The following is a 56727-nucleotide window of genomic DNA, read 5'->3' on the forward strand; positions in this document are numbered from 1 at the left end:
TACCGCTCAGGCTACTCCTGCGCAACCCATCGCGCTCTGACAAATTGCGCTGCATGCGGCCCTACCCTTTTGACGAGTTATCCATGAAACGTTTTGTTCTGCTCGACACCACTCCGATCCCTGATGACGGCGGCGCCTTGTGCCTGTTCGAGTACGGCGAAGATTTTGTCATCAAGATCCAGGGCGGCGACGGCGGCCAGTTGATGAACACGCGCATGCACGGCTCCGAAGACGCCCTGGCCGAAATACCGTGCAAGAAGGTCGCTGCCCGCCTTAACCCGCGGGTGCTGATCGGCGGATTGGGCATGGGCTTCACCCTGGCGTCGGCACTCAAGCACCTGGGCAAGAACGGCGAAGTAGTAGTCGCCGAGTTGGTGCCCGGCGTGGTGGAGTGGAACCGCGGCGCGCTGGGCGAGAAATCGGGCAATCCGTTGCAGGACCCGCGCGCCAAGGTCGTGGTACAGGACGTCGCTCAAGTGCTGAAAGCCGAACCCCAGGGCTTTGACGCGATCATGCTGGACGTCGACAACGGCCCCGAAGGCCTGACGCAAAAGTCCAACAGCTGGCTGTATTCGGCCGGCGGTCTTGCGGCCTGTGCCAGCGCGCTACGCCCAAAAGGCGTGCTGGCCGTGTGGTCCGCCAGCGCCGATGCGGCCTTCAGCGACAAACTGCGCAAGGCCGGTTTCAAGGCTGAAGAGGTCAAGGTCTACGCCCACGGCAACAAGGGCACACGGCATACCATCTGGATCGCTGAAAAACTGAAGGGCTGATCGACGGGCAAAGCGCTAGACTTGCCTGCATTGCTCTCCATCGCCAACAGAACACGAAACAGGTGACGCCATGAGTTCGGCCAACACGCCAACCAATACTTCCAAACTGGACCGCATCCTCGCCGATGCCCAGCGTGATCGCGAAATGGGTTACCGCGACAAAGCCCTGCGTATGTACCCCCACGTCTGCGGCCGCTGCGCCCGGGAATTTGCCGGTAAACGCCTCAGCGAGTTGACCGTTCACCACCGCGACCACAACCATGACAACAATCCCCAGGACGGCTCCAATTGGGAGCTGCTGTGCCTGTACTGCCACGACAACGAACATTCGCGCTACACCGATCAGCAGTACTTCTCGGAAAGCTCGACCAGCAGCCCGAAAGCCGCCAAGGCCACCCACAACCCGTTCGCCGCGCTGGCTGGGTTGATGAAGAAAGACTGAGGAATGAGCTGCACGTTTTGAGCGGCAAGCGGCAAGTAAAAGCACAGCGGCGTCTGTCGGGCCACCGTTCACCGCCTCTTGCAGCTTTAAGCTTGAAACTTGCCGCTGCTTCTTTCCCCTATAATCCTGCGCTTCCTCTGATGAGCACCCTCCCCCGTGGCCAACAAACGCTATGCCTGCATCGGCTTGTTCAATCCCAAATCCCCGGAAAACGTCGGTTCGGTGATGCGCGCAGCAGGCTGCTATGGCGTGGCGTCGGTGTTCTATACCGGCAAGCGCTATGAGCGTGCGCGTGATTTCGTCACCGACACCAAGAAGATTCATCAGGACATTCCGCTGATCGGCATCGATGACCTGAGAAAGATCATCCCGCTGGGCTGCGTGCCGGTGGCCGTGGAATTGGTCGAAGGCGCACGGGCGCTGCCCGAGTACACGCACCCGGATCGCGCGATTTACATCTTCGGCCCGGAAGACGGTTCACTGGATAAGGAAATCCGCGATTGGTGCGAAGACGTGGTGTACATCCCCACGACGGGCTGCATGAACCTCGCCGCGACGGTCAACGTCGTGCTTTACGACCGCATGGCCAAAGGCATCAACACCCGCTCCGGCCCGCAGTTCGGACGGGAAACCGATCGCACCTGACGTCCGCGCGCTGACAAAACGCATTGAACAGTTTGCGCTGCTGACAGTCAGCTTTAAGGACCCTACCTTTCACGGAGAACGCATCATGAGCGACACCCCGATCATTGAACGCATCGAACGACCTTTGCACGACTACCCGGAGCAGAACGTACAGGGCTGGGAGCGTATTGGCTCGCTGGCAGGTGGTGTACTGATGATGGGCAAGGGTCTGCGCCGCGGCGGGATCTTTGGTCTGGTGCAACTGGCAATCGGCGGTGCCGTTCTGGCCCGTGGTATTACCGGCCACTGCTCGGCCAAAGCGCTGATCGACAAAAGCCGCAGCGAGATGGACGTGGCCCGTTCGCGCATCGAAGAAGCCGGCGCCGAGCTGAGCAAGCTGAAGACCAAGGCTGAAGTCGCTGTAGAAGACGCTGTCGACACCGGCGCCGACGCGTTGAAAGGTCCGAAAGGCGTCTGATCCACGCTGCATCGCACGCAAGCTCGTGACGGCTGAACCGACAGCCCCACGAGCTTTTTGCTTTAGCCCGCACGAAAAATCAGGTAATCCTCCCAGTCGTCCTCCAGCACGCTGCCTTCACTGAGCATGCGGCCGGACTGAGAAATACGCTGCTTGTGCACCTGTTCCCGGTCCCCGCACACCAGGTGGTGCCAGAGCGGCAAGTCCTTGCCCTCGCTGACCAGCCGATAGCCGCAGGTGGGCGGCAACCACTTGAATTCATCAGCCTTTCCCGGCGTCAGCTGAATGCAGTCCGGGACCTGGGCGCGACGATTCGAGTAGTCAGTGCAGGCGCAGGTCTTCATATCCAGCAGCTTGCAGGCAATGCGCGTGTAATAAACGCTGCCGTCGTCCTCGTCCTCGAGCTTTTGCAGACAGCACAAACCGCAGCCGTCACACAGCGACTCCCACTCGACTGCATCGAGCTGTTCAAGGGTTTTGCGTATCCAGAAGGGTTCTACGATGGCGGCCATGGTTCTCGCGCAAACAGCTGTGGGGCAATGAAAGGCCGCCAGTCTAGAGGCACAAGTCATTTGGGCCAAGCATTGGCGACTGTCGGTAAACGCGTTCCTCCGGCTGGACCTGCTTTGGCGGGGTAATGCGGTCCGCGAAACGCCGAGCCCGCGTCGGCCGCTGGCTGAGCTGGCGGCTGAGGGGTATTTCAGTTTGTAAGGACTGGACGCTAGGTTTTAGTGGGACCGGCTTTAGCCGGGAAGGCGTCGGGGGCCACTCCACAAAATGGATGGCGTACACACGGGCCTCTTCCCGGCTGAAGCCGGTCCCACTCATCGCTGTGTCAGCAGGGCCGGTTTCAGCCGGGAAGTGCTCAATACCCCTTGGCGAAATCCACTTCGCCGCGCAATGCCTCGCCGGCGGTATAGGCCTTGAGGTTGTCCACGAACAGCTGAGTCATCGCCGGCGGCGAGGTCGGCGCCGAGCTGTGACCGGTGAGCAACAGGCCCCATGCCGTCCAGAACGGGTGACGCTGGGGCAATGGCTCCTGCCGGCAGACGTCAATGACCGCCCCCGCCAGATGCCCTTCTTTCAGCGCTTCGACCAGATCCGCATCCACCACCGCCGTGCCCCGCCCGACGTTGATGAACAACGCCGAGGGCTTGAAGCCGGCAAACAGTTTGGCGTTGTAGAGGTCCTGGGTCTGCGGCGTGTTGGGCAGCAGGTTGATGACGAAATCGACCTCGGCCACCAGACGCGGCAGGTCCTCCAGCGCAGCCACCTCAACGAACGGCGCTTCGGTCCGCGCACTCGACGCAACGCCATACAGCTCAACGCCGAACGGCACGAGGAACTGCGCCACGCAGCGGCCAATGTCGCCCGTCCCCACGATCAACGCCTTGCGTCCGGACAGGCTGCGGCCCATGCGGTTGTCCCACTTGCGCTCGACCTGACTGACCAACCGCGCCAGCACCTCACGCTCATGCACCAGCATGTAGGTCAGCACGAACTCAGCCATCACCTGACCGAAGATGCCGACGGCGCGGGTCAGTTGATAGTCGCGGTACAGCCCGTCTGCCAGCAGCGGCGTGATGCCGGCCCAGGTCGATTGCAGCCATTTCGGTTTGTGGCCCTGGCGCAGCAGATTCGCCAGCAGGTCAGGCTGACCGAGCCAGATCGGCGCCTCGGCGGCCATTTTCGACAGTTCAGCGGAGTGACCGCTGCTCAACACTTCGATTTCGGGGGCCGCCTGGCGGAGGAGTTCGGTGTAAACGGGATAATCGTGTTCGGCGATCAGAACGCGCATGGCTTCAAAACTCGAATAAACGGGGCATGCGACCGCGCAGCGTTCCGGACCGCGCTCGATTGAGCCGGTCAGGTCTGACGCATGCGACGGTCCGGTGTACCCCTGCGGTGGATTGCAGGGTCAGAAATCGATCACATCGGATCGTTGCGGCGCAGCAGCTCTTCGGGCAGGTGCTCGATGTAATCGTCTTCGGCCGGTGGCATTTGCAGGTGGTAACCCTGCTTTTCCAGGTTGGCGAGCACCGCATGAATGTCTTCACGGGCCAGAGCGCGTTCTGGCGACAGGACCAGGTTGAAAGCGTGCTGCGGCTTGCCGAACGCAGTCAGCAATTCTTCAGGCACACGCTCCAGAGCGTCGCTCTTGAGGACATACAGGTACATTTCGTTCCTGCGCGGGCTGCGGTAGATGGAGCAAATATGTTTCAAGGCTGTTCTCCGGCATTGGCCAGGCTGTCGAGCAGCATCTGGCCCATCAATTCGCGGCGCCAGCCACGCAGCGATTCGGGCAATTTATAGGGACCGTCTGGGTAACCGGTCTTGAGCAGGGCTTCGAGAGTCTTTTTGCGCAGCATCAATTCCGGGGCCATGTCGAGGCGCTCGGCTTGCTGCTGGCCAATGACGCGCAAGCTCTTCAGCACGCTTGAAGCCTCGATCGGCAACGGCTCCGGCAACGCGGGCGGCCACAGATCCGGCGACACGCTGCCGGCTTTTTTGATCAGGTCGAGCAGAAACTCGCCGTCCTGACGCACGGTCTTGGGGTGCATATCATCGATTTTCGCCAGCGCGGCGAGATTATCCGGCTGGGATTTTGCCAGCGGCCACAGCGAGTGCTCGCGCAACACGCGGTTGCGTGGCTGATTGCGCAGGCGCGCCTGCTGCTCGCGCCAGGCACAGAGTTCACGCAACACGGCGAGTTGCGCCCGTGACAGCTTCCACGCCAGCTTGGCGTCGCGGTAAGCGTCATACGGATCGGTTTCGCGGCGCAGATTGGCGACCAGCTCGGCACCGTCCTCCAGCACCCAGGCGTACTTTTCATCGGACAGACGCGGACGCAGCAGGTTGTACACCTCTGCCAGGTGCACCGCGTCTTCGGCGGCGTAGCTGATCTGGGTTTCCGAAAGCGGGCGCTGCAGCCAGTCAGAACGGGTCTCGCCTTTCGGCAGGTCGATGTTCAGCACGTCCTGGACCAGACGCGAATAACCCATCGAGAACCCGAGGTTCAGGTAGGCCGCAGCCAGTTGCGTGTCGAACAGCGGCGCCGGCAGACTGCCGGTCAGGCGCAACAGCACCTCGAGGTCCTCGCTGCAGGCGTGAACGACTTTGATGACGTCAGGGTTTTCCAGCAGCGCGGCCAGAGGTTTCCAGTCGCTTATCAGCAACGGGTCGATCAGGTAAGCGCGTGAACCGTCGCCGATCTGCAACAGCGCGGCGATGGGATAAAAGGTGTCGACCCGCATGAATTCGGTGTCGAGCGCGACGTAGGACAGGGTCTGCCACTGTGCGCAATGTTCGGCGAGGCTATGGTCGTCGCGAATCCAGTGAATATCGATGGCCACACGGCTCTCCCTCGAAGAATGGCGCGCAGTATATATCGCTACAAGCGGTTACCGGGCATCCGTCCTGCAAGTCTCGAACAACTTCATCTTTGGAGCGCGCAAATAGCCGCCGCGGCGACGACCGTCCATCCGATCACTGATCACTGGCCCGCCTTGCGCAGCACATACACGCGCCACATGGCGTAGCCGGGCAGAAAGTCGTGGTGATCGACGACTCTGAAACCCGCCCGCGCGAACTCGGATTCAATGTCGCTGCGGCACACCACAAATCGATTGCGGGGCGCAGACATGCCGGCGTCCAGTCGACCCTGCTGCCGTTTGCGACGCCAGGCTTTGACGTTACCGTCCACCCACAGCCCGACGATGGCCGTGTCGCGGGTTACCCGATGGAACTCGTCGAGAATCGCGCCGCGTTTTTCGCTGTCGGCCAGGTGATGGAACAATCGCATGCAGAAAATGCAGTCCACCGCGTTGCCGGACAGGCCGATGGAAAACGCCGAGCTCTGGAATGTGCGGATGCGCTTGCGCACTTCGTTGGATGACTGCGCCTCGGCGAGCGCCAGCCTGTCGGTGGACGGATCGGCTGCGAGGATCACCCGATTGGCGTGTTCGGCCAGCACCGGCCAGAAACGCCCCGAACCCGACGGCACGTCCAGCACCAGTCCAGGCTCGCCCGCATCACGCAACGCCCTCCGTGCCAGCTGCGCATCGCGCCACAGACTCAGACGTCGACTGAGGGTGTGTTCGTGCCCGCCCACGTACGCGTCGACGTGTATTTTTTTGCCGAGGGGCTCACTCATTGGCCAGTACCCCGTCCGTATAAATCCCCCGACAACCCGCGAACATGTCCAGCGCCGGGTTATAGACCTTTGTCTGCACTTCCAGCAGGCCCAGCATCGAATGGAACAGGTTGTCCTGACTGAGAGGGGCATTGCGCTCTTTTTGCAGGCAATGGGTATCCACTGCAAATGACTGCTGATAGTTCTCGGAGAACCAGGCAATCATCGGGACATGTTTCTGTTGATCGGGCGCCAGCACATAAGGCGTGCCATGCAGGAACAGGTTGTATTCACCCAGTGACTCACCGTGGTCGGACAAATACACCATGGCCGTGTCCACTTTGCCCTGATTGCTGCGCAGAATATCAATCAGCGACGCCAGTACATGGTCGGTGTAGAGCAATGTATTGTCATAACCGTTGACGATACTTTCCCGGGAACAGTTATTCAGCGCATTGCTTTCGCACACCGGGGTGAACTTCTCGAATTCTTTTGGATAACGCTTGAAGTACTCAGGACCATGACTGCCCATCTGATGAAGGACCAGCACGGTGTCCTTGTCCAGTGTGTCGATGAACTTCTGCAGGCCCTGCAACAGGATCTCATCGCGACACTCGTTGTTGGCGCACAGCGCCGGGTCCTTGAGATTGCTGACATCCTGCAACGTCACCCGGTCGCAGGTGCCCTTGCAGCCCGACTGGTTGTCCCGCCAGATCACATCCAGCCCGGCGCGTTTCAGCACATCGAGCATGCCTTCTTCATTGCGCGCGGTGGTTGCGTTGTAATCCTTGCGGCCCATGTTGGAAAACATGCACGGCACCGACACCGCCGTCTCCGTGCCGCAGGAATGCACATCCGTAAAGGTGAGCAGGCCGCGCTCCTTGCTCAGCTGGGGCGTGGTATCGCGGTTGTAACCCAGGATGCCGAAGTTCTCCGCCCGCGCGCTTTCACCCACCACCAGCACGGTCAGCGACTTGCGCTTGTGCTGCTGCCAGTCGCTGGCAAGTTTGGCGTCCTGACCGATGCTCAAGAACGGCCGCTGCGCCGACTTGACCTGCTCGCTCAAGTAACCCACGGACGCTGCCAGGTAGTTGCTTGGCACCACCATCAGGCGCAACTCGTGGTGATTGCGAAACAGCGATGACAGCCCCTGGTAATTCATCAACGCAACACCGCCAATGGCGACCGCGCACACCACGGACACCAGCGCCTTGCTGAGCAACTCACGGGGCCAGCGGCGATAGGCAATCGGTGTTTTGAAAAGAATGAACGACGGCACCACACCCAGAAAAAACAAATAAGCGAGCAACTTCAACGAGAGCAAATCGCGTACTTCCGTGACATTGGTTTCAGCGAAGTTTCTAAACATCCCCGAATCAATCATCACGCCGTATTGGCTCATGAAGTAAGCCACGCCGGCGCTGACGAAAAAGATAACGATCAACACCGGTTTTAATACGCGTTTGAACGCTAACAGCGTGAAGAAAATATTAAACGCACAAAACACCATCAGCGCAAAAGCACAACGCAACAACAGGCCCTTACCATCAGAGTCAGTAATTGCAAATAAATGCTGCCAGAGGGTCAGGTTAAACCCGATCAATAGAAAGGCACTGGCAAGCACTGTCACAAGCTCGGGACGAACTGCTTTGACGTTCAGCATAAAAGTCTGCTTGGGTGGAAATGAGAATATAAACGCGGAGGAAACCCCGCCGATGCCGCGAACTCTAGGCATCTGGCCATCAATTTTTTGTGAAAAGGATGAGAACGAATGGTGGGGTGGGATTGGTGTGTTGCCGCGGCATTCCATTGGACGCATCGAATCGATGCAACAGTTGGTCGCAGAAAACGAGGTGAAGCGTTTCGCTCTGACCGATAGCTTAGAGGTCAGACCAAACATAATCAGGTTGCCTACCCTTTTATGGATGCTGTATTTTTCGAAACAACAACTTTCAGCCGGCTTAGGCCGGGCTACCTCGACGATGATGGCTATCGCGCGCTTCAGATTCATATCTTGGCAGGCCCCGAGTCAGGGGATCTCATGCCAGGAACGGGCGGATTCAGAAAGCTGCGCTGGCACGATGAACGTCGAGGCAAAGGCAAGCGTGGCGGCCTGCGGGTTATCTATTATTGGCTAATCAATGATCGCCAGATCTGGATGTTTTCGATCTATGACAAGGATGAGGTCTCGAACTTGACCGCTGATCAGCAGCGTCAATTGAAGGCCGCTATCGACGCAGAGCTGCGCAAGAGAGGCAAACGATGAGCAAGAAGCGCGACCTGTTCGCAGAAATGATGGAGGGTGTTGAAGAGATGACGGCGCACCGAGAGGGGAAGCTCACCCTTCGGAGCGATACCTTCGAAGACAGGCCGGCGCCCAATATTTCTGCGCAGGAAATAGTGGCCTTGAGGCAAAGACTGCACATGTCTCAAAACGTATTTGCGCGGCGGATCCGTACCAGCACGAGCACCCTGCGCAACTGGGAGCAGGAAAAATCCAAACCCAATGCCCAAGCTGCCCTGCTGATCAAACTGGTCGAAAAATTTCCGGACATGGTTGACCGCCTGAGTGCGATTTAGGCGTTTGCTTATCGGGCACTAGCGTTCAACGCTCGCCCTATTAAGCCCGGGATTCAAGAGCGGTGGGCAGGCTCGTTATCTCCGGTATGCCGCTCCTCAATTCATCCTCAATAATCATCTGCGCCGCCTTCTCGGCGATCATCACGGTCGGCGAGCAGGTGTTGCCGGAGGTGATGTTCGGCATGATCGACGCATCCACCACGCGCAAGCCGGTGATGCCGTGCACGCGCAGGCGTTCGTCGACCACGGCGTCGCGGCCCTGCCCCATCTTGCAGGTGCCGACCGGGTGAAAGATCGTCGTGCCGATGACGCTGGCGGCCTCGCGCAGTTCTTCCTCGGTTTGCAGGCCCGCGCCGGGCAGGTACTCCACCGGCTCGAAGCGAGCAAGCGCAGGAGCAGCGGCGATGCGACGGGTCAGGCGAATGGCTTCGGCAGCGACTTTGAGATCGGTCTCGTGACTCAAATAATTCGGCCGAATGACCGGCGCGGCATCGGCCAGCGCCGAACGGACCTCCACCGTCCCACGGCTCTGCGGGCGCAAGTCGCACACTGACGCCGTGAATGCAGGGAAGCCGTGAAGCGGTTCGCCGAAGCGCTCAAGGGACAAGGGCTGCACGTGGTATTCAAGATTAGCGCTCGCCTGCTCCGGCCCCGAGCGCGCAAAAGCACCCAGCTGACTCGGCGCCATTGCCAACGGCCCACTGCGATTGAAGGCGTAGCGCAGGCCCATGTTCATCTTGCCCCACAGACTGCCGGCCATCTGGTTCAACGTCTGGCCATTGGTGACCTTGTAGATCAGGCGCAACTGCAGGTGATCCTGCAGATTCGCGCCAACCCCGGGGAGCTCATGCCGCACGCCAATGCCGAGCTTTTCCAGCAATGGCCGCGGCCCGATGCCGGAGCGTTGCAGGACCATGGGCGATCCGATGGCGCCGCAGCAAAGGATGATTTCCCGTCGCGCGCGAAGCGTCTGTTCCTGCCCGTTGACGCGAGCAATCACCCCGCTGGCTCGACTGTTTTCGAACACGACGCGCGACACTTCCGCGCCTGTGATTACCGTCAGGTTCGGCCGCTTCAATGCCGGACGGAGAAATGCCTTGGACGCGTTCCAGCGCACACCGCGCCGTTGATTCACCTGAAAATAGCTGCACCCTTCGTTGTCGCCGCCATTGAAGTCGGGGATCGACGGGATGCCGGTTTGAGCCGCCGCTTCACGGAACGCATCCAGCAACGACCATGAAAGACGCTGCTGCTCGACACGCCACTCACCTTTCGCGCTGTGAAGGTCCGAGTCGCCGGCGTAATGGTTTTCCGAGCGTTTGAAGATTGGCAGGACGTCACCCCAGCCCCAGCCCGTGTTGCCCTGCTCCGCCCACCCGTCGTAGTCCCGGGCCTGCCCGCGCATGTAGATCATGCCGTTGATGGACGAGCAGCCGCCCAGTACTTTGCCGCGCGGATAGTTGAGCGCGCGTCCGCCGAGGCCGGGCTCCGCTTCGGTTTTGAAGCACCAGTCGGTGCGCGGATTGCCGATGCAGTAGAGGTAACCCACCGGCACATGAATCCAGGCGTAATTGTCCTGGCCGCCGGCTTCAAGCAGCAGGACCCGATGAGCAGGATTCTGCGACAGCCGATTGGCCAGCAGGCAGCCCGCCGGGCCTGCGCCGACGATGATGTAGTCATGAAGACCGACGTCCATTTGCATGCGTCCCTCGCTGATATTTTTTGTTTTTATGCAGGCCCCATCCTGAAGTTTTTCGCCACAAAACAAAAGACCGCCGCATGTTTCCATGGGGCGGTCCGGTTGAAGCGTCTGCCGTCAGTGGCGGTGCGATTACACAGCGCTGCGACGGTAGCTGCGGTAGCTCGGCATCCAGAAGTGACGCTCGATGGCTTCGACGAGCATTTGTTCGGTGGTCTCCAGCGCGATGCCTTCAGCTTGAGCCTGCTTGGCCACGGCCAAGGCAATCTTCTTGCTCACCTGTTGAATCTCCTTCAGCGGCGGCAGCACAGCGTCACCTTTGCCCGTGACCATCGGCGAGCATTCCGCCAGCGCATTGGAAGCGGCCATCAGCATTTTGTCGGTGATGCGCGTGGCTTTCGACGCCACAACACCCAGGCCGATGCCCGGGAAAATGTAGGAGTTGTTGCACTGGGCGATGTGGAACGTGCGATCACCCACGGTGACCGGGGCAAACGGACTGCCAGTCGCCACCAGCGCGTCGCCGTTGGTCCAGGTCAGCACTTCCTGCGGGGTGACTTCGACCTTCGAGGTGGGGTTGGACAGCGGCATCACCAGCGGCTTGGCACAGTGCTTGTGCATCTCGCGGATGACTTGCTCGGTGAACAGGCCGCGTTGGCCGGAGACGCCGATCAACACAGTCGGCTTGCCATTGGCGACCACGTCCAGCAACTCGGGCGAACCCTCGCCGCTCGACCAGCCAGCCACGTCGGCGGACTTTTGCGCGAGGTTCTTCTGGAAGTCCAGCAAGTTGTCCATGCTGTCGGTCAGCAACCCGAAGCGGTCGACCATCATCACGCGCTTGCGCGCTTCAGCCTCGCTCAGGCCTTCGATCACCATGGCCGCAATGATGTGCTCGGCAATCCCGCAACCCGCCGAACCCGCGCCCAGGAACACCACCCGCTGCTGGCCCAGGGTCTCGTGCTTGGCCTTGCACGCCGCCAGCAACGTACCCACGGCAACCGACGCGGTGCCCTGAATGTCGTCGTTGAAGCAGCACAACTCATCGCGGTACTTCTCCAGCAACGGCATGGCGTTGGTCTGGGCGAAGTCTTCGAACTGCAGCAGCACGTCCGGCCAGCGGCGCTGAACGGCCTCGATGAACAGGGCGATGAAGTCGTCGTATTCCTTGCCAGTCACGCGCTCGTGGCGCCAGCCCATGTACATCGGGTCGTCCAGCAGCTCTTTGTTGTTGGTGCCCACGTCGAGCACGATCGGCAAGGTGTACGCCGGGCTGATGCCGCCGCACGCGGTGTACAGCGAAAGCTTGCCGATTGGGATGCCCATGCCGCCAATGCCCTGATCGCCCAGGCCGAGGATGCGCTCGCTGTCCGTCACCACGATGATTTTGATGCGATCTTTCGTTGCGCTGCGCAGGATGTCGTCGATGCGGTCGCGCTCAGGGTAGGAAATGAACAGCCCGCGGTGGGTGCGGTAGATCTTCGAGAATTCCTGACACGCCTGACCCACGGTCGGGGTGTAGATGATCGGCAGCATCTCGTCGAGGTGCGAATCCAGCAGGCGGAAGAACAGGGTTTCGTTGTTGTCCTGGATCGAGCGCAAGTAAATGTGTTTATCCAGGTCGCTCGCACATTGCTGGTACTGGTTGTAAACGCGGGTGACCTGCTCTTCGATGGTTTCGACGTTCTGGGGCAGCAGGCCGACCAGGTTGAAATCGATGCGCTCTTGCGGTGTGAACGCACTGCCCTTGTTGAGCAGCGGCATTTCCAGCAACGAAGGGCCGGCATAGGAAATATATAAAGGTCGCGAGGTCTTGGTCATTTGCAGTGATCGCCTTTTCTCTGTTTGCTCTATCAATACGTCGTAGAAACGAGGCCCCGGAGGTCGATGTACACGACGCTCAACGCAGGATCCGTCCGAAGAAATAGGGGGTAAAAACAGGGTGCCTATCTTACTCGCCTGAAAACGATTGCGACATTTTGTCGCCCTACGATTGCGAAATGATGGAGCCAAGTCGTCCAAACGGTCAGAAACTGGCCGTGCATTGGGAACCAGCAGGCCGTGGCGGGTCACAGTAAAAACGACGTTATGGGAAATCGACCGTTTCGAGCAAAGCTCTTTCGACCACGGTCACCCTCGACCGATGGACGAAATGACTTACACATTGAACTGGCGATGAGCCATTGCAGTCACATTGATATCAAAACGGAGATATCAATGTCAGGCCAGCGCATCTTTCGCATCCACTACCGCTTTCTGGGCGAGCACCGAGTATTTCTCCAACCCGACTCAGTGCTGGACGAATCAGACGCCTGGTATTACGCCTGTCTGCACGCAGGCATAGGCGTGCTGCACAACCTGTCCAAGACCCGGGAGGAGCTGACAGCGTTGATGGCCCATGGTCGCCGCTACGGTTTGACGGACGTGCGCTGGGGGGAGTGGGTCTGATTGATTGCCCTCCAAGCCGATCTACCCACTTTTTTGACGCCGTGGTCAGGCCTGTCCAACGCGCTGAATCACATAGCTCGCCTCAAAGCCATGCACACACCCAATCACGTTGAATCCCTTGAAATAGCCCGTCGCGCGAAGCAGGTCCACAGCCGGACCGACTTCAGGTGAATGCTGGAAGTCGCCGTAATCGTCGAACACAATAAAGCCACCCGGTACGACGCTGGGCGAATACAGCAGGAAATCCAACAGCACATTGCGCCCGGCATGGCCGCCATCGACGTGTAACAGCGCCACCTTCGGCGACAGGTTGTAGAAACGCTCGGCGCATAACTCTGAATAGCCCCTCAGCACCAGAGCGTTCGAGAACAGCTTCTCCTGGTAATAACTGAACTCCTCAAACTGGTTGGGCAGCTCAAAGGGGTCAATCCCGATGATGCGGCGCTCGCGGTTGCAGACCTCATTCATCAGCACCAGCGACTTGCCCTTCCAAACGCCAATCTCCACCACATCACCGGGGATGCCTTCGACCAGAAGCGCCAGATACCCCAGCAGCCGCACATGATCATGAAACGACAACTCCTTGCGCGGCATCGCCCGCTCTGCCGGCAACGTGCTCTGCGCCTGCTCGAAATGCTCGCCGATGAATGTCCAGATCTGCGCGATCGAATCGTTGAGCTCCGGGTTGCTGATGAAATCGTTGAGCTGTTGGATGGTAGTCATGGCTTCTCTGACTCGCCGGAAGGGCTGAGGGATTGGGGATGGAGCGTGGAGCGATCTCGTACCGTGAAGGGGCGTGAGATCGAGAGTAGGCGGGGGTTGGAAAAAGTAAAGTGCGCAGGGCGCAGCTCGGATTTTGGAGGGGTTTTTTTAAATCGCGGAAACAAAAAAGCCCCAGAAGCATAACTTCTGGGGCTTTTCAAATAATGGCGGAGAGATAGGGATTTGAACCCTAGGTACTGTCGCCAGTACAACGGATTTCGAATCCGTCCCGTTCGGCCACTCCGGCATCTCTCCAACGGCGCGCATCATAACAGTTCGTCCGAAGAACGCGAACCCTTTTTACGGATTTTTTCGCGTTCTTTCAGATGCTTGCAGCGTTTTACGCGTGAAGCGTTGGATCAGAGCGGTACGCCAAGACGCTGGGCGACTTCTTCGTAGGCTTCGATGACATCGCCGAGGCCCTGACGGAAGCGGTCCTTGTCCATTTTCTTGCGGGTTTCTTTGTCCCACAGGCGGCAGCCGTCCGGGCTGAACTCGTCGCCCAGGACGATCGAGCCGTCGCTGAACACGCCGAACTCAAGCTTGAAGTCGACCAGCAGCAGGCCGGCGTCGTCGAACAGCTTGGACAGGACTTCGTTGACCTTCAGGGACAGCTCTTTCATGCGAACCAGTTGCTCGGCGGTGCCCCAACCGAACGCGACGACGTGGGAGTCGTTGATGAATGGGTCGCCCTTGGCGTCGTCCTTCAGGAACAGCTCGAAGGTGTAAGGGTTGAGCTTCACGCCCTCCTCCACGCCCAGGCGCTTGACCAGGCTGCCGGCGGCGTAGTTACGCACGACGCATTCGACCGGGATCATGTCGAGCTTCTTGACCAGCACTTCGTTGTCGGCCAGCAGTTTATCGAACTGGGTCGGAATGCCAGCGGCTTCCAGCTTCTGCATGATGAAGGCGTTGAACTTGTTGTTCACCATGCCTTTACGGTCGAGCTGTTCGATGCGCTTGCCGTCAAACGCCGAGGTGTCGTTGCGGAACACAAGGATCAAGCGGTCAGCGTCATCGGTCTTGTAAACCGACTTGGCTTTGCCGCGGTAGAGTTCTTCACGTTTTTCCATGATGGGCTCCGCTTGCTGAATCTGGCTGAATAATGGGGGGCGAGTCGCCCGTTTGGGACGCTAGGCGATTTCGCGCCAGTCGAGCCCTGAATCCTGATCGGCCAATTGTAGCCAGTCCTCGTCGCACCCAAGGGTGTCGACGAAACATTGCCGGGCCAGATGCGGCAGGTTGTTCTTGCTGCTCAGATGGGCCAGCACCAGGTGCTGAAGATCCTGCCATCCCAACTCGTTCACCAGACTGGCAGCCTGATGATTGTTCAAATGACCGTGATCACCACCCACCCGCTGCTTGAGAAAGTACGGGTACTGACCCCGGGCGAGCAGATCGCGGCAGTGATTGGACTCGACCATGAGCGCGTCGAGGCCGCGGTAGCTGTCGAGCACCATCGGGCAATACGAGCCAAGGTCGGTCAACAGGCCGAAGCGACGGCGCCCGTCATTGAACACGAACTGCGTGGGCTCCAGCGCATCGTGAGCCACCGACACCACGTCAATGTCCAGACCACCAATGCGCAGCCCCTGCCCGCCCACCAGCCGAAGACCGGCTTCGACCGGCTTGCGCATGCCGCGCAGCGTACCGTCGCTGAGGTACACCGGCACATCGTAGCGCCGAGACAGCAAACCCACGCCATGCACATGATCGGCATGTTCGTGGGTCACTAGAATGGCGCTGAGCTGTTTACCGCTGACGCCCAGCCTGTCGAGCCGCCGTTCGGTTTCCCGCAAGGAGAAACCGCAATCGACCAGCACATACGTGTCGTTGCTCGCAACCAGCGTGGCATTGCCACGGCTGCCGCTGCCGAGAACCGCGAAGCGCACTTAACCCAGGTTGTCCTGAATGACGCTCAACACACGACGAGCGACTTCCGTCGGCGCCACGGTGTTGATGTTCTTCTCGACCGTGACCTGAACGTTCTCGCCGACCTTGCTCAGGCGAACCTGATAACGCTCGGCGCGGGCTTCTTTCTCTTCCTTGGACTCTTCACTGCCGAACACACGGCTGAGGAAGCCAGGCTTGTTTTCAGGCTTGTCGGCTTTTTCCGCCAGGTTGATGTAGTACAGGCCCAGGCTGCGGTTGATGTCTTCAACGCGCCAGTCGCCCTGGTTAAGCGCACGGCCGACGCTCGACCACGCGCGATCCAAGTCTGCGCCCAGGTTCAGCACCGGGTTGCCGCTGCCGTCTTCGCTGAGAGAGACGCGGCTTGGGGTGTCGAAATCACGCGCCGCCAGCAGGGACACCGAACCGCCCTTCTCGGCCGTACGGGTCAGACTTGCCAGCATGTCATCGGTCAGCACGGAGTCGAGGCCGACGTTAGTGCTGCGCGACGGGAATGCAGGATCATCGCGGCTGCCGGCCGGACGTTGCACACTGACCACATAGATTTCACTGGTGTTGCGCTGCACGCCCGGCTCGATACGAACGCGCACGCGGGTCTCGGTGTTGGCAGCATCGCCACTCGAACCCATGCGCTTGGCAACCGATGCCGACAACTCGTCCATGCGCTGCCAGGTGGTGTTGAATTCACCGGTTTGCGGACGATCTTCGGCGATGCGGAAACCGTTGTCTTCGAAATACTGATGCGCCACTGGCCAGACTTCAGCCGGTGCGCGCTGGGCAAGAATCCAGCGGTTGTCGCCGCTCTTCTGCAGCGTGTAGTCGCCGGAGTCCTGAGCGGTGGTCAGCGGTTGCGGACGCGGCACGGTGAATTCACCCTTCTGGGTGTCGTCGGCAACGTTGCGCGGAATCGGCAGCAAGGGGTCCAGTCGTTTGACTTCCTGAACGCCTTCGGGCATTTGCATCGGCGGCTTCTGGGTCGCTTCCAGGTAATCGCTGCTGCGATCGCGGAAATAACCGTCCTGGCCAAAAAGCCAGCTGCAACCGCTGGTGCTGGAGATAATCAAGGCTAGTGCGGAAAGTCCGGCCAGTCGCTTCATTGCGTAATGCTTCCTCATTAGACCAATACACCGGACTGGCGCAGGGCCTGACGCAGCGGCTCGTGGCAGGACTCGCTGAGCCAGGTGAGTGGCAGACGAATACCGTCTGGCATCAAACCCATCTCATGCAGGGCCCATTTCACGGGAATAGGGTTCGATTCGATGAACAGAGTCTTGTTCAGCGGCATCAGTTTTTCGTGGATGGCGCGGGCGGTGTCGGCGTCACCGTCCATCGCGGCCTTGCACAGGTCGGCCATGGCGCGCGGTGCGACGTTGGCGGTGACCGAAATATTGCCTTTGCCACCGAGCAACATCAGCTCGACAGCAGTCGCGTCGTCGCCGGAATAGACCAGAAAGTCGCTGCTCACGCCGGCAAGAATATCCTTGGCGCGCTGCAGGTCTCCGGTGGCTTCCTTGATGGCGATGATGTTTTTGACTTTCGACAGGCGGATGACGGTCTCGGCCGACATGTCGCAGGCAGTACGACCCGGCACGTTATACAGAATCTGCGGGATGTCGACGGTTTCGGCGATGTGCTTGAAGTGCTGGTACAAGCCTTCCTGGGTCGGCTTGTTGTAGTACGGGGTGACCAGCAGGCAGGCATCGGCACCGGCGTTCTTGGCGTTGGTGGTCAGTTCGACCGCCTCGCGGGTGGAGTTGGCGCCGGTGCCGGCGATGACCGGAATGCGGCCAGCGACCTGCTGAACCACGCGGCGGATGACTTCGATGTGCTCGTTGACGTCGAGCGTCGCGGATTCACCGGTGGTGCCGACGGCAACAATGGCGTTGGTGCCCTCTTGCAGGTGAAAGTCCACCAGTTTGCTCAGGCTGTCCCAATCGAGACGACCTTGTGCATCCATGGGTGTGACCAGTGCCACCATACTGCCCGCAATCATGCAAACCGCTCCTGCCGGAAAAAGAGAGCGGTAATGGTACTGGCGCCATGATCCTTGCACAAGGCGAGCATTCCCCTCGGCGCCGGTTTTCGCTACCCTTCGGTCTTTGATCGGTACGGGTCATCTGCCCGGCTCGTTCGACTGCTCGATTTTGACGTCAATTACCCCGCCCTGCGTCGTTATCGCGCGCCATGACAGGCTCATGGCAGCGATTGCCGGCTGTGGGTCGGGGCGACGTCACGATGCCTTCGTCCGTCGAGCCCGCCGGCAAAGGCCTGCTGCGTACCGACCGCTCATCGTTTAGGAATGCTGCATGTCATCCATCCCCACAGTTCGCGAACAATTCCTTGTCATCAGTGCCCTTGGCGCCAACCCAATGGAGCTGACCAACGTCCTGTGCCGCGCCAGTAACGAAAGCCGTTGCTCGGTCGTCAGCTCACGCCTCACTCGCCACGGTGAGTGCAGCGCGCTGATCCTGCAGATCTCCGGCAGCTGGGACGCCCTGGCGCGTCTGGAAACGGGTCTGCCCAATCTGGCCAAGAAACACGCCTTCACCGTCAATGTGGTGCGCAGCGCTTCGCTGGAAAACCGCCCGGAAGCCCTGCCCTACGTGGCCTACGTCAGTTCGGCGTATCGCCCGGACATCATTAACGAGCTGTGCCAGTTCTTCATCGATCACAACGTCGAGCTGGAAAACCTAATCTGCGACACCTATCAGGCACCGCAGACCGGCGGCACCATGCTCAACGCGACGTTCACCGTGACATTACCGGCCGGCACCCAGATCAGTTGGCTGCGTGACCAGTTCCTGGACTTCGCCGACGCCCTCAACCTTGATGCGCTGATCGAACCATGGCGCCCTCAAGCACCGATGTAAGGAATCCCGAATGGCTGTAGAACTCGACCAACCCGTTGCCGACTTTCAAGTGCAGGCCACGAGCGAACAGGCGGTCAGCCTGTCGGCGCTCAAGGGTCAGCAGGTCGTCCTTTATTTCTACCCGAAGGACAGCACCCCTGGCTGCACCACCCAGGGCCAGGGCTTTCGCGATCATCACGCCGACTTCAAGGCAGCCAACACGGTGGTGTTCGGTGTGTCGCGGGACAGCCTGAAATCCCACGAGAACTTCAAGGCCAAGCAGGAATTCCCGTTCGAGCTGATTTCGGACAAGGACGAATCGCTGTGCCAGCTGTTCGATGTCATCAAGCTGAAAAAGCTGTATGGCAAGGAATACCTGGGCGTCGACCGCAGCACTTTCCTGATCGACAAGGACGGTGTGCTACGCAAGGAATGGCGCGGCGTGAAGGTGCCGGGGCATGTGGCGGCGGTGCTTGAAGCGGCTCAGGCGCTTAACCAGGCTTGATCGCCATGATGTAGGAGTGAGCTTGCTCGCGATCGGGTTCGTTTAGTCATCGTAGGTTGACCATGACGACGCCGATCGCGAGCAAGCCCACTCCTACAAAAGCACGGCAACATTTACAGCAACGGCGCCACCGTCGGTTCGTTTCGTGGCCACGCATCCAGCACGGCCTTGAACAGGGTCGCCAGCGGGATCGCAAAGAAAATCCCCCAGAACCCCCACAGCCCGCCGAACAACAGCACGGCGCAGATGATTGCCACCGGGTGCAGGCTCACGGTCTGGGAGAACAGCAGTGGCACGAGCACGTTGCCGTCCAGGGTCTGGATGATGCCGTAGACCGCCATCAGATAGATGAACTGATCGCTCCAGCCCCACTGGAACAGCGCGATGAACGCCACGGGCACCGTCACCACCACCGCGCCCACATAGGGCACCACCACCGAAATCCCCACCAGCATCGCCAGCAACGCCGAGTAATTCAGGCCCATGGTCACGAAGGCGATGTAGGTCACCCCGCCGCAGATGAAAATCTCGATAACCTTGCCGCGAATGTAGTTGGCGATCTGCCGATTCATTTCCTCGGCCACATGGGTAATCAGCGTACGTTCGCGTGGCAGATAGCCCCTCGCCCAGCGGCTGATCATCCGACGATCTTTAAGGAAGAAGAACACCAGGATCGGCACCAGCACCAGGTAGATCATCATGTTGACCAGCAGCGGCAAGCTGGACAGGGAAAACGTCAACGCCCATTGCCCGAACTTTCCGACCTCGCCGCGAGCCACTTCTATCGCCTGCAAGACCTGCTCGTCCGACACCAGGTGCGGATAACGCTCCGGCAGCAGCAACAGCAGCGACTGCCATTTGGCGAGCATGCCGGGCAATTCGTTGAACAAGGTAATGAGCTGGCGCCACAGCAAAGGCACGAGCACCAGCAGAAACAGCGCCAGCGCCCCCATGAATAAAGCGAAGACCAGCCCGACGGCGCCGCCTTCGGGCACCCGCAAACGCTCGAGCAGGTTGACCAGCCCCTGCATCAGAAAGGCGAGCACCAACCCGGCGAGCACCGGCGCGAGCATGCCGCCGAGGGTGAGGACAACGGTAAATCCCAGAACCAACAACACCGCCAGCACTACCGCTTCCTCGTCGGAAAAGTAGCGCTGTATCCAGTCGCGAAGCACTTTGAACATCAAGAATCCTAAGGGGGTTGCGAGGGGTCAGAAACGCTCAGGCCTTGCGTAGCCAATACCGATAAATGCCGTCAGCGTTTTCTTCGTGGAGCAGCGCGTGCCCGGCCAATTTTGCGAAAGTACGGAAGTCACGCTGCGAGCCGGCGTCGGTGGCCGTCACTTTGAGCACCGCGCCGCTGGCCAGACGGTTGAGTTCCATCTTGGCTTTGAGCAAGGGTAGCGGGCAATTGAGGCCGCTGGCGTCCAGCTCTGCATCGCAGGCCGCGGGGTGTCCTACAGCGTCAGACATCGTTTCTCTCCGGATAGACACATCCGCCCCCGCATAAAAGCCAACGGGCGGAAGAACATTCTTACAAGTTTTCCAGAATACCCCACTCTGGTCAGCAAGCCATTGAGCCAGCTACAGTGACGCCTTTCTGCCCCAGAGTTTCGTGCATGAATTTTTTGCGCCCCACGCTGCTGACCCTCGCCTGCCTGCTGGCAGCGCCGAGTTTCGCAGAAGACGACCTGCCCTCCCTCGGCGACGCGAGTTCATCCATCGTTTCTCCGCAGCAGGAACACGACCTGGGGCGTGCCTGGCTCGGGCTGCTGCGCTCTGAAGTGGCACAGCTGTCCGACCCGCTGCTCAAGGACTTCGTCGAATCGTCGGTTTACCGGCTCGCCGAAACCAGCCAGGTGCAGGACCGCCGTCTCGAGTTCATCCTGATCAACACCCCGGAGATCAACGCCTTTGCAGCGCCCGGCGGGATCATCGGGGTCAACGGCGGGTTGTTCCTCCACGCTGAAACCGAAGGCGAATACGCTGCGGTCCTCGCCCACGAACTGGCTCACTTGTCGCAGCGGCACTTTGCCAGGGGCGTACAGGCGCAACAGCGCATGCAAGTGCCGGTAATGGCGGCGATGCTTGCCGGCATCGTCATGGCCGCTGCGGGCGCGGGCGATGCGGGGATTGCCGCGATCGCCGGCACCCAGGCTGCCGCGATTCAGGAGCAGGCGCGATTCTCCCGGCAGAACGAAGCAGAAGCCGACCGCATCGGCATCCTCAATCTGGAAAAGGCCGGCTACGACCCGCGCAACATGCCCACCATGTTCGAGCGGTTGGCACGCCAGTATCGCTATGACGCCAAGCCGCCGGAATTCCTGATGAGCCACCCGGTGACCGAATCCCGTATCGCCGACACGCGCAACCGCGCCGAACAAGCCAAGCCCGGCGGCAAGGAAGACAGCCCGGCGTATCAATTGATGCGCGCACGCACCGTGCTGATTTACGAAGAAACCCCCGGCATGGCCGCCAAGCGTTTCCGTGCACAACTGGCCGAGAACCCGAAAAACGACGCGGCTCGCTACGGTCTGGCGCTTGCCCAGACCAAGGCGGGTCAGCTCAACGAAGGCCGTGAGACGCTGAAGCCTTTGCTCGACAAGGCGCCGGACAATATTCCCTACAACCTCGCCGCCGTGAACCTGGACATCTCCAACAATCGCCTGCCTGACGCTCAACAGCGGGTGGACCGAATGCTGAATCTGTATCCCGACAACTACCCGCTCAATCAGGCGAAAGTCGACGTCTTGCTCAAGCAGTCCAAGGCGCCCGAGGCGTTGAAGTCTCTGGAGATTCTGTTGAAGAGCCGCCCCGACGATCCAGACATCTGGAATCAGGTGGCCGACACCCGCGGCCTGTCCGGCAACACCATCGGCCTGCATCAGGCCCGTGCGGAATATTTTGCGCTGATGGGCGATTTCAAGCAGGCGATTCAACAGCTCGAATTTGCCAAGCGACGGGCGAACAACAACTTCCAGCTGGCCTCACGCATCGACGCGCGGCAGCAGGAAATCATCGCTCAGGAGCGGGCAGTCAAGGACATGATGAATTGAGGTCAGCTACAAGCGGCAAGCCATAAGCTGCAAGCTGAAACGCAGCCAATCGGCTTTCCGCTTGAAGCTTGAAGCTAACCGCTTTTATTCAAGCATTCCCCGAAGCTTTCATGCGTGCCGCCTGGGTGAAGTCGAGCATGCGCTGCAACGGCCGGACGGCGTGAGGGATGACCGCCGGGTCAACGAAGATCTCGTTAGTGCCTTCACGCAGGCATTGAAGCGTGCGTGCCAAGGTGTTCATCGCCATCCACGGGCAATGAGCACAACTGCGGCAGGCGGCGCCGTTACCTGCGGTCGGTGCCTCAATGAATACCTTGTCCGGGCACAGCTGCTGCATCTTGTAGAAGATGCCGCGGTCGGTGGCGACGATGAAGGTTTTGTTCGGCAGCGTTTGCGCCGCTTTGATCAACTGGCTGGTAGAGCCCACAGCATCGGCCAGGTCGATGACTGACTCGGGCGACTCCGGATGCACCAGAATGGCCGCGTCCGGGTACAAGGCCTTCATGTCCTCCAACTGCCGGGATTTGAACTCCTCGTGCACGATGCAGGCGCCGTTCCACAACAGCATGTCCGCCCCGGTTTCGCGCTGGATGTAACGGCCCAGGTGCTTGTCGGGCGCCCAGATGATTTTCTCGCCGTTGTCCATCAGGCTTTCGACGATCTCCAGCGCGCAACTGGACGTCACCACCCAGTCGGCACGGGCTTTTACGGCGGCCGACGTATTGGCGTAAACCACCACGGTGCGCTCGGGATGCTGATCGCAGAACCCAGCAAACTCATCGACCGGGCAACCGAGGTCCAGTGAGCAGGTCGCTTCGAGGGTCGGCATCAAGATGCGTTTTTCAGGGGTCAGAATTTTTGCGGTTTCGCCCATGAAACGCACCCCGGCCACCAGCACGGTTTTCGCCGGATGGTTTTTGCCGAATCGCGCCATCTCCAGAGAGTCCGAGACGCAACCGCCGGTTTCTTCCGCCAGTGCCTGAATCACCGGGTCGCAGTAGTAATGAGCGACCAGCACGGCGTCCTGGGCCTTGAGCTCGGCGGCGATCAAGCGGCGGTATTCCGCTTCCTCGTCAGGGCTCAGGGTTTTGGGCTGTTTGGCGTCCAGGTGCGCTTGGACCAGAAGACGTTCGGAGATGTGTGTCATGTCGATGAACCTGAATGCGCGTACGGAGCAAAAGTCCGCAGGGTAGAAAACGCCCGGGAAGTTAGCACGGGTTCTGTTGAGCGATCACTTACCGGCAGTCCCCGCCCTCAATGTTAGCGCCATCGCCATCGCCTCAAGCGAGGGCATCGTAAAAACACGTCCGCAATGGTTGGAACGAGTCAGTCAAAAAAGCACCGAAACCCTCAAGCCCGCCATTCAATGGCAGAATCTGCGTCACTGGACAGTTTTGGAGACCCTCATGCTGCGCGTATTTGAACGACGCCTCGACCCCTTCCCACCCGACGAAGCGCCGCCGCCACCTGTGGGTCTGGTACGTTTTCTGTGGGCCTGCACCCGGGGTGCGCGTGGCTACATCCTCGCCCTGGCAGTGCTCAGCGCCTGTGTATCGATTTACGAAGCCTGGCTTTTCTCGTTTCTCGGCCAAGTGGTCGATCTGCTGTCGACCTGGAAGGACGGCGGCGCCACCGCAGGCGAAGAAAGCCGAGCGCTGTGGGGCATCGGTATTGTGCTGGTGATCAGCGTCGGGCTGGTGGCCATGCGCACGATGGTTCAGCATCAGGTGCTGGCGATCAACCTGCCGTTGCGGCTGCGCTGGGACTTTCACCGGCTGATGCTGCGGCAGAGCCTGTCGTTCTTTTCCGATGAATTCTCCGGCCGGGTCACCACCAAGGTCATGCAGACCGCGCTGGCGGTGCGGGACGTGCTGTTCACCCTGATTGAAATCGCGCCCGGCATCGGCGTTTATTTCATTGCGATCATCGCGCTGGCGGGCGGTTTCGCCTTGAAGCTGATGCTGCCGTTCCTTGCCTGGATCGTGCTGTTCGGCCTGGCGATGGTGTACTTCGTGCCGCGCCTGGGCAAAGTCGGTCAGGAGCAGGCCAACGCGCGGTCGTCGATGACCGGGCGAATTTCCGACGCCTACACCAACATCACCACCGTGAAGCTGTTCTCCCACTCCAAACGCGAAGCGCAGTTTGCCCGCGCGGCGATGGAGGACTTCAAGCACACGGGCTTTCGCCAGATGCGTCTGGTGAGCCAGTTCGAAATCGTCAATCAGGCGCTGGTCGTCGCGTTGATTCTGGGCGCAGGCGGTTACGCCCTGTGGCTGTGGCATCAGGGTGACGTCGGCACTGGCGCGGTGGCGGCGATTACCGCGATGGCGCTGCGCATCAACGGCATGTCCCACTGGATCATGTGGCAGATGACCTCGCTGTTCGAGAACATCGGCACGGTGCAGGACGGCATGGCGACCCTGACTCAGGGCCCTAAAGTACAGGACGCGCCGAATGCAAACTTGCTGAAAACCACCGGCGGCGCGGTGACCTTCGAGAACGTCAGCTTCAACTACAACGGCGAGCGCCAGGTGCTGGAGGGTTTGAATCTGGCCATCCGCCCGGGCGAGAAGATAGGCCTGGTCGGCCGTTCAGGCGCCGGTAAATCCACGCTGATCAATCTGCTGCTGCGCTTCTATGACGTGGACAGCGGCGAGATTCGCATCGATGGTCAGAACATCAAGCAGGTCACGCAAGACAGCCTGCGCAGCGCCATCGGCATGGTGACTCAGGACACCTCGCTGCTGCATCGGTCCATCCGCGACAACATTGCGTACGGTCGGCCTGACGCCACCGATGAGGAAATCCACACCGCTGCGGTCAATGCCCAGGCGGATGGGTTCATCAGTCAGCTCAGCGACAAGCATGGCCACAGCGGCTATGACACGCTGGTCGGTGAGCGTGGCATCAAGCTCTCGGGCGGCCAGCGCCAGCGGGTTGCCATTGCTCGCGTGATGCTGAAGAACGCGCCGATTTTGCTGCTGGACGAAGCCACCAGCGCGCTGGATTCGGAAGTCGAAGTGGCGATTCAGGAAAGCCTCGATGAGATGATGAAAGGCAAAACCGTGATCGCCATCGCCCACCGGCTGTCGACGATTGCAGCCATGGACCGGCTGATCGTGATGGACGACGGGCGCATCATCGAACAAGGCACCCACGCTGAACTGCTCACCAAGAACGGTACTTACGCGCGTCTGTGGCATCACCAGAGCGGTGGGTTTCTGGGTGAGGATCAGGGCGTGCCTGAAGCGGTGGATCAGGTATAGCGGGCAGACTCGCGGTATAAACGCGCTGAACGACGGCTTGGGGCGCAGCCGTCGTTCGACGCGGGCCGCGCCGACCCACGACAGCATCGTCCATCAGAATCCTCTAGTAGACCGACTTACTAGGATGTATTCTCCGACGCTATGAATACTCCCCAAACACGTGGTTCATCTGATGTTCGTCAAGGCATCCTCGACGTCGGCCAGCGCATCATGGCCGCCAAGGGGTATTCCGGCGTTGGCCTGAACGAAATTCTGGCCGCTGCGGGCGTGCCGAAAGGCTCCTTCTATCATTATTTCGGCTCCAAGGATGCCTTCGGGGAAGCGTTGCTTGAGCACTACTTCGACGACTACCTCGCTGACATTGATCGCATCCTCGGCGAGCCCGGCCTGCCCATGGGCGAGCGCTTGATGAACTACTGGCGCGTCTGGCAGGACACGCAGTCGTTTCAGGAATGCCAGGGCAAATGCCTCGCCGTGAAGCTCGGCGTTGAAGTGGCCGATCTGTCGGAAACCATGCGCGCCGTTCTCAAGCGAGGCACTGCCGGGATCACCGACCGGCTTGGCAGCGCGATCGAGGCTGGCGTTGCCGACGGCTCGCTGCCCGCCTGCGAGAATCCTTTCGCCGTTGCGCAAAGCCTGTATCAACTGTGGGTAGGGGCCAGCGTGATGGTCAAGATTGAAAGAAGCCTTGCCCCTTTTGAAACAGCCATGGCGACCACGCGTGTGATTCTGCGCCTGGCCTGATTGGCGCACGGCAACCGTGCGCCGCACCATCTGCAACCCCTCATCCCTGGTTCACGCCGCCATGACGCCTGCCGGCCTCGTGCGGCCCAGCCCATGCACCTCATTTGCGCGGACCTCTCCATCGCTCAATCAACGCGCAAATAATTTTTTGAATTAACTCTAGACGACTGGTCTACTCAGGGCTATGGTGTACCTACTTTAGCCCGTCACAAGGAATACACCCGATGAAAGTTCTCATGGTTCTGACTTCCCACGACACCCTTGGCAACACCGGCCGTCCTACCGGCTTCTGGCTGGAAGAGCTGGCCGCGCCCTACTACGCATTCAGCGACATCAACGCTGAAATCGTTCTGGCTTCGCCACAAGGTGGCCAACCTCCGCTGGACCCGAAGAGCAACGAGCCCGACTTCCAGACCGACCTGACCCGTCGTTTCGAAAAAGACGAAACCGCCAAAGCCCTGCTCGCCAACACCGTTCGCCTGGACAGCGTGTCCCAGGCAGATTTCGACGCTGTGTTCTACCCAGGCGGCCATGGCCCTCTGTGGGATCTGGCCGAAGACAAAAATTCCGTTCAGCTCATCGAGTCGTTCATCGCAGCCGGCAAGCCCGTCGCTGTCGTCTGTCACGCCCCTGGCGTGCTGCGCCACGTGAAGAGCGCCGACGGCACGCCACTGGTGAAAGGCAAGAAGGTCACCGGCTTTGCCAACAGCGAAGAAGAAGCGGTCGGCCTGACCAATGTGGTGCCTTTCCTGGTGGAAGACGAGCTGAAATCACTCGGCGGCGTCTACTCCAAAGGTCCGGACTGGGGCTCGTACGTCCTCACCGATGGTCTGTTGATCACCGGTCAGAACCCTGCTTCCTCCGGTCCTGCGGCAGACGTGCTGATCGAAGCACTGCAGAACAAATCGGCCTGATCACCGCCCAGCGCGAGGGGTGTTCGCACCCCTCCCCGCTTCTCACCTTCGCAACGAGATAACTGCCATGAACTGGTAATGAACGGATTCAACCCGACCCCAGGCCCGACTTTATGTCGGGCTTTGTCGTTTCTGGGCGAAGGCGAATAACCAAACAAACACGGCTTTAACGGGTCTACCACGGTAGTGGCGGGCATTGATGAACACCCATGGTGCCCATTGCAACTGGATCTGTCGTTTACGGCGATCGCAGTACCAACCCCTCTATCGCGAGAGAAAAAATGGCTCAGGGAACGAAAGCGGCATTGCAGAGTGAAGCGGTTGTCATGACTGCTCATGGCACCTATGACAGCTACGTGGGCACGGCGGATGACGACACCATCACGGGCACCACAAAGCGGGACTTCATCTCTGGCGGCGATGGCGACGACATCCTCATCGGTCAGGAAGGGGATCCCGACCCGTTCAGCAACGCGCAGGATCGCTACAACGGCGGCGCGGGCGTCGATACGATCACCAGCCACTCCGCTTATGTCTACGGGAACACGTTCGTCTACACCTCGGTGACGGACAGTTACTTCGACAAACAGGGCTCCCACTCGGACCTGATCAAAAACTTCCAATCCACTGACGTACTTGACCTGACAGCCCTCGGGCTGGAGCGCGTTGGTAATGGCCACAACGGCGATCTGGCAGTGACCTACAACGCCGACGAGGACATTACCTATGTTCGCTCTCTGGATAAAAACGCCCAAGGCCAGGCATTCGAAGTCAGACTTGAAGGCGATCACGCCGCTGAGCTTGGCACGCAAAATTTCGCCCTGCGCTACGACCTGACTGCAGAAAGCAATGGCCGCGAACATGGGCTAAGCAACAAGCAATACGTCATCACCGGGACCGATGGCGATGACATTCTGGTCGTTCCCCGCTCCGGCAACATCGTGACCGGTGGAGGCCGAGCGGACGAGATGTATGGCGGCGGCTCCCGTAACACGTTTGTCTTCGAGCATCTCACCGATAGCTTCGTGAACGACGGCACAGGCCAGTCCAGCGTTGATCTCATCCACAGCTTCAGCCTCGGTGACGGTGATCTGCTGGACGTTTCGGCACTGGGGTTCACCGGCCTTGGCAATGGCTACAACGGCACGCTCAATTACAGCTACGACAATGAAGCTGGTTACGCGATTGCCCAATCCTTCGAGGCCGATGAGGACGGCAACCGATTCGCCGTGCACCTGACGCAATACGACCGGGATCCGCTTACCGGCCTGCAGGACATGGATCGCTTCACCTTTGCCGGGGACAACGCAGCAGACCGCGCCAACCAGACGCTGACTGGCGATAACCACCGTGACACGTTCACCAATTCGACCGCGGGCGGCATCCTCGTCGGAGGCGGTGATGATGATCTGTTGGTGGGCAACACCGGGGTCGACACCTTCCGATATGTCGAGAAGAGCGACAGCTTCCGGGGCAATTCGGACTTCATCAAAAACTTCGACGCCACTCAGGACCGCATCGATGTTTCAGCGCTGGGTTACACAGGCCTTGGCGATGGCACCGATGGCACGCTCAAGGTGATCTATGACACGGCTCTGCACCGCACCTACCTCAAGGATTACGAAGCGGACGCTGACGGTAACCGATTCGAGATCAGTATCGACAAAAACGTCGCCAAGACTTTCACCGCCGATAACCTGATCGTGGCTGACGCGAGCGCTGCGCATATCGAGCTTGTGGGCCTGGCACCCGCTGACCTGCACCCGATCGGTTGAATCGAGAAGCGCCCTTCCAAATGGCAGGTACGAAAAAGCCGTCGCAGGTGCGACGGCTTTTTGCAGCATGGGCGGTGACACAGCTTCTCCCATGCGGGTACTGCTCACTGACTCTCAGTCAACGCTTTTGGCCCACACCGCCTGGGCGTTGGTGAACTCGCGCAACCCGAAGTGGGACAGCTCGCGACCGTAGCCACTCTTTTTGACGCCTCCCACCGGGATGCGCGCGTTAGTGGCCGGAAACCCATTGATGAACACGCCGCCGGTTTCCAGACGCCGGGCGATGCGTTGCGCGCGCGGAATGTCCTGGGTCCACAGGCTGCCGCCCAGTCCGTAGTCACTGGTGTTCGCCAGCAGGATAGCGTCTTCGGCGTTGGCGGCGATGGTGATCGCGGCCACCGGCCCGAAGGTTTCTTCATCAAATGCGGCCATGCCTGGCTTCACATCGGCCAGCACGGTAGGCGCGTAGAAGTTGCCGGGGCCGTCGATTTTCTTCCCGCCCAGCAGCAACGTCGCGCCGGCTGCAACAGTGCGTTGAACCTGACCATCCAGCTCATCGCGCAGATCAGCCCGAGCCATCGGGCCGACATTGATGGCGCTGTCCAACGGATCGCCCACTTTCAGTTGTTCGACCGCCGCAACGAATTGACGGGTGAATTGCTCGGCGATCGGCGCCTCGAGAATGAAGCGCTTGGCCGCGAGACAGACTTGGCCGGCGTTCTGGAAACGCGCTTCGACGGCGGCTTTCACCGCAAGGTCGATGTTCGCGTCGGCCAGCACAATAAAGGCGTCCGAACCGCCCAGCTCCAGCAGGCTCTTCTTGAGTGCCTTGCCTGCGGTGGCGGCGACGGCAGAACCTGCGCGCATGCTTCCCGTCAGCGTCACTGCAGCGATGCGCGGGTCTTCAATGGTGCGGGCCACGGTGTCGTTGTCGGCAATAAGGTTGGTGAACAGCCCTTTTGGAAAGCCCGCCGCCTCGTAGGCTTCTTGCAGCGCGTAAGCCGAGCCCATGACGTTCGGCGCGTGCTTGAGCATGAAGCCATTGCCCGACAACATGATCGGCCCGGAGGCACGAATCACCTGCCACAGCGGGAAATTCCAGGGCATCACCGCCAGCACGGTGCCGATCGGCAGGAAGGACACATGGACTTCATCGTCGCCGTCTACATTGACCGGCTCATCGGCAAGAATCGCCGGGCCGTTGTCGGCAATCCACTCGATCGTGGCCGCGCACTTCTCCACTTCACCACGGGCCGCCGCCAGGGTTTTGCCCATTTCAGCGGTGATCAGCGCAGCGAAGGGTTCCGACCGCTCACGGAGGATGGCTGCCAGACGACGGTAAGCCGACACTCGCTCAGCCATTGGAGTGGCGCGCCACAGACGAAACGCCGCAGCGTTCACGTCCAGCAACTGCTCGACTTCAGCCTGCGTCTGGAAGAGATAAGTGGCGATCAGCTCACCGGTGGCCGGGTTGCGTGATGTGGCGACGTTTGCGGTGGAGATCGGGCTCAGGTCAGACATCGTGATTACCTCGTTGGCGGTCGGTGCAGCACATGTGCGCTGCGATGACCGTCACTCTAGGCAAGCCCGAAATAGCCAGGAAGGCGTGTTGTTATCCTATGACCGTGAGTCATAGGCAGTGTGGCGGGGAATGTAGGTCACCAGCGACAGGTCCGGCCGCCCTTCTGGCGTCAATGCGACGTAGGTGAAATCGATATGGCCGCTGATGGGGTGCAGCAGGCGCTTGCGACCCTCTTCGAAGCCTTTGACCTCGGTGTCCTGCCACCACTCTTTGAACTCGGGGCTCACGGCCGAGAGTTCTTCGATCAGGCTATCAAACGGTGCCTTGTCCTGAGCCAACGCGCGCGATGCCCGAAACGCACTGATCATGCCCCGCGCCATTTGCTCCCAATCCAGGATGATGGTTCGGTACGGAATGTACAGAAACAGCAGACGCAGCGTGTTGCGCTCATGGGGTTGCAACGAACCGTAGTCGACGAACAGCTCGGCGATGGCGTCGTTCCACGCCAGGATGTCGAGTCGGGCGTTGCGCACATACGCCGGAATCGGGTTGATCGCGCGCACCAGCATTTCCAGCCCGGCCGTCACCCCGCCGCCGGTCGCAGCAACCGGCACTTCCAGCGCGGAAAGCGCGTACAGGTGCGCGGACTCCACACGGTCGAGCTTGAGGACTTTGGATATCCGTTCCAGCGCGTCCGGCGAGGGCTGAATGTCACGGCCCTGCTCAAGCCAGGTGTACCAACTGACGCTGACCCCGGCGAGCGCCGCCACTTCTTCGCGGCGCAATCCCGGCGTGCGCCGGGGCCCCTCCGGCAGACCGAAGTCCTTCGGATCAAGGCGCGCCCGCCGGCTGGACAGGAAATTGCCGAACTCGCGGCGCTGCTCTATCGACGGTCTTTTCGCCATAACTCACTCGTGATCCATGCTGTCGTTTATCGCCGACAATCAGGCATCGTGGGTCATGGTCTGGCGTGGGTCAAGCCGGTCAAGGTATCGGCGATGGCTTTAGTACGCCGCGCCGTGCCTTCGGTGGCCTGGTTCGAGTGTTCCAGGGAATCGAGCATTTCGCGCAACGCGCCGACGCCGGTGGACTGGTCCTCGATCTGCTGCGCCACCCGCTGAATCTCGCTGGAGAGCAGGTCGATGTCGACGCCAATCTCCGCTGCGTTTTTGCGGGTGATTTCCGCCAGCTTGCGCACTTCGTCGGCGACCACGGCGAAGCCTCGGCCCAGGTCCCCTGCCCGCGCGGCCTCGATCGCGGCGTTGAGCGCCAGCAGATTGGTCTGTCCGGCGATTTGCTGAATCACCTGCACGATGGACTGGATCCGCAGGCTCGATTCCGCAAGGGCTCGTGCGCCGACCACCGCTTCGTCCGCCTGGCTGACCAGCGCTACCACGGTATTACCGGCGTTTGTCGAGACAGTGTTCTGCTGGTCAATCGTTCCGGCCAGATCGTCCATGGACAGGTGCAGCTCGCCGGAATAGTGCTTGATTTGCGTGGACATCTCTTCCTGCTGCTGACCGGCCTGGGCAAGGACCCTACCCAGTGCGGCCAGGCCCTCGAACACGGGCAGCACTTTGGTATCCAGCCCGCGAGTGTCCAGCGCATTGTTGAAATCGTTGAGCTTGAACGCCTCGATCTGCTTCACGATGACGTGGTTCAAACCCACCATCTTTTTCAGCTGGCGGCGCAGGAAAAACGCCTTGAACTCTCCGTAGTGGGCGATGAAATTGTCCACGTACTCATCAGTGAATGACGCGCCTTTTGCCACCCGGAAGAAAAAGATCGCCGTGAGCGTCTGGTTCAGGTTCAGGCCGAGAATTTCGCCGAAGGTCGAGAACCCCACCACCGGCACGTCACCGAACAATCCGGTCATGCTGCCCAGGTCCTTGCCGTTGTTGGCCCGACGCAAGATGCAGTCGTTGAGGATCGCCGCCACGGGCTGCCCGCCCTTGCCGCGCAGGAATTGCTCGTAATCCACCTGGGTGGCTTCGCGCAACGGGGTGCGCTTGACCATCACCAGCTCCTCGCCGGGGGCCACGTCGCAGAACAGCTGAATGATTTGCTGTGCATGGTCGATGCGCGCGATCGATCGCACGAACAGTTCGCTGCCCACGCGAATGGCGAAGGAGTACTCCGCGAGGTTCTTTTCCAGGGCGTGAGCGTCGCAACTGAAGGCGTTACACAGGGCCTGGACCATGCTCATGATGTTGCCCTGGCTGTCGATCACCTGGTCGATGGTGCGGTCTTCGACCGACGCAGTCAGGACACTGAAGGTCAGCCCGGCGGGTTTGAAGTTCTGACTTTTGAACACGCCGAACCGTATGTCGGCAGCGGTCTTGATGAAGACAATCTGCGCATGATTCTGATAGCTGCGCTGGCCGTCGTGGATCAGCGTCTTCTTGAAATCCGACTTGCCACCAGCCGAACCGCCGACAAAAAGGCATGGGAAGCGACCGGACTCGTACAGCGCTTCCATGAAGAACGATTCGGACGCCGACAAGCCGTCGAACACCACATAGGCCAGGGTGTCGCGGTGGTCGATGGCCGTGCTGACCTGGGCACGCTTGATATTGTTGACCAGTTTTTCAATACGCTCACGCATTTCCATGCGCTTGCCGCCGCTGCGGATGTCTTCGCATTCCAGCGGCACCATCACCACTTCAGCGGAGGCAATCACGCTTTTTTCGAAAAGCTGCAAGACGATGCGGTCCCAGCGATCGCCCGTCGCACAATACAAACCGGTCGCACTGTTGCACAGCTCGCCGGAGGTGGTGCACAGGCTCAGCGCGCTGCCGGGAAAGCGCTGCTTGATACGCGCCGCGACCTGATCGATGTCCAGATGGGGAGAGACGAAACCCGTCACCAGAACGGGAACCGAACGCACGCCTGCCAAGGCACGATCCAGTTCACCAGCGGTGCAGTTAATGCTGATCGCTTCCTGACGGTTCGCGCGGGATCGGTTGAAGAGTTTGAGTGGGTTCATCGTCGGCTCACTAGAAGGGATCGCTGAGCGCATGACTGCATACGCGGCAGCTTTCCTCTGTATCGGCCGTGGAAAATCTGACTTGAAGGACAACCCGCGGGATTGGTCGGGGGGGGCGAACCTAAGCCCGCATGATTGCTTCAGTTTCAATCGCCGTCGGTGCGATGGATGCGAAAGCCGTGGCGCCCGCCGCGAAGGGGGCTTTAGCGTGAGCGCCGGGATTTCATAATCTCCGGCGTTCTGTCGACGCCCACCTGTGGCGGCGCGACCTCATTGCTTCGACGATCAAAACGACGTCCTGCCCGCCGCACTGATGCTGAGGCCTGCATCTGTCATGCGCAATCAAGGCGCGCTCATCCCATCGCTGAATCCTGGAGCCCCGTCGTCAGCGAAGGCCAAACCCCATCCGGATCAATTGCTCAACCAAATGTTCACGGCCATGGAGGTTGGAGGTGTCACGAAGTCGGTTGACGACTTGTTCAGACCAACCGTTTGCCCTCATCCCCTCGCGCTGGTAGAAAGCCCCCAACCGCTGATCATACGCGGCGACTGCGGCCGGCTCTGGCTCCGCCGCGTAGGTTTCGTGGTGAAGCACCGCGGCCTGTGGAAGCCTCGGTTTGACCTTCGCGGGCAGTTCGCTGGAGGGATAGCCGACGCAGAGGCCAAATACGGGGTAAACGTGTGGAGGCAGTTCTAGCTCCTTGGCGACCCCCTCGATGTCATTGCGAATGGCGCCGATGTAAACGCTGCCAAGCCCCAACGATTCGAGTGCCACAACGGCGTTTTGAGCCGCCAGCGAAGCATCTATCGTGCCCAGCAACAGGCTTTCGAGGTAGGGAAGCGCGTGCAGTTCGGCGTGCTGCTGCTCGGCTACACGGGAGACGCGAGAAAGGTCGGCAAGCCATACCAGAAACAGCGGCGCCTGTCGGATGTAAGCCTGGTTGCCGGCCAGCGCCGAGAGGCGCGCCTTGCGATCCGTGTCCCGCACCGCGACCACGCTCCAGACCTGCAGGTTTGAAGAGGTGGCTGCAGACTGCGCAGCAGCGACCAGTGTTTCCACCAGCCCATCCGGCAGAGGCTCGGTGCTGAAAGCGCGAACGCTGCGATGGTCGAGCAATTGATCGATGGTATCGTTCCAGGTGGTGAGCGCAGACGCATCGGGTTCGCCGTACCGCGCCGCCATTCTGGATTGGCTGGTTGTGGTCATAAATCTCTCCAAAAAAGTGATGCGAGGCTACCAAATCGATGCCACAGGCGCATGCCTTGGGTAGGCATTTTCATGCGACCGCCCTTCAAACTGAGCCATCCGAGGAAAGCCATTTGTCAGCAGAGCCTCTTACTGCGCGTGACACCTGTCAGGTCCTGCGTGACATTGCCCTCGGCATTCGGGTGATGCGTCGGGTGGACGGCAACGCTCAAGTCCAGACCGACAGCGGACTGATGACCGTCGATGCCGATGGCTGGCTGATCACGTTTTACAAAGAGCACAACGCCCTGGACCACTGCGACCGCTGCCTCAGCCCCGAAGGCCGGACTTATATGTTTGACGCCCGCCAGCGTTACGGCACTGATCCCCTTGAGCTGCTGAGCACGTGGGAACGCGGTCAGCTGGAAACGCTGCTCTCCCTCATCTAAGCGAACGCTCATACACCGCGCGTCAAAAGAAACGGGCTCGGCCCCATAGCGTGGGATGACGGAACCAAAGCGGATCAGTTGCCACTCAAGCGGTATAACGTCCGGAGCGATACGGGTGCGTCTTCTCAAGGCAGTGGCAGTGCGCAAGGCAAGGCGTGAGATGGGCTGGAAGGCTCTGACTTACTGACTCAACCCGACCACCTACCTTCAGACAGGCAAAAAAATCTGGAAAACCCGTTTTCATGGGCCTTCCAGATTTTCAAATGGTGAGTCGTGTGGGATTCGAACCTACGACCCATTGTTAGAGACAAGCGGGCGTAAGACTCGCTCCAAGCCCCCGTGACATAACGCGCTTAGCCCAAGGCATTCGGCAACGCAGCCCCTAATGAATCCCCATTAAATGCGACTGACCCGCTCCGCCTGGGCCGACGCTTTGTGACCCAGACGTATCAGTTCGTTGGAGAAACACAAACCAGCGATGATCAGGGCCGCTCCCAGATAAAGGCTTTCGCGCGGTACTTCATTGAGGGCGACAAATGCCAGCAGTGCCGCGAAGAGCGGTTCGGTCAGTTCAAGCGCTTGCACCTGGGATGGCTTGAGGTATTCGATCGCCTTGGTCGTGCAGAAAAAGCCAAGGATGGTCGGCAGCGCGGCCAGCGCCAGCAGTGCGGCAATCGCCATGGATGACAGCTCGCCTATCACGAAGCCATCGCCAGCGGCAGGCATCAGCAGGTACAGGCTGCCGAAGAAGAGCAGTTGACGAGTGAAATGCAAGCCACCTGAAACACCCATTTTTTTCATCACAACTGAAAACGCTCCGTAGCCACAGCCTGCGACGGAGGCCAGCGCTGCGCCTTCCAGAGTGAAACCCTGCTGCAAATCAGCGCCGAATATCACTGCAATCCCTGAGATGGCAAGTGCGGCACCCACGGTTGCGTTTGCAGTGATGGGATCCTTCAGGAACAGGCGCCCCAGAATGATCGACGAAATTGAGGCACTGGCCATGAGTACGACGACGACACCCGCGGCGGCGTAATGCCGGTAGGCGGAAGTCTCGAAATGGAACAGCACGAAAATACCAAGGAACGCGCAGATCGCCGCCTGGCTCCATTTGGCGGCTGAGGTCGGACGCTTGAGAAAAAGCAGCACGATCGAGAGCAGGATGCACCCCACTATCGTTTTGATGACGGCAACGCTGCTGGAAGTGAAGCCATTGCTCATGAGCAACTTGCTGAGCACCCCAATGGTTGCGTTCAGTGCGGCAGCGGAGAGCGCGAAAATAACGCCTTTGCTGAAATTAGATTGCATTGATGTCGTTCCCTGTACTGGTTTGTCGTCCGAGGAGATGTTGGCCCGTATTGACGGGGCGAAATTCGAGGATGTGAAGATGCTGCCAAAGCCCGCCGTTTAAGCAGGCTGAGGGGGCAACTACGATTCTTGCGCACACTTGGATCCAACAATCATTACTGATGTCGCCATGAGAGCGCAACCGCGAAGGCGTGCCGAATTCTCACTGGGTCGATCGTTGGAGCAAGGCAGGAAGGGATCGTAGGTGGGGTCAGGTAGACAATGCGCGGCCGACGGCCCGTGGTGAAGTCTGCGCGTGACTACACCTCAGGCTTGATGGCTCCGATGGGATACCGCACGTCTGCGACTTCCAGCGAGACCAGCTGAGCTATCCGGATGTCGCTGGAAGGGGTGACCCACAAAAGCATCACATCGCGCTTCGGTAGACGGCCAGTCAGATGCGGCGCGCATCAGGTGATTGGATGCACAGGGCGAAAGGAGGTGGACAACTTCAACAAGCTGCAGTCGCCTGGCACACAGCGAAACTGAGGGAATAGTCGTGCCCAGTTCCCAGTTGCATCGCCTCAGTTCGCAGCTTTACTCACGCCCTACTGCTTTTCAGACAGGCAAAAAAAAATCTGGAAATCCGCATTTTCATGGGCCTTCCAGATTTTCGAAATGGTGGGTCGTGTGGGATTCGAACCTACGACCAATTGGTTAAAAGCCAACTGCTCTACCAACTGAGCTAACGACCCGCTTCGTTGTGGCGCGTATATTACTGATATTTCACAGTAATTCAACACCCAAGCGAAAATAATTTAAAAATAACGCGTCGGGTCCGTCACACCCGCCGCCGCGAAGCCCTCAGCGCGCAAGCGGCAGCTGTCGCATTTTCCGCACGCACGCCCCTGCTCGTCGGCTTGATAGCAGGAAACCGTCAACCCGTAATCCACACCCAAACGCGTACCGGTTTTGACGATATCGGCCTTGCTCAGCATCTGCAGCGGCGCCTGTATCCTGAATCCCTGCCCTTCAACGCCAGCCTTGGTGGCGAGATTGGCCATGCGCTCGAACGACTCGACAAACTCCGGACGGCAATCCGGGTAGCCGGAGTAATCCACGGCGTTGACCCCGATGAAGATATCCCGTGCGCCGAGCACTTCGGCCCAGCCCAACGCGAGAGAGAGGAAAACGGTATTGCGCGCCGGCACGTATGTCACCGGTATGCCTTCGCCCGGCGTCTCCGGCACCGCGATGCTGCTGTCAGTCAGCGCAGACCCGCCGATGCCGTTGAGGTTAAGGCCGATGACCTTGTGCTCAACGACGCCCATATCCGCCGCTACCCGCTCCGCCGCCTGCAACTCGGCGCGATGCCGCTGGCCGTAGTCGAAGCTCATGGTGTAGCAGCTAAAACCATCGGCCTTGGCCATTGCCACCACGGTGGCCGAATCCAGGCCGCCGGACAGCAGGATTACCGCTCTTTTCTCAGTCATCGATTGCTCACTCATTCAGCGCCCCGGCTCGTCGTTCCAGAGGATTTTATGCAACTGCAATTGCAGACGCACCGGGAGGTTGTCGGCAACGATCCAGTCGGCCAGGTCTCTGACGTTCAAATCGCGGTGCACAGGGGAAAAAAGCACTTCGCCGGCGCGACGGTCCAGACCGTACTGAATGATCTTGGAGACGGCCCAGTCGTAATCTTCCCGCGAACAAATCACGAATTTGATCTGGTCGTTGGGCGTGAGCAGGTCAATATTTTCGTATCGGTTGCGTGCCACTTCTTTTGAACCTGGGGTCTTCAAGTCGACGACGCGGCTCACGCGGGGATCGACTTTCGAAATGTCCAGCGCGCCACTGGTTTCCAGAGAAACCTCGTAGCCCGCGTCACACAGCCGCTGAAGCAAAGGAATAGCGTTCGGCTGAGCAAGGGGCTCGCCGCCTGTGACGCAGACGTAGCGCGGGCGATAGCTGGCAACCTGCTCCATCAGTGAATCGAGGGTCTGGATGGTTCCGCCGGTGAAGGCGTATTCGCTATCGCAATAACCGCAACGCAATGGGCAGCCGGTGAGTCGCACGAAAACGGTAGGCAAGCCTGCCGTGCGCGTTTCACCCTGCAGAGAGTAGAAAACTTCGGTGATGCGTAATGTGTCTTGCATAGGGGCCACGGGCGTAACGGCTAAACAGGCCATCCGCCTCCGTCAGGCACTTCTGTACACCCTGCGCACGCAGAATCCACAGAAGCGTAATCAATACCGGAATTTCGGGGGCGGAATTCTAACGAAGAAAGCCGCGCAATGCGCGGCTTTCTTGAATCAGCGGTCAGATTGAGTAGCAATCAGAGACGCTGCAGGTCTCGCTGAGCCAGCTGAGCGGCTGAGGTGCCCGGATATTGAGCAACCACTTGCTGAAGGATACCCTTCACTTTGTCAGTGTGACCCAGTCGACGTTCAACGTCCGCCAGCTTGTACAGGGAATCAGGCACTTTGGCGTGCTTTGGGTAAAGCTGACTGACCTTTGCGAAGGCCTGACCGGCACCTTGAAGGTCACCCTTGGCCAGATTGACTTCGCCCAACCAGTATTGAGCATTGCCCGCGTACTGGCTGTTCGGGTATTTGCGCAGGAACGCCGCAAAAGCCTGACTGGCCTTGTCGAAGTCTTTCGCCTTGATCAGGTCGAAAGCAGCGTCGTAATAAAGCTTTTCTTTCGCTGGGTCACCGGGCTCGCTGCTCGCCTGAGGCGCTTGAGCGGCTGATGACGCGGGTGCTCCGCCGGCATTGCTGCCACCGTCGGATGCGGAATTGTTGGTAGCTGATGGGGCAGATGCGCCTCCAGCTCCGATACGGGAATCGAGATCTTTGTAACGATCCAGCGCTTCTTGCTTCATCTGCTGGATATCGTTCTGCTGAACTTCCACTATTCCGCGCAAGCGCGAAATTTCGTCCTGCATTTGCTGCAATTGCATGAACAGCTGACCTTGCGCCGAAGGCGCGGCCGTAGCCGCACCCCCGGCGTAGGCGCCAGACGTGCCATAACCCGATGGCGGATAACTGCTACCAGCAGAGCCAGAGTTGTCATCGACCACAGGAACCGCACCCATCGCTGCAAGAGGAAGGGTGAGAGCCAAAACGGTTAAAGCACGTCGGCACGTTCGCATGTCAAATTACTTACGCAGTTCGACGCGACGGTTTTGAGCCCACGATTGCTCGTCGTTACCGGTAGCAACTGGACGCTCTTCACCGTAGGAAACGAGTTCCAGCTGAGCTGGCGAAACGCCTTGCAGAACCAGGTAGCGTTGAACGGCTTTCGCACGACGCTCGCCCAGGGCCAAGTTGTATTCGCGAGTACCGCGTTCGTCGGTGTTGCCTTCCAGAACTACGCGAGCGCCGTTGGCTTTCAGGTCTTTGGCGTGAACGTCCAGAGCGCGCATGGCTTCTGGCTTCAGGTCGGAACTGTCGTATTCGAAGTAGAAAGTGGTGATAGCGCGCAGAGCAGCTTCTTCGCTCAGGCTGCCATCAACAGCGCCAGAGTTAGCGCCGTAACCAGCGTTAGGATCAACAGCAGCGCCGCCAGCACCGGCATTGTCGCCGCCTTTGGACGAGCAACCTACAGCTACAGCCATGGCCAGAGCCAGCGCAGCAAATTTACCAAACTTCAGCATTTCCATCGTAAAACTCCTAATGAACCCCAAGTGTGTTAAGTACAACGTAAAGCGCCGCGTCAGTTCAGGTAAGGGGACCAGGAAGGTTCTCTGACTTCGCCTTGAGCGGTAGGAAGCGGGAGCCTTACGCGTCCATTAATGGACACGAGCATCAAGACTCCCCGGCCCTGCTGGCGGGTGGCGTAGATTACCATGGTGCCGTTAGGCGCAACAGTAGGCGACTCATCAAGGTTGCTGTCTGTGAGGATTTTTACGCTACCGCGCTGCAAATCCTGAGCTGCCACCTTGAAGTTAGTGAAGCCATCTTGACGATGGATCATCACCAGAGTCTTTTCATCCGCCGATAACTTAGGGTTGGCATTGTAGTTACCGATGAAAGTAACGCGCTCTGCCCCTCCGCCATTAATATTGGTTTTATAGATTTGTGGCTTGCCGCCGCGGTCAGACGTGAAATAAAGCGTGGAGCCGTCTTTACCGAAGAACGGTTCTGTATCAATGGAAGAATCGTTGGTCACTCGCGACAATTGACGCGACGCCAGATTCATCACATAGATTTCCGGGTTGCCATCTTTCGACAAGACCATGGCCAGCTTAGTGCCATCCGGGGACCACGCAGGGGCGCCGTTCAGGCCTTCGAAGTTGGTGATCTGCTCGCGACGACCGGTGTCGATGTGCTGAACGAAGATCCGTGGGCGCTTCTGTTCGAACGACACATAGGCAATACGCTTGCCGTCGGGCGCAAAGCGAGGCGACAGGATCGGCTCACGTGACTGCAACAGCGTGACAGCACGGGCGCCATCATAATCCGAACGCTGCAGGGTGTAGCGCGTGTTGTCAGTCGAAAAACGTTCCGCAGTCACGTACAGCATGCGGGTCGAAAACGCACCCTTGATGCCGGTCAGCTTCTCGAATGACTGGTCGGCAATGTAGTGCGACATGTCACGCAATTGGTCTGTGGTGCCCGAAACGTTGCCGGTCAGGACCTGCTGCTCGGTGGCCACATTGAACAGCGCGTATTGGACCTGCAAGCGACCGCCCGAAGGAACAATGCTGCCGACCATGACGTACTGGGCACCCAGCGCCTTCCAGTCACGGAAGATGACTTCGCTGGCCTGGCTTGGCTGGCTGATCATGTTTTCCTTTGGAATCGGCGAGTAGTAGCCCGAGTTCTGAAGGTCGTTACCAATGATCTTGGCCATGTCTTCCGGCAGCACACTGCCGCCCTGCAAGCCGAACGGCACCACCGCGATTGGCGTGGCGCGGTCACTGCCGCTTGTTACCAGAATGTTCTTTTCGTCGGCAGCGGCGAAACCCGCTGCGCAACACAGAACGACAAGCATTCCTCGAAGAAGGTTAATCACAAGGCTAGGTCCTCAGGTGTGAATGTCATCTTGAATGAACGGTAAGGTGCGAAGTCCGAAGGCTTCATTCCCTGCATCTCTGTCAAACGACCAATGTTCTTGACCGCCGCTACTGCTGAACTGTCGAAAGGACCATCGCCGCTGGACTTGCTCACGTTGACCGAAGTCACGGTGCCGTCCGGCAACATGTTGATCTGCAAGACGACCGTCATGCCCTTGCGCGCGGAAGGGGGACGTGCCCAACCTTCAGCCGCCCGAGAGCGAATCAAATCATCGAAGCTGCCAGCCACTTCGTCGCCACGCTCATCGGCCAGCGCCTGTTGGCGTTCCGGCTTGTCGGAAAGCAGGTCGGCCAGTGCTTGCGCCTTCTTGTCTTCCGCTGATTTGCGAGCCGCGTCCTGGGCTTTCTTCTTCGCGTCTTCCGCAGCCTTCTTCTTGGCGTCCTCAGCCGCTTTTTTCTTCGCGTCTTCGGCAGCCTTTTTCTTGGCGTCGTCTGCAGCCTGCTTCTTCGCGTCCTCGGCAGCCTGTTTCTTGGCTTCCTCGGCGGCCGCGCGCTTAGCGTCTTCTTCGGCTTTCTTCTTCGCGTCGTCTTCGGCTTTCTTCTTGGCTATATCAGCCAATTGCTTCTCTTCAGCGGTTTTCTTCGCGTCATCCGCTTTTTTGGCTTCGGCCTTCTTAGCGTCGTCCGCAGCTTTCTTGGCGTCATCGGCTTTCTTGGCGTCGTCAGCTTTTTTCGCTTCTTCGGCCTTTTGTTCTTCGGCTTTTTGAGCGGCATCGGCTTTCTTTTGTTCCGCCGCCTTCACCGCCTCTTGCTCAACTTTTTTCTGCTCCATCTGCTCGACTTCGGTTTGTCGCGCAGCGGACTTCTTCGCCTCACCGGCAAGCTTCTGGTTGGTCTGGGTGGTTGCCTGACTTTTTGATTTCAACTGATAGAGCGTGGCCTGAACAATCGGCCTGGCTTCAGGAAGCTCGGGCGTCATTGCGAAGCTGACGAACAACAAACCAAAAATCAGGACGTGCAGTCCTACCGCCCAGACGGACGGCCAGAAGTAGCTTTCCGAGGCGGACGGCTCTCGAATCGGCTGCATCAGGGGGCCTCGGTAATCAAACCAACGTTCCCGACCCCGGCCTTCTGCAACCCGCCCATCGTGCCCATGACAGCGCCGTAGTCGACCGTCTTGTCGCCACGGATGAACACTTGGGTCTGCTTGCCCGCGTCACGACCGGCTGCAATGATTTTGGTCACGGCGCTGGTCAGTTGGGGCAAGGTCATTGCCTTGTCCATTTGCTTGTCGGTGTCGACTTCGCTGCCAAGGTTCCAGTAATAGGTCTTGTCAGCCTTGATCGAGATCGTCAGAACCTGATTGTTGTTGTCCTGCGGCAAAGCCTCGCTGGAGACCTTGGGCAGATCAACTTTCACGCCCTGGTTGATCATCGGAGCCGTCACCATGAAGATAACCAGCAGCACCAGCATCACGTCGATGTACGGCACCACGTTCATTTCGGCGACCGGCTTGCGCTTGTTGCGTCGGCCGCGAGCGATTAAAGCCATTGGGAAATACCTGCTTATTCTTCGCTGGTGTGCACTTTACGGTGCAGGATCGCCTGGAACTCGTCGGCGAATGTGTAGTAACGACCGATCAGGTTCTCGCCACGAGCGGCGAAACGGTTGTAAGCGATGACCGCAGGAATCGCGGCGAACAGGCCGATGGCAGTGGCGATCAGCGCTTCGGCGATACCCGGTGCAACCGTGGCCAGAGTGGCTTGTTGCGCAGTGGCGAGGCCGCGGAAGGAGTTCATGATGCCCCAGACGGTACCGAACAGACCGATGTACGGGCTGGTGGAACCCACGGTTGCCAGGAAGGGCAGGCTCTGCTCGAGTTTCTCTTCTTCACGGGAGATCGCGACGCGCATGGCACGTGCAACACCTTCCATGACGGCATCCGGATCGACGCCAGCCTGCTGACGCAGACGGGAGAATTCCTTGAAGCCCGCGCGGAAGATCTGCTCTACGCCGGAGTCCGGGTCCGGATTGCTGCCGGCCTGACGGTAGAGCTTGGACAGATCGATACCTGACCAGAAGCGCTCCTCGAAGCTGTCCAATGCGCGACGACCGGCGCGCAGCATGGCGCTGCGCTGAAAAATCATGATCCACGAGGTGACCGAGGCGGCCACCAGGATCAGCATCACCAACTGTACAACCACGCTGGCATTGCTGACCAAACTCCACATGGAGGAATGGTCGACGACGTTAGCTTCCACGCTGTATCTCCTGCTCTGAATGTGTACCCGCGCCGCCCTGCCCGGCAAAGGCCGTGCGCAGAGCTTCGGGAATGGCCCGGGGTTTCAAACTGTCGGCGCGCACACACGCCACCAAAAACTGCCCTTCGCAGAGCAGTACATCATCCGCAGCCCGCCTGACCTGTTGCTGAAAGCGCAGGCTGGCGCGGTTCAATTCGATTACTTCGGCGCTGATCAGCAGTTCGTCGTCCAGCCGCGCGGGCTTGTGGTATCGAGCCTCGCTTGAATGCACGACGAACAACAGGTTCTCGACACCCGCCATTGCGGATTGGGCAAAGCCCAGTTCCCGCAGTCGCTCGGTTCGAGCCCGCTCCATGAATTTCAGGTAATTGACGTAGTAAACGATGCCGCCGGCATCGGTGTCCTCGTAATAAACGCGACAACGATGTGCGAACGACTGAGCCCCGTTTTGCGCGCGCATACTCTAGTGCTTACTCCCCAGGTTGCCAATCCGGCCAGGCAACTGTTTTTCATCGTTTTTACTGCCCGCGTCACATCACTTAGCGGTGACTGCCCTTCAGACCCTCAATCACCCGAATAAATCGGTCAATTGTGCATTTATTCGTCAGGGTCTTCGACGGGTTCATCCATCACTGCCCGGTCGCCCATCCGCGAGGGAATGTTCAGACCGAAGTGCAGGTACGCATGCCGCGTGACCATGCGGCCGCGAGGTGTGCGCATCATATAGCCTTGCTGAATCAAATAGGGCTCCAGCACGTCTTCAATTGTGTGTCGTTCTTCGCTGATCGCCGCCGCAAGGTTGTCCACCCCGACCGGCCCGCCATCGAACTTCTCGATCATCGTCAGCAGCAAGCGCCGGTCCTGATGATCGAAACCGCGTTCGTCGACGTCCAGCAGGTTCAGCGCGAGGTCCGCAATCGCCTTGGTGATCTCGCCCTTGGCGCGCACCTCGGCGAAATCCCGCACCCGACGCAGCAGCCGGTTGGCGATCCGTGGCGTGCCCCGTGCACGGCGGGCAATCTCGAATGCGCCTTCGTCCTCAATGTACAGCCCGAGAATTTTCGCCGAGCGCGACACGATTGTGGCCAGATCCGCGGTGCTATAGAACTCAAGACGCTGCACGATACCGAAGCGGTCACGCAGCGGATTGGTCAGCATGCCCGCACGGGTGGTCGCCCCCACCAGCGTGAACGGCGGCAGGTCGAGCTTGATGGAGCGTGCCGCAGGGCCCTCACCGATCATAATGTCTAGCTGGAAATCTTCCATTGCCGGGTACAGCACTTCCTCGACAATGGGAGACAGACGGTGGATTTCGTCGATGAACAGCACGTCGTGCGGCTCAAGATTGGTGAGAATCGCCGCAAGATCACCCGGCCGTTCGAGCACGGGCCCCGACGTGCTCTTGATCGAAACGCCCATTTCCTGCGCGATGATATGCGCCAGCGTGGTTTTACCCAGGCCCGGCGGACCGAAGATCAGCGTGTGGTCCAGCGCTTCACTGCGCCCGCGCGCCGCCTGGATGAACAGCTCCATCTGCTCACGCACGGTAGGCTGACCAATGTAGTCGGCCAGGCTCAGCGGCCGGATGGCACGGTCCAGTTGCTCGTCACGGTCACGCCCGGTGGCGGCGATCAGACGGTCGGCATCTATCACTTACAGCATCCCCTTCAATGCGCGGCGAATGAGGTCTTCGCTGCTGAGATTCTTGTCCTTGATCGCGGTCACTGCCTTGCTCGCTTCCTGGGGTTTGTAGCCCAGGGAAATCAAGGCGCTGACTGCATCCGACTCCGCCGTCGCCACTGCCATCGGCGCGCCTGGTCCGTCCGATACCAGGGCGAAGGTGCCCGGCAGCGAATCCCACGCCTTGAAGCGATCTTTCAGTTCAACCAACAGACGCTCGGCGGTCTTCTTGCCAACGCCCGGGACGCGGGTCAGCGCGGAGGTGTCCTGCGCCTGGACACAGCGCACCAACTCATCCACTTCCAGCGTCGACATGAGGGCCAGCGCCAGCTTTGGTCCGACCCCGTTCAGACGAATCAGCTCGCGGAACATCTCGCGGTCACGCTTCTCGTAGAACCCGAACAACAGGTGCGCGTCCTCGCGGACCACCAGATGGATGTGCAGCGTCACGGTTTCGCCCAGATGAGGCAGGCGATAAAGCGTGGTCATGGGCACTTCGACTTCATAACCCACGCCGTTGACATCCAGTACCAGATGCGGCGGCTGCTTCTCGACCAACGTACCGCGTAGACGTCCAATCACGAATCAAATCCTTTCCAGATGCCCGTCGCTGCGACGGGCCGTGCTAACGCAAATAATGCCATCAGAGCCGCAGACGACCGCCACGACTGCGCGCGGTGTTCAGGCCGTGAGGGATGAGGCTGGATCGGGTATGCGCGTGACACATGGCAATTGCCAGTGCATCCGAAGCATCCACCTGAGGCTTGGTGGTCAGCTTGAGCAGATGCATCACCATCATCATCACCTGATCCTTGTTGGCACCGCCTGTTCCGGCGACGGCCTGCTTGACCTGGGTCGCAGTGTACTCGGCGATCTCCAGCCCCTCTTCGGCGCCCGCAACAATAGCGGCACCGCGGGCCTGACCCAGCTTCAAGGCCGAGTCGGGGTTACGCGCCATAAACACCTTTTCGATGCCCATGGTCACCGGGCCGTACGTCTGAATGACCTCGCGCACGCCGCGGTACACAATCTGCAGCCGTTCATGAAGCAAGCCTGTGCCCGTACGAATGCAACCCGAGGCCACGTACTCGCAGCCACGCCCGGTATCACGCACCACGCCAAACCCGGTAATTCGTGAACCGGGGTCGATACCTAAAATAAGAGTCATAACGCCTGCAGCTTGAGAGGTAACGCGAACAATTGGACGCAGCATAAAGGCAGAAGCCGGAGGCCGATAGCGTTGATCATCAACGCTTCGTGCGCTCCGGCCTCAAGTCCGAGCGGGCGAAGGATCAGCCAAGCTGCTCCAGCACCTCGTCCGGGATTTCTGCATTGGAATAGACGTTCTGCACATCGTCCAGGTCTTCCAGCATATCGATCAGCTTGAGGACCTTCTCCGCCATGTCCAGATCGAGCACCGCACTGGTGGTCGGCTGCATCACGATTTCCGCATCGGCGGGCGTGAAACCAGCGGCTTCCAGCGCATTGCGCACAGCGTAGAAACTGGAGAACGAGGTGAACACGTCAATGGAGCCGTCTTCGTGGGTCACCACGTCGTCAGCGTCCGCTTCCATGGCAGCTTCAATCAGCGCGTCTTCATCAACGCCCGGTGCAAAGGATATCTGCCCCTTGCGCTCGAACAGATAGGACACTGAACCGTCAGTCCCCAGGTTGCCACCGCATTTGCTGAACGCATGGCGTACGGCAGCCGCAGTCCGGTTACGGTTATCGGTCATGGTTTCGACCATGACCGCGACGCCACCGGGGCCGTAACCTTCGTAGCCCAGTTCGACCATGTCATCGGCATCGGCCGCACCGGCGCCACGAGCGATGGCGCGGTCGATGATATCGCGGCTCATGTTCGCGCCGAGGGCCTTGTCCTGCGCCAGACGCAGACGCGGGTTCGACGCCGGATCACCACCGCCCTGACGGGCAGCGACGGTCAGCTCGCGGATCCACTTGGTGAAGATCTTGCCTTTCTTGGCATCCTGACGCTCTTTGCGGTGCTTGATGTTCGCCCACTTGGAATGACCAGCCATAACACGCTCCAAACCTTGAAACACGCACGCCCGCGCTTGATCGCTCACACGCAGACGCTTCACTCGAATCTGTGCCCGGAATGGGCGGGGATCAGGGCGGACCGAATGGTCGGTCCGCCGAGCCCTTGTCTACACGGCTTACTCGGCCTTCGGCGTCTCGCGCAGGCGGATGTGCAGCTCACGCAATGCCTTGGCATCAACCACGCCCGGCGCCTGGGTCATCACGTCCGCAGCGCTCTGGGTTTTCGGGAAGGCAATGACTTCACGAATGGACTGAGCGCCGGTCATCAGCATGACCAGACGATCCAGACCGAACGCCAGACCACCGTGGGGCGGCGCGCCGTACTTCAGCGCATCGAGCAGGAAGCCGAACTTCTCTTGCTGTTCGTCTTCGGAAATACCCAACAGACGGAACACGGCCTGCTGCATTTCCTTGCGGTGGATACGGATCGAACCGCCGCCCAGCTCAGTGCCGTTCAACACCATGTCGTAGGCGCGGGACAGCGCCGTCGCAGGGTTGGCTTCGAGCTCTTCAGGGGAGCATTTCGGCGCGGTGAAAGGGTGGTGCAGCGCGGAGAAGCTGCCGTCGTCGTTCTCTTCGAACATCGGGAAGTCAACGACCCACATCGGTGCCCACTCACAGGTGAGCAGGTTCAGGTCGTGGCCCAGCTTGATGCGCAAAGCGCCCAGTGCTTCGCTGACGATTTTGAACTTGTCAGCGCCGAAGAACACGATGTCGCCGTCCACTGCACCCACGCGATCAAGGATCACGTTGAGGTTGGCTTCCGGGATGTTCTTGACGATCGGGGACTGCAGGCCTTCGACGCCCTTGGCGCGCTCGTTGACCTTGATGTAGGCCAGACCTTTGGCGCCGTAGATGCCAACGAACTTGGTGTACTCGTCGATCTTGCTGCGCGGCATGCTTGCGCCGCCGGGAACGCGCAGCGCCGTGACACGGCACTTCGGATCGTTCGCAGGGCCGCTGAACACCTTGAAGTCCACAGCCTGAAGCTGATCGGCAACGTCAACCAGCTCCAGCGGGTTGCGCAGGTCCGGCTTGTCGGAGCCGTAGCGGCGCATGGCCTCTTCGAAGGTCATGTGCGGGAAGTCGTCGAACTCCACATCCAGCACTTCCTTGAAGAGCTTGCGGATCATGGTCTCGGTGATGCCCATGATGTCCTCTTCGTTGAGGAAGCTGGTCTCGATGTCGATCTGAGTGAACTCAGGCTGACGATCGGCACGCAGGTCTTCGTCGCGGAAGCACTTGGCGATCTGGTAGTAACGGTCGAAACCGGCAACCATCAGCAGTTGTTTGAACAGCTGAGGCGATTGCGGCAGGGCGAAGAAGCTGCCCGCATGGGTGCGGCTTGGAACCAGATAGTCACGGGCGCCTTCGGGCGTGGCGCGGGTGAGGATCGGCGTCTCGACATCCAGGAAGCCGTTGCCGTCCAGGAAGCCACGGATGCTCGAGGTAATACGCGAGCGAAGACGCAGCTTTTCAGCCATCTCCGGACGACGCAGGTCGATGAAGCGATAACGCAGGCGGGTTTCTTCGCCGACGTCGGAGTATTCATTGAGCGGGAACGGCGGGGTTTCCGACTCGTTGAGCACTTCGAGCTCGTAGCCCAGCACTTCGATTGCGCCCGACGCCATGTTCGGGTTGACGGCGCCGGCAGGACGCGCGCGCACTTTACCGGTCAACTTGACCACGTATTCACTGCGAACACGGTCGGCGATGGCGAAGGTGTCAGCACGATCCGGATCGAAAACCACTTGGGCCAGACCTTCACGATCGCGAATGTCGAGGAAAATCACCCCCCCGTGGTCGCGACGGCGATGGACCCATCCGCAAAGGGTAATTTCCTGACCTTCCAGGCTCTCGTTCAGTTGGCCGCAATAATGGCTGCGCATCATGATCGTGTGTTCACTTCTCGTAATTCGGAATTCGATGGAGCTTTCGCCCGTCGCCGGTGCAAGGGTGCGCAAGCTTTGGCATGCAGTCCGACCTGACGGTCAGTTCCTGCCTTCCACAGTAAGGCGGGGGATTATATAGGGATAATCATCGCTGTGCAGCCGCGCAGCCCGATACCGGGCAAGAAGATGTCGGCGCGGCGCGTGGATGGCGCGGTGCCGCCAGCGAATGCAGGCCCGCCGCAACGGGCCCGCTGAAATCAGGTCATGTCGGGGACGGCGTCAACCGCAAGCCCTCGGCACTCAATACGTGCGCTACGCACACGACGCGGATCAGACCGCTGAAGTTCTTGACGCCGCCGTAACGCAGGTGAACCTCGCGATCGACGTAGGACAGCACGGCATTGATGGAGCAATCGTTGAATCGGGCCATTTCGGACAGAATATTCCAGTACACCTCCTCAAGTCGCAGGCACGTGGCCAGCCCATTGAGCCTCACCGATCTGGCGTGCGGCTGGGCGAGGCTCATGTTGAAATTTTCGATAAAAGGGTCGCCCCGGGCGTTCAGACACTGGGTCGGCTCCCATCCCTCTCGGGCAGTATTCAGGTTCATGCAGGTCCCCCTTGTTGCGATTACGGATTTGGCATCGGCACCTTCGCAATCAGTTGAAAAGAGGTGTCTATCAAGCCGTATTCCAAAAGGCGCAACCAGCAGAAGGAGCACTCTGAACCTGTAGGAGATCGCCACGCTGCAGGGGTGATTTTCGAGAGGCGGCAAACGGCCCAGACCCTATCTCCCTCGGGGTGTTAGATATGTATTTTTTGCCGATTTATTTCGTCCCGTTCAGCCGACGACTGCAGTCAGCCCGACTCGACAAACTCGGCGAATGCGTTTTACAGATGAGCGCGATGAGCGGAGGGATTTGACACAGAGGATGAATCAGGAGGGGACAGTCGTGCGAGGCGGGTAGCAGCAGTGCGGAGCGGGCACTCGTTACGTTGCCCGCGCCTGTGTTTCGTTGATCAGTTGTCGCTTACTGCGTGTCTGATTACTGGGTTTCCAGCATCGAGCGCAGCATCCAGGCCGTTTTCTCATGCACTTGCATGCGCTGGGTCAGCAAGTCCGCCGTTGGCTCGTCGCTCACTTTGTCCAGCAACGGGAAGATGCCCCGTGCCGTACGGGTGACCGCTTCCTGCCCCTGAACCAGCGAACGAATCATGTCCTCGGCCGCAGGTACGCCCTCTTCTTCCTTGATCGACGACAAACGTGCATAGGTCGAATAGGTACCCGGGGCCGGGAATCCCAGTGCGCGGATACGTTCAGCGATCTGATCCACCGCCAGCGCCAGTTCGTTGTATTGCTCTTCAAACATCAGGTGCAGCGTACGGAAAGCCGGCCCAGTCACGTTCCAGTGAAAGTTATGGGTTTTCAGATACAACACGTAGGTGTCTGCCAGCAGGCGGGAAAGGCCGTCCACGATGGACTTGCGGTCTTCTTCGCTGATGCCGATATCGATTGCCATGTTCAGCCCTCTTCTATGATGGTTTTTTTCAAACGACTGCCGACCACTCTATCAAGACCATTGACCCTGCGCAGCCATCTGTCGGGATTAGTTCGGCCACCACGACCGCGGTCAGACCCGCTTCATTTAATAGCAACGATCGGCGTGACGGTTTGTTTATGGCGGCCGCTCTGGAACGAGCTTTTGATCGCAATCAAAAAAAACCGGCATACGGCGGCAATCATCCGCCTGCACGGGCGCTAAGCGCTTGATTTGAGTAGCTCTCGGCTTTGCTGTTAAATACAGACGCGCTGCCACCAAAGTGCCGTCCGGCGGCAGTGCATAGGCAGGACCGACACTCGTGCATCACGCCTCCCTTTTTTCCCGAAGCGTACCGAAGGTCACCCGCTATTTCCTTGTGATCCATCTTAATGTGAGTCATCGAAATGTTGAAAATAGTCCACCTGCTAACGGGCGCAGCTGCCCTGCTGCTGTCTTTCATCCCCAGCCTGCGTAGTGAAGCGCTGTCTTCTTACCTGTCCCAACCGGATGCGCTGTACCTGGCGCTATTTGGCCTCATCAACCTGGTGCTCGCGCCAGTGATTCCCTACTGGAATAAAGGTCCACGTCATCAACTGCAAAACCTGGTCAGCGGCTTGCTCGTCCTGGCCGTCGTGCTTCAAATCCTCACGCTGGTCGTTCCACTTGAAACCATCGCCGGCCAACCGGCCGTTCTGGTCAGTCTGCTCGCTGTCGTGATTGCCGTGGCATTGCACCTGGCTGTCAGCTTTTATCGCTCCTCTCCCGCGCCCGCCGCGCAGTCCCAGGACTTGGGCAACCGCGATACCGGCACGGTAAAGTGGTTCAACACCTCCAAAGGCTTCGGATTCATTTCCCGTGATTCGGGCGATGATATCTTCGTGCACTTTCGCGCTATCCGCGGTGAAGGTCACCGCGTTCTGGTCGAAGGCCAGCGTGTCGAGTTTTCGGTGATGAACCGCGACAAAGGCCTGCAAGCGGAAGACGTCATCGCTGCGCTCCCGCGCCGTTAACGTCGCCGCATAAAAAAACCGCGCTCACAGGCGCGGTTTTTTTTGGCTGAAATTCCTGCCCTTAGCGCCCTTTCCCTTAATAGTGAGGGGGACGCGAGTCTTCAGCAAAGCCGTCGCCCTGCCCGCCCATTTCCTCCTGACGCTTGATCAGGGCGGCGATCTGTAATTCCAGACGATCAAGGCTGCGCTGCTGGGCAACCAATACGTCGTTGAGGGCCTGAATCGTATCGTCCTGAAAAGCCAGTCGACTTTCCAGCTCCATGACCCGAGATTCGAGCTCCATGGTCAGTCCTCCTTAAAGGTGAATGCTTCGGTCAATTCCGACTTCAGTAGCGTGGTAATCCGGGCCACCTCCTCCGCCGAGTAAGGCTTGGCGGGGTGCTTGCCCCACACCGGCGCAGGCCAGGCCGCGTCGCCGACCCGGCGAACGATGACGTGCATATGCAGCTGATTGACCACATTTCCCAAGGCTGCAACGTTCATTTTGTCGGCCTTGAAAGTACGATCAAGTACGGCCGAGAGGTAGGTGGTTTCCCTCCACAACTGGGCCTGCTCCGTCTCTAAAAGCTGAAACACTTCACTGATGTCCGGACGCTTTGGCACCAGGATGAACCATGGGTAATTGGAATCATTGGACAGCAGCAGCGTGCACAGCGGGAAATCGCCAATCGGCAGTGTGTCTTGCAGCAAGCGCGGATCCAGAACAAACACGTTGATACTCCTGATCGCCGATTAGATTTATCGAGCCAAGTCACCGGCCCGATGGAGGTCGTGGGAGACGGAAGGATACTCGTGAATTCCGCGTGATTCATCTGGCAGTGCAGTTCAAGGCATTTTGCGGATTTGGTGTTGATCGGCGAGCAGTACGCGCCCGCCTCGCACCAGAAGCGCGCATAAAAAACCGCCGCGCACGCTCATGAAGCAGATCAAGGCCCGACTGCGTTGCTGCAAATCAAGCACCGGATTTCGGGAAAACCCTTTGAACTCGGGCCTCACGTTCAATTTTAGACGCTGACCCTAGCTGCATAACGCCAGATACCAGGCCGACTCCGATCCGAGAGAACCAAACGCAGGCAACTTCGCCGGACGACGCACCAAAAAGACTCAGATGAGGCGCGAATATGTGACAGCTATCCGCGATTTACCCACTTCGGAGAGGTAACAGGTAACGCCAGTGACATTTGCCCGCGTTATCCTCAAGGCAACTGATGTTACAAAGCAGGCTATCTAAAATATTTTTATCGTTTTAATTCAGTGGGTTAAGGGCAACATCGAATGTTTCCTCACCGCTTTCGACAAATTTTTCATGTTCGTCGAAATTTTGTGCACGGTTGTTGCTTTGTCACACACTAGCTTGAAGACGAGCGCGTCGAAAGACAGGCCGAACCCGAAAGGACTCAGCGTCGTTTGACAAGGTAGCTGAAGCGGCTGGATTCGATGAGTGATGAATGAATTCAGCGTCCACAGTGACCCGGTAGCGCACGGTTGAATAAACAGGAGCTGTTCAGTAGCGACATGGACAAAGCTGGCGGCGACAAGGCCGTAAAGAAACTGAAAGGATAGGTTTGTCACTATCGCCAATAATGTCAGCGTGTTGTAGATTTCGCCGACACCAAAAAGAAAGAAGCCGGCCAGATAAAAAAACAGGTGGACGGCAGTACTCTTCTTAAAAACCAAAGGAGCAAAGTCACGATGAGAGTGATGAAGTGGAGCGCAATCGCACTGGCAGTTACTGCAGCCAGCACCCAATTGGCATCGGCTGCGGCATTCGTAAGCGATCAGTCCGAAGCAACTGGTTTTGTAGAGGGGAGCACGCTGGAACTCAAAGCTCGTAACTACTACTTCAACCGCGACAAAAAAGATGGCGCCGTAGACGACAAGGACTGGACCCAAGGTTTCTGGGCGAACTACAGCTCCGGTTACACCCAAGGCATGATCGGTGTTGGTATTGACGCATTCGGTTACGCCGGCTTCAAGCTCGATGGCTCCGACAAATACTCTGGTTCAGGCAACCTGGTCACCGACAGCCAGGGCCGAAACGAAGACAGCTTCGGCAAGGCCGGTGGCGCTGTTAAATTCCGCGTCTCCAAGACCGAACTGAAGATCGGCGACATGCAGCCGCAGAACCCGGTCTTCGCAGTCGGCGGCTCCCGCCTGCTGCCGCAAACAGCAACTGGCGTGACCTTGCAGAGCAGCGAGATCAAAGGTCTTGACGTAGAAGCCGGTCGCTTCACTTCGGGCACCAGCCAGGACGATATGACCCACAACGGCGATATCTGGGCCACCTACGCTGGCGTGACCTCCAAGTCCGCTACTTATGGCGGGGGCAAGTACTCGATCACTGACAACCTGGGCGTTGGTTTCTACTACAACAAACTGGAAGACGTGTGGAACCAGTCCTACGGCAACGTGAACTACGCACTGCCGTTGACCGACGACCAGGCGCTGGCGTTCGACTTCAACTACTACAACACCCAGGACACCGGCAGCAAGAAAGCAGGCGACATTAGCAACAACACTTTCTCCCTGTCTGCAGCCTACTCGTTCCTGGCCGCTCATACCCTGACCCTGGCATTCCAGAAAGTTAACGGTGATACACCGTTCGACTACATCGGTATCGGCGACAACAACCGCGGTGGCGACTCGATCTTCCTGGCGAACTCGATTCAATACTCCGACTTCAACGGCCCGGGTGAAAAATCCTGGCAAGCCCGCTACGACCTGAACATGGCCACTTACGGTGTTCCAGGCTTGAGCTTCATGGCTCGCTACGTGACAGGTACTGACATCGACGGGACTCACACTCCGTCGAACAGCACCTACACCGGTCTGTACGGTGAGGATGGCAAACACCACGAGACCAACGTTGAGGCCAAGTACGTTGTTCAGACCGGCCCAGCCAAAGACCTGTCGTTCCGCATCCGTCAAGCATTCCACCGTGCCAACACTGACCAGGGCGAAGGCGATATCAACGAGTTCCGTCTGATCGTCGACTACCCGATTTCGGTCCTGTAATCGCACTGTCTGACACTCGTTATCGAAAAGCCCGGCCTTCGCGCCGGGCTTTTTCATGGGCGCACGGTTGACAATCCCTCCCCTTGCGGCGCCCGTCCGGCCTGTACTCAGCGATACCACCACCGTACAATGCCGGGTCATTTCCCAGTCACCGCAACCGACAACGGCCGACCATGCGTACCAGTCAATATTTGCTCGCCACACAGAAAGAAACGCCATCCGATGCGGTCGTGATCAGCCATCAGCTGATGCTTCGTGCCGGCATGATTCGCAAACTTGCCTCCGGTCTCTACACCTGGCTCCCCATGGGCCTGCGGGTATTGCGCAAGGTCGAAGCGGTGGTTCGTGAAGAAATGAACGCAGCGGGCGCGCTGGAAGTATTGATGCCGGGCATTCAACCGGCAGAGCTTTGGCAGGAATCGGGCCGCTGGGAACAGTACGGCCCTGAGCTGTTGCGCCTGAAAGACCGTCATGATCGCGAATTCTGCGCGGGCCCGACCCACGAAGAAGTCATCACCGATCTGGCCCGCAACGAGCTCAACAGCTATAAACAGCTGCCGATCAACATGTACCAGATCCAGACCAAATTCCGTGACGAAATCCGCCCGCGCTTCGGTTTGATGCGCGGCCGCGAATTCATCATGAAGGACGCCTATTCCTTCCATGCGACCCAGGATTCCCTTCAGGAAACCTACGACCGTATGCATCAGGCGTACTGCAACGTGTTTACCCGCCTGGGCCTGAACTTCCGCCCTGTGGTGGCTGACAACGGCTCCATTGGTGGTGCGGGCTCCCATGAGTTCCACGTACTGGCGGAGTCCGGCGAAGACGACATCGTATTCAGCGACACCTCCGACTACGCCGCCAACATCGAAAAAGCCGAAGCCATTCCGCGCGAGGCCAGCCGCCCTGCCCCGACTGAAGAACTGCGCCTTGTCGACACCCCCGACGCCAAGACCATCGCGGCCCTGGTCGAGCAGTTCAATCTGCCGATCGAAAAGACCGTCAAGACCCTCGTTGTGCATGCTGCCGAGGAAGGCAAGCTGATTGCGCTGATCATCCGTGGCGATCACGAGCTCAACGAAATCAAGGCGTCCAATCTGGAGCAAGTCGCCAGCCCGCTGGTCATGGCCTCCGAAGCCGAACTGCGTGACGCCATCGGCGCCGGCGCGGGCTCCCTCGGCCCGCTGAATCTGCCGCTGCCGTGCATCATCGACCGCTCGGTGGAGCTGATGAGCGACTTCGGCATTGGCGCGAACATTGATGACAAGCACTACTTCGGCGTCAACTGGGAACGGGACCTGCCGGTTCCCGCCGTGGCTGACCTGCGTAACGTCGTCGCCGGCGACCCAAGCCCTGACGGTCAGGGCAATGTGATCATCAAGCGCGGCATCGAAGTCGGGCACATCTTCCAGCTGGGCACCCAGTACAGCGACGCGATGAAGTGCCAGGTGCTGGGCGAGAACGGCAAGCCGGTCACCCTGACCATGGGTTGCTACGGCATTGGTGTGTCCCGCGTTGTGGCGGCTGCGATCGAGCAGAACAACGACGCAAACGGCATCATCTGGAGCGACGCGCTCGCGCCTTTCCAGATCGCCCTCGTGCCGCTGCGCTACGAAACCGATGCAGTCAAAGAGGCAACCGACAAGCTGTACGCCGAACTGACGGCGGCGGGCTTCGAAGTGTTGCTGGATGACCGCGACAAGAAGACCAGCCCGGGGATCAAGTTTGCCGACATGGAACTGATCGGCATTCCGCATCGCATCGTGGTCAGTGACCGTGGTCTTGCTGAGGGCAACCTCGAATACAAGAGCCGCACCGAAGCCGAACCGCAGGCCCTGCCTGTTGCCGATGTGTTGTCT

At 59.3% G+C, this 56727-nt stretch carries 57 protein-coding genes, 2 tRNA genes and 1 pseudogene (1 of these 60 cut by a window edge); 19 read left to right on the forward strand and 41 right to left on the reverse strand.

Annotated elements, in window-relative coordinates; all coding sequences use genetic code 11:
* Positions 1–83 precede the first annotated feature (83 nt).
* The 4 genes from IFT99_RS10150 (at position 84) to IFT99_RS10165 (ending at position 2314) form a co-directional block, all read left to right on the forward strand.
* Positions 84–770, forward strand: a complete 687-nt coding sequence (locus IFT99_RS10150; protein WP_192132076.1) for a spermidine synthase — start codon at positions 84–86, stop codon at positions 768–770.
* A gap of 70 nt (positions 771–840) precedes the next feature.
* Entirely contained in the window at positions 841–1212 is a 372-nt protein-coding gene (locus IFT99_RS10155; protein WP_065986779.1) for a YajD family HNH nuclease, read from the forward strand.
* A 156-nt stretch (positions 1213–1368) separates the two neighbouring features.
* Positions 1369–1857, forward strand: a complete 489-nt coding sequence (locus IFT99_RS10160) for an RNA methyltransferase (RefSeq protein ID WP_065986778.1) — start codon at positions 1369–1371, stop codon at positions 1855–1857.
* Positions 1858–1942: 85 nt separating this feature from the next.
* Entirely contained in the window at positions 1943–2314 is a 372-nt protein-coding gene (locus IFT99_RS10165; protein WP_065986777.1) for a YgaP family membrane protein, read from the forward strand.
* A 62-nt stretch (positions 2315–2376) separates the two neighbouring features.
* On the opposite strand, the gene IFT99_RS10170 is transcribed toward IFT99_RS10165, so the two are convergent.
* From IFT99_RS10170 to IFT99_RS10195, 6 genes are all read right to left on the reverse strand, one after another.
* Positions 2377–2826, reverse strand: a complete 450-nt coding sequence (locus IFT99_RS10170; RefSeq protein WP_192132077.1) for a YcgN family cysteine cluster protein — start codon at positions 2824–2826, stop codon at positions 2377–2379.
* 353 nt (positions 2827–3179) lie between these two features.
* Positions 3180–4112 carry a D-2-hydroxyacid dehydrogenase gene (locus tag IFT99_RS10175; RefSeq protein ID WP_065986775.1) on the reverse strand — a complete coding sequence of 311 codons (933 nt, stop codon included), beginning with the start codon at positions 4110–4112 and terminating at the stop codon, positions 3180–3182.
* Positions 4113–4243: 131 nt separating this feature from the next.
* Positions 4244–4537 (reverse strand): YcgL domain-containing protein, encoded by a 294-nt coding sequence (locus IFT99_RS10180; protein WP_065986773.1) that lies wholly within the window; start codon positions 4535–4537, stop codon positions 4244–4246.
* Complete coding sequence (gene rnd, locus IFT99_RS10185) at positions 4534–5667, reverse strand: ribonuclease D (protein WP_192132079.1); 1134 nt, start codon at positions 5665–5667, stop codon at positions 4534–4536. Before rnd ends, IFT99_RS10180 begins: the two co-directional genes overlap by 4 nt.
* A gap of 140 nt (positions 5668–5807) precedes the next feature.
* On the reverse strand, positions 5808–6467 hold the full coding sequence (locus tag IFT99_RS10190) for a class I SAM-dependent methyltransferase (protein WP_192132081.1): 660 nt from the start codon (positions 6465–6467) through the stop codon (positions 5808–5810).
* On the reverse strand, positions 6460–8109 hold the full coding sequence (locus tag IFT99_RS10195) for a phosphoethanolamine transferase (RefSeq protein WP_192132491.1): 1650 nt from the start codon (positions 8107–8109) through the stop codon (positions 6460–6462). The genes IFT99_RS10190 and IFT99_RS10195 overlap by 8 nt, the downstream gene beginning before the upstream one ends.
* 258 nt (positions 8110–8367) lie before the next feature.
* Between IFT99_RS10195 and IFT99_RS10200 the strand changes: the two genes are divergently transcribed.
* Complete coding sequence (locus IFT99_RS10200) at positions 8368–8712, forward strand: toxin (protein WP_192132083.1); 345 nt, start codon at positions 8368–8370, stop codon at positions 8710–8712.
* Entirely contained in the window at positions 8709–9026 is a 318-nt protein-coding gene (locus tag IFT99_RS10205) for a helix-turn-helix domain-containing protein (protein ID WP_192132085.1), read from the forward strand. Before IFT99_RS10200 ends, IFT99_RS10205 begins: the two co-directional genes overlap by 4 nt.
* 40 nt (positions 9027–9066) lie before the next feature.
* Here IFT99_RS10205 and IFT99_RS10210 read toward each other — a convergent pair whose 3' ends face one another.
* Both IFT99_RS10210 and IFT99_RS10215 read right to left on the reverse strand, forming a co-directional pair.
* Entirely contained in the window at positions 9067–10728 is a 1662-nt protein-coding gene (locus tag IFT99_RS10210; RefSeq protein WP_192132087.1) for a GMC family oxidoreductase N-terminal domain-containing protein, read from the reverse strand.
* Between the two features lie 129 nt (positions 10729–10857).
* On the reverse strand, positions 10858–12546 hold the full coding sequence (locus IFT99_RS10215) for an NAD-dependent malic enzyme (RefSeq protein ID WP_192132089.1): 1689 nt from the start codon (positions 12544–12546) through the stop codon (positions 10858–10860).
* A gap of 396 nt (positions 12547–12942) precedes the next feature.
* Here IFT99_RS10215 and IFT99_RS10220 point away from each other — a divergent pair, with 396 nt between their 5' ends.
* Complete coding sequence (locus IFT99_RS10220) at positions 12943–13173, forward strand: DUF6555 family protein (RefSeq protein ID WP_065986976.1); 231 nt, start codon at positions 12943–12945, stop codon at positions 13171–13173.
* Between the two features lie 45 nt (positions 13174–13218).
* Here the strand turns inward: IFT99_RS10220 and IFT99_RS10225 are convergent, their stop codons facing one another.
* The 6 genes from IFT99_RS10225 to dapA all read right to left on the reverse strand — a co-directional run bounded on the left by IFT99_RS10225 (position 13219) and on the right by dapA (position 17839).
* The gene (locus IFT99_RS10225; RefSeq protein ID WP_192132091.1) at positions 13219–13896 is read right to left on the reverse strand and encodes a class I SAM-dependent methyltransferase; all 678 of its coding nucleotides are present in this window, start codon (positions 13894–13896) and stop codon (positions 13219–13221) included.
* Between the two features lie 204 nt (positions 13897–14100).
* Positions 14101–14190: transfer RNA gene (locus IFT99_RS10230), tRNA-Ser, on the reverse strand.
* 104 nt (positions 14191–14294) lie between these two features.
* Complete coding sequence (gene purC / locus IFT99_RS10235; protein ID WP_065986760.1) at positions 14295–15008, reverse strand: phosphoribosylaminoimidazolesuccinocarboxamide synthase; 714 nt, start codon at positions 15006–15008, stop codon at positions 14295–14297.
* Between the two features lie 60 nt (positions 15009–15068).
* Positions 15069–15827 carry an MBL fold metallo-hydrolase gene (locus IFT99_RS10240; RefSeq protein ID WP_065986758.1) on the reverse strand — a complete coding sequence of 253 codons (759 nt, stop codon included), beginning with the start codon at positions 15825–15827 and terminating at the stop codon, positions 15069–15071.
* Positions 15828–16943 (reverse strand): outer membrane protein assembly factor BamC, encoded by a 1116-nt coding sequence (gene bamC, locus IFT99_RS10245; RefSeq protein WP_192132093.1) that lies wholly within the window; start codon positions 16941–16943, stop codon positions 15828–15830.
* A gap of 17 nt (positions 16944–16960) precedes the next feature.
* Entirely contained in the window at positions 16961–17839 is an 879-nt protein-coding gene (dapA, locus tag IFT99_RS10250) for a 4-hydroxy-tetrahydrodipicolinate synthase (RefSeq protein ID WP_192132095.1), read from the reverse strand.
* Positions 17840–18152: 313 nt separating this feature from the next.
* Here dapA and IFT99_RS10255 point away from each other — a divergent pair, with 313 nt between their 5' ends.
* Positions 18153–18716, forward strand: a complete 564-nt coding sequence (locus IFT99_RS10255; protein ID WP_037014004.1) for a glycine cleavage system protein R — start codon at positions 18153–18155, stop codon at positions 18714–18716.
* A 10-nt stretch (positions 18717–18726) separates the two neighbouring features.
* Positions 18727–19200, forward strand: a complete 474-nt coding sequence (locus tag IFT99_RS10260; RefSeq protein ID WP_192132097.1) for a peroxiredoxin — start codon at positions 18727–18729, stop codon at positions 19198–19200.
* A gap of 113 nt (positions 19201–19313) precedes the next feature.
* Here IFT99_RS10260 and IFT99_RS10265 read toward each other — a convergent pair whose 3' ends face one another.
* Both IFT99_RS10265 and IFT99_RS10270 read right to left on the reverse strand, forming a co-directional pair.
* The gene (locus IFT99_RS10265) at positions 19314–20384 is read right to left on the reverse strand and encodes an AI-2E family transporter (protein ID WP_065986753.1); all 1071 of its coding nucleotides are present in this window, start codon (positions 20382–20384) and stop codon (positions 19314–19316) included.
* A 37-nt stretch (positions 20385–20421) separates the two neighbouring features.
* Positions 20422–20673 carry a sulfurtransferase TusA family protein gene (locus IFT99_RS10270; protein WP_065986752.1) on the reverse strand — a complete coding sequence of 84 codons (252 nt, stop codon included), beginning with the start codon at positions 20671–20673 and terminating at the stop codon, positions 20422–20424.
* A 146-nt stretch (positions 20674–20819) separates the two neighbouring features.
* Here IFT99_RS10270 and IFT99_RS10275 point away from each other — a divergent pair, with 146 nt between their 5' ends.
* Positions 20820–22256 (forward strand): M48 family metalloprotease, encoded by a 1437-nt coding sequence (locus tag IFT99_RS10275; protein WP_065986750.1) that lies wholly within the window; start codon positions 20820–20822, stop codon positions 22254–22256.
* A gap of 88 nt (positions 22257–22344) precedes the next feature.
* On the opposite strand, the gene nadA is transcribed toward IFT99_RS10275, so the two are convergent.
* Positions 22345–23403, reverse strand: a complete 1059-nt coding sequence (nadA, locus tag IFT99_RS10280; protein WP_192132099.1) for a quinolinate synthase NadA — start codon at positions 23401–23403, stop codon at positions 22345–22347.
* A gap of 259 nt (positions 23404–23662) precedes the next feature.
* On the opposite strand from nadA, the gene IFT99_RS10285 reads away from it, so the two are divergent.
* From IFT99_RS10285 to IFT99_RS10300, 4 genes are all read left to right on the forward strand, one after another.
* Positions 23663–25522, forward strand: a complete 1860-nt coding sequence (locus IFT99_RS10285; RefSeq protein ID WP_192132101.1) for an ABC transporter ATP-binding protein — start codon at positions 23663–23665, stop codon at positions 25520–25522.
* A gap of 141 nt (positions 25523–25663) precedes the next feature.
* Positions 25664–26266 carry a TetR/AcrR family transcriptional regulator gene (locus tag IFT99_RS10290; RefSeq protein ID WP_065986744.1) on the forward strand — a complete coding sequence of 201 codons (603 nt, stop codon included), beginning with the start codon at positions 25664–25666 and terminating at the stop codon, positions 26264–26266.
* Positions 26267–26490: 224 nt separating this feature from the next.
* Positions 26491–27180, forward strand: a complete 690-nt coding sequence (locus IFT99_RS10295; protein WP_065986742.1) for a type 1 glutamine amidotransferase domain-containing protein — start codon at positions 26491–26493, stop codon at positions 27178–27180.
* A 281-nt stretch (positions 27181–27461) separates the two neighbouring features.
* Entirely contained in the window at positions 27462–28955 is a 1494-nt protein-coding gene (locus tag IFT99_RS10300; RefSeq protein WP_192132104.1) for a M10 family metallopeptidase C-terminal domain-containing protein, read from the forward strand.
* A 114-nt stretch (positions 28956–29069) separates the two neighbouring features.
* On the opposite strand, the gene IFT99_RS10305 is transcribed toward IFT99_RS10300, so the two are convergent.
* From IFT99_RS10305 to IFT99_RS10320, 4 genes are all read right to left on the reverse strand, one after another.
* Positions 29070–30467: an NAD-dependent succinate-semialdehyde dehydrogenase gene (locus tag IFT99_RS10305; protein WP_197985948.1), complete on the reverse strand. Its 1398-nt coding sequence runs from the start codon at positions 30465–30467 to the stop codon at positions 29070–29072.
* A gap of 105 nt (positions 30468–30572) precedes the next feature.
* A complete protein-coding gene (locus tag IFT99_RS10310) occupies positions 30573–31382 on the reverse strand; it encodes a helix-turn-helix transcriptional regulator (protein ID WP_192132108.1) in 810 nt (269 codons plus the stop codon).
* 53 nt (positions 31383–31435) lie between these two features.
* Positions 31436–33463 (reverse strand): FIST N-terminal domain-containing protein, encoded by a 2028-nt coding sequence (locus IFT99_RS10315; RefSeq protein WP_065986019.1) that lies wholly within the window; start codon positions 33461–33463, stop codon positions 31436–31438.
* 385 nt (positions 33464–33848) lie between these two features.
* Positions 33849–34670 carry an NADPH-dependent oxidoreductase gene (locus tag IFT99_RS10320; protein ID WP_192132110.1) on the reverse strand — a complete coding sequence of 274 codons (822 nt, stop codon included), beginning with the start codon at positions 34668–34670 and terminating at the stop codon, positions 33849–33851.
* A 113-nt stretch (positions 34671–34783) separates the two neighbouring features.
* Between IFT99_RS10320 and IFT99_RS10325 the strand changes: the two genes are divergently transcribed.
* On the forward strand, positions 34784–35098 hold the full coding sequence (locus IFT99_RS10325; protein ID WP_192132112.1) for a DUF7693 family protein: 315 nt from the start codon (positions 34784–34786) through the stop codon (positions 35096–35098).
* Positions 35099–35494: 396 nt separating this feature from the next.
* On the opposite strand, the gene IFT99_RS10330 is transcribed toward IFT99_RS10325, so the two are convergent.
* The 18 genes from IFT99_RS10330 to IFT99_RS10415 all read right to left on the reverse strand — a co-directional run bounded on the left by IFT99_RS10330 (position 35495) and on the right by IFT99_RS10415 (position 50819).
* A complete protein-coding gene (locus IFT99_RS10330; protein ID WP_192132114.1) occupies positions 35495–36406 on the reverse strand; it encodes a DMT family transporter in 912 nt (303 codons plus the stop codon).
* A 658-nt stretch (positions 36407–37064) separates the two neighbouring features.
* Positions 37065–37140: transfer RNA gene (locus IFT99_RS10335), tRNA-Lys, on the reverse strand.
* A gap of 63 nt (positions 37141–37203) precedes the next feature.
* A complete protein-coding gene (gene queC, locus IFT99_RS10340) occupies positions 37204–37878 on the reverse strand; it encodes a 7-cyano-7-deazaguanine synthase QueC (protein ID WP_167355802.1) in 675 nt (224 codons plus the stop codon).
* A 15-nt stretch (positions 37879–37893) separates the two neighbouring features.
* Positions 37894–38541 (reverse strand): 7-carboxy-7-deazaguanine synthase QueE, encoded by a 648-nt coding sequence (gene queE, locus IFT99_RS10345; RefSeq protein WP_065989715.1) that lies wholly within the window; start codon positions 38539–38541, stop codon positions 37894–37896.
* A 179-nt stretch (positions 38542–38720) separates the two neighbouring features.
* Positions 38721–39539: a tol-pal system protein YbgF gene (ybgF, locus tag IFT99_RS10350; protein WP_065989717.1), complete on the reverse strand. Its 819-nt coding sequence runs from the start codon at positions 39537–39539 to the stop codon at positions 38721–38723.
* Positions 39540–39545: 6 nt separating this feature from the next.
* A complete protein-coding gene (pal, locus tag IFT99_RS10355) occupies positions 39546–40049 on the reverse strand; it encodes a peptidoglycan-associated lipoprotein Pal (RefSeq protein WP_065989719.1) in 504 nt (167 codons plus the stop codon).
* Between the two features lie 53 nt (positions 40050–40102).
* Positions 40103–41383 carry a Tol-Pal system beta propeller repeat protein TolB gene (gene tolB, locus IFT99_RS10360; RefSeq protein WP_175514218.1) on the reverse strand — a complete coding sequence of 427 codons (1281 nt, stop codon included), beginning with the start codon at positions 41381–41383 and terminating at the stop codon, positions 40103–40105.
* A gap of 17 nt (positions 41384–41400) precedes the next feature.
* Positions 41401–42492, reverse strand: coding sequence for a cell envelope integrity protein TolA (tolA, locus tag IFT99_RS10365; RefSeq protein ID WP_065989723.1), 1092 nt, complete (start codon positions 42490–42492; stop codon positions 41401–41403).
* Positions 42492–42956 carry a protein TolR gene (gene tolR, locus IFT99_RS10370; protein ID WP_037014073.1) on the reverse strand — a complete coding sequence of 155 codons (465 nt, stop codon included), beginning with the start codon at positions 42954–42956 and terminating at the stop codon, positions 42492–42494. Before tolR ends, tolA begins: the two co-directional genes overlap by 1 nt.
* A 14-nt stretch (positions 42957–42970) precedes the next feature.
* Positions 42971–43666 (reverse strand): protein TolQ, encoded by a 696-nt coding sequence (tolQ, locus tag IFT99_RS10375; protein WP_037014076.1) that lies wholly within the window; start codon positions 43664–43666, stop codon positions 42971–42973.
* Positions 43656–44126: a tol-pal system-associated acyl-CoA thioesterase gene (gene ybgC, locus IFT99_RS10380; protein ID WP_093463495.1), complete on the reverse strand. Its 471-nt coding sequence runs from the start codon at positions 44124–44126 to the stop codon at positions 43656–43658. The genes tolQ and ybgC overlap by 11 nt, the downstream gene beginning before the upstream one ends.
* A 137-nt stretch (positions 44127–44263) precedes the next feature.
* Positions 44264–45319 (reverse strand): Holliday junction branch migration DNA helicase RuvB, encoded by a 1056-nt coding sequence (ruvB, locus tag IFT99_RS10385; RefSeq protein ID WP_065989736.1) that lies wholly within the window; start codon positions 45317–45319, stop codon positions 44264–44266.
* Positions 45320–45928 carry a Holliday junction branch migration protein RuvA gene (gene ruvA / locus IFT99_RS10390; RefSeq protein WP_065989737.1) on the reverse strand — a complete coding sequence of 203 codons (609 nt, stop codon included), beginning with the start codon at positions 45926–45928 and terminating at the stop codon, positions 45320–45322.
* Between the two features lie 61 nt (positions 45929–45989).
* Entirely contained in the window at positions 45990–46514 is a 525-nt protein-coding gene (gene ruvC, locus IFT99_RS10395) for a crossover junction endodeoxyribonuclease RuvC (RefSeq protein WP_065989739.1), read from the reverse strand.
* Positions 46515–46638: 124 nt separating this feature from the next.
* Positions 46639–47385: a YebC/PmpR family DNA-binding transcriptional regulator gene (locus IFT99_RS10400; protein ID WP_065989740.1), complete on the reverse strand. Its 747-nt coding sequence runs from the start codon at positions 47383–47385 to the stop codon at positions 46639–46641.
* Positions 47386–47523: 138 nt separating this feature from the next.
* Entirely contained in the window at positions 47524–49299 is a 1776-nt protein-coding gene (gene aspS, locus IFT99_RS10405) for an aspartate--tRNA ligase (RefSeq protein ID WP_065989742.1), read from the reverse strand.
* Between the two features lie 262 nt (positions 49300–49561).
* On the reverse strand, positions 49562–49909 hold the full coding sequence (locus IFT99_RS10410) for a ribbon-helix-helix domain-containing protein (RefSeq protein ID WP_065989744.1): 348 nt from the start codon (positions 49907–49909) through the stop codon (positions 49562–49564).
* A 436-nt stretch (positions 49910–50345) separates the two neighbouring features.
* Positions 50346–50819 carry a Dps family protein gene (locus IFT99_RS10415; RefSeq protein ID WP_037014103.1) on the reverse strand — a complete coding sequence of 158 codons (474 nt, stop codon included), beginning with the start codon at positions 50817–50819 and terminating at the stop codon, positions 50346–50348.
* Between the two features lie 425 nt (positions 50820–51244).
* Between IFT99_RS10415 and IFT99_RS26765 the strand changes: the two are divergent.
* Together IFT99_RS26765 and IFT99_RS26770 are read left to right on the forward strand one after the other, a co-directional pair.
* Positions 51245–51568, forward strand: a pseudogene (locus tag IFT99_RS26765) (cold shock domain-containing protein membrane protein); the annotation flags it as partial.
* 60 nt (positions 51569–51628) lie between these two features.
* Positions 51629–51850, forward strand: coding sequence for a cold shock domain-containing protein (locus IFT99_RS26770; RefSeq protein ID WP_004667445.1), 222 nt, complete (start codon positions 51629–51631; stop codon positions 51848–51850).
* Positions 51851–51926: 76 nt separating this feature from the next.
* Here IFT99_RS26770 and IFT99_RS10425 read toward each other — a convergent pair whose 3' ends face one another.
* The gene (locus IFT99_RS10425) at positions 51927–52133 is read right to left on the reverse strand and encodes a SlyX family protein (protein ID WP_065989748.1); all 207 of its coding nucleotides are present in this window, start codon (positions 52131–52133) and stop codon (positions 51927–51929) included.
* Positions 52134–52135: 2 nt separating this feature from the next.
* Complete coding sequence (locus IFT99_RS10430; protein WP_192132115.1) at positions 52136–52561, reverse strand: HIT domain-containing protein; 426 nt, start codon at positions 52559–52561, stop codon at positions 52136–52138.
* A gap of 981 nt (positions 52562–53542) precedes the next feature.
* On the opposite strand from IFT99_RS10430, the gene IFT99_RS10435 reads away from it, so the two are divergent.
* Entirely contained in the window at positions 53543–54865 is a 1323-nt protein-coding gene (locus IFT99_RS10435; RefSeq protein ID WP_192132117.1) for an OprD family porin, read from the forward strand.
* A gap of 173 nt (positions 54866–55038) precedes the next feature.
* Positions 55039–56727, forward strand: partial view of a proline--tRNA ligase gene (locus IFT99_RS10440; protein ID WP_192132119.1) — the 5' portion only. 27 nt of this gene lie beyond the right edge of the window; the window shows 1689 of its 1716 coding nt (coding positions 1–1689); it begins with the start codon at positions 55039–55041; its stop codon lies beyond the right edge, outside the window.

The organism is Pseudomonas sp. CFBP 8772 (genome assembly GCF_014841665.1).
In the GTDB taxonomy this organism is placed as follows: Bacteria; Pseudomonadota; Gammaproteobacteria; order Pseudomonadales; family Pseudomonadaceae; genus Aquipseudomonas; species Aquipseudomonas graminis_B.

Coding starts and splice junctions, on each gene's coding strand:
- IFT99_RS10425 (WP_065989748.1), bottom strand. CDS start 52,133: ATGGAGCTCGAATCTCGGGTCATGGAGCTGGAAAGTCGACTGGCTTTT.
- queE (WP_065989715.1), bottom strand. CDS start 38,541: ATGCAAGACACATTACGCATCACCGAAGTTTTCTACTCTCTGCAGGGT.
- IFT99_RS10330 (WP_192132114.1), bottom strand. CDS start 36,406: ATGCAATCTAATTTCAGCAAAGGCGTTATTTTCGCGCTCTCCGCTGCC.
- IFT99_RS10150 (WP_192132076.1), top strand. CDS start 84: ATGAAACGTTTTGTTCTGCTCGACACCACTCCGATCCCTGATGACGGC.
- IFT99_RS10155 (WP_065986779.1), top strand. CDS start 841: ATGAGTTCGGCCAACACGCCAACCAATACTTCCAAACTGGACCGCATC.
- ybgC (WP_093463495.1), bottom strand. CDS start 44,126: ATGCGCGCGCAAAACGGGGCTCAGTCGTTCGCACATCGTTGTCGCGTT.
- tolB (WP_175514218.1), bottom strand. CDS start 41,383: ATGCTTGTCGTTCTGTGTTGCGCAGCGGGTTTCGCCGCTGCCGACGAA.
- IFT99_RS10260 (WP_192132097.1), top strand. CDS start 18,727: ATGGCTGTAGAACTCGACCAACCCGTTGCCGACTTTCAAGTGCAGGCC.
- IFT99_RS10225 (WP_192132091.1), bottom strand. CDS start 13,896: ATGACTACCATCCAACAGCTCAACGATTTCATCAGCAACCCGGAGCTC.
- queC (WP_167355802.1), bottom strand. CDS start 37,878: ATGACTGAGAAAAGAGCGGTAATCCTGCTGTCCGGCGGCCTGGATTCG.
- IFT99_RS10310 (WP_192132108.1), bottom strand. CDS start 31,382: ATGGCGAAAAGACCGTCGATAGAGCAGCGCCGCGAGTTCGGCAATTTC.
- tolR (WP_037014073.1), bottom strand. CDS start 42,956: ATGGCTTTAATCGCTCGCGGCCGACGCAACAAGCGCAAGCCGGTCGCC.
- IFT99_RS10220 (WP_065986976.1), top strand. CDS start 12,943: ATGTCAGGCCAGCGCATCTTTCGCATCCACTACCGCTTTCTGGGCGAG.
- IFT99_RS10300 (WP_192132104.1), top strand. CDS start 27,462: ATGGCTCAGGGAACGAAAGCGGCATTGCAGAGTGAAGCGGTTGTCATG.
- aspS (WP_065989742.1), bottom strand. CDS start 49,299: ATGATGCGCAGCCATTATTGCGGCCAACTGAACGAGAGCCTGGAAGGT.
- IFT99_RS10265 (WP_065986753.1), bottom strand. CDS start 20,384: ATGTTCAAAGTGCTTCGCGACTGGATACAGCGCTACTTTTCCGACGAG.
- bamC (WP_192132093.1), bottom strand. CDS start 16,943: ATGAAGCGACTGGCCGGACTTTCCGCACTAGCCTTGATTATCTCCAGC.
- IFT99_RS10195 (WP_192132491.1), bottom strand. CDS start 8,109: ATGCTGAACGTCAAAGCAGTTCGTCCCGAGCTTGTGACAGTGCTTGCC.
- IFT99_RS10270 (WP_065986752.1), bottom strand. CDS start 20,673: ATGTCTGACGCTGTAGGACACCCCGCGGCCTGCGATGCAGAGCTGGAC.
- IFT99_RS10285 (WP_192132101.1), top strand. CDS start 23,663: ATGCTGCGCGTATTTGAACGACGCCTCGACCCCTTCCCACCCGACGAA.
- IFT99_RS10435 (WP_192132117.1), top strand. CDS start 53,543: ATGAGAGTGATGAAGTGGAGCGCAATCGCACTGGCAGTTACTGCAGCC.
- IFT99_RS10205 (WP_192132085.1), top strand. CDS start 8,709: ATGAGCAAGAAGCGCGACCTGTTCGCAGAAATGATGGAGGGTGTTGAA.
- IFT99_RS10175 (WP_065986775.1), bottom strand. CDS start 4,112: ATGCGCGTTCTGATCGCCGAACACGATTATCCCGTTTACACCGAACTC.
- IFT99_RS10215 (WP_192132089.1), bottom strand. CDS start 12,546: ATGACCAAGACCTCGCGACCTTTATATATTTCCTATGCCGGCCCTTCG.
- tolA (WP_065989723.1), bottom strand. CDS start 42,492: ATGCAGCCGATTCGAGAGCCGTCCGCCTCGGAAAGCTACTTCTGGCCG.
- IFT99_RS10415 (WP_037014103.1), bottom strand. CDS start 50,819: ATGGCAATCGATATCGGCATCAGCGAAGAAGACCGCAAGTCCATCGTG.
- dapA (WP_192132095.1), bottom strand. CDS start 17,839: ATGATTGCGGGCAGTATGGTGGCACTGGTCACACCCATGGATGCACAA.
- IFT99_RS10410 (WP_065989744.1), bottom strand. CDS start 49,909: ATGAACCTGAATACTGCCCGAGAGGGATGGGAGCCGACCCAGTGTCTG.
- IFT99_RS10165 (WP_065986777.1), top strand. CDS start 1,943: ATGAGCGACACCCCGATCATTGAACGCATCGAACGACCTTTGCACGAC.
- pal (WP_065989719.1), bottom strand. CDS start 40,049: ATGGAAATGCTGAAGTTTGGTAAATTTGCTGCGCTGGCTCTGGCCATG.
- IFT99_RS10290 (WP_065986744.1), top strand. CDS start 25,664: ATGAATACTCCCCAAACACGTGGTTCATCTGATGTTCGTCAAGGCATC.
- ybgF (WP_065989717.1), bottom strand. CDS start 39,539: ATGCGAACGTGCCGACGTGCTTTAACCGTTTTGGCTCTCACCCTTCCT.
- IFT99_RS10255 (WP_037014004.1), top strand. CDS start 18,153: ATGTCATCCATCCCCACAGTTCGCGAACAATTCCTTGTCATCAGTGCC.
- nadA (WP_192132099.1), bottom strand. CDS start 23,403: ATGACACACATCTCCGAACGTCTTCTGGTCCAAGCGCACCTGGACGCC.
- IFT99_RS10295 (WP_065986742.1), top strand. CDS start 26,491: ATGAAAGTTCTCATGGTTCTGACTTCCCACGACACCCTTGGCAACACC.
- IFT99_RS10400 (WP_065989740.1), bottom strand. CDS start 47,385: ATGGCTGGTCATTCCAAGTGGGCGAACATCAAGCACCGCAAAGAGCGT.
- IFT99_RS10200 (WP_192132083.1), top strand. CDS start 8,368: ATGGATGCTGTATTTTTCGAAACAACAACTTTCAGCCGGCTTAGGCCG.
- IFT99_RS10190 (WP_192132081.1), bottom strand. CDS start 6,467: ATGAGTGAGCCCCTCGGCAAAAAAATACACGTCGACGCGTACGTGGGC.
- ruvC (WP_065989739.1), bottom strand. CDS start 46,514: ATGACTCTTATTTTAGGTATCGACCCCGGTTCACGAATTACCGGGTTT.
- IFT99_RS10210 (WP_192132087.1), bottom strand. CDS start 10,728: ATGCAAATGGACGTCGGTCTTCATGACTACATCATCGTCGGCGCAGGC.
- IFT99_RS10170 (WP_192132077.1), bottom strand. CDS start 2,826: ATGGCCGCCATCGTAGAACCCTTCTGGATACGCAAAACCCTTGAACAG.
- IFT99_RS10320 (WP_192132110.1), bottom strand. CDS start 34,670: ATGACCACAACCAGCCAATCCAGAATGGCGGCGCGGTACGGCGAACCC.
- IFT99_RS10315 (WP_065986019.1), bottom strand. CDS start 33,463: ATGAACCCACTCAAACTCTTCAACCGATCCCGCGCGAACCGTCAGGAA.
- IFT99_RS10275 (WP_065986750.1), top strand. CDS start 20,820: ATGAATTTTTTGCGCCCCACGCTGCTGACCCTCGCCTGCCTGCTGGCA.
- purC (WP_065986760.1), bottom strand. CDS start 15,008: ATGGAAAAACGTGAAGAACTCTACCGCGGCAAAGCCAAGTCGGTTTAC.